Genomic DNA, 57,671 nt, shown 5'->3' on the forward strand with positions numbered 1-57,671 from the left:
TTGATCAGACTCAAAGCGTGGGTTTTCGGGTCGATGGCGTAACTGCTGACGCGACCGACCGGGTCGCTCTGGCCCGGGCCGTTTTCATTGACCACGAACAGACGTGTCTGGTCTTTGGACAGGGTCAGCCACGACGGGTTTTCGCTCTTGACCACTTGCAGCGGCTTGGGGTTGATCTGGCCGGTGGCGCTGTCGAACTGCATCCGATAGAGGCCCTCGCTGGTGCCGGCGGTGTACGACCCCACCAGCAATTGGAAGCTTTCGGCGGACGCCGTGGAAAAGCCCATCGCACCGACGCTGCCGGCCATCAACAAGGGCCAGAAATTACGCATCTTCATTATTGTCATCCTCGTCGTCGCTGCTGCTGACTACGTCGCCGAGACACACCAGACGATGCTCGCCCGTGGTCTTGGTGTCGCTGGCGTAACCGACGATCAGCCAGCTCTGCAGCGTCTCATCAAACGTCGCCGCCGCGACCTGCGCCGGGGTGAATTCCCAGTGCTTCGCTTCACGGCCATCGATGCATTCGATGTGCAGGTTATCGTCCTCGTCGAGGGCGAATTCGAAGGCGTGCAGGCCATCGATTTCGACCATGCCGCAGTGTTCGAGGGCGTTGAGAAGGGTTTGGGCAGTCATGGCAAACAGTCTTTCTTGGGGGGGAAAGTGCCAATGATAACTTATTGTCGAAACAGTCCCCTTGTAGGAGTGAGCCTGCTCGCGATAGCGGTGGGTCATCCAGCAGAGATGCTGAATGTAAGACCGCTATCGCGAGCAGGCTCACTCCTACAGGGGTTGTCGTTGGCTTTAGAGCGCCTCACGCGATGGCTTGCCATCGACCAGACGCTGAATGCGCAGCGGGTTGGCGTTTTTCAGCGGCTCCGGCAGCAGGCTGTCCGGGTAGTTCTGGAAGCACACCGGACGCAGGAAGCGGTCGATCGCCAGCGTGCCTACGGAAGTGCCGCGCGCGTCGGACGTCGCCGGGTAAGGCCCGCCGTGGACCATCGAATCGCAGACTTCGACACCGGTCGGATAACCGTTGAGCAGGATGCGCCCGACCTTTTGTTCCAGCAGCGGCGTCAGTTCGGCGAATTGCTCGAAGTCCGACGGCTCGCCGATGATCGTCGCGGTCAGTTGACCATGCAGACCGTGCAGCGCCGCGCTGAGCTGTGCCTGATCGGCGACTTCAACGATCACCGTGGTCGGCCCGAACACCTCTTCCTGTAGCACTTCTTCACCGTTGATCAACAGGCTGACGTCAGCCTTGAACAACTGCGGCTGCGCCTGATTGCCCTGCTGCGGATTACCGGCAAGGTGTTCGATGCCACTGTGCGCCAAGAGTTTTTCCAGGCCTTTGCCGTAGCTGCCGAGGGTGCCGGCGTTAAGCATGGTTTGCGCCGGTTGATCGCCGATCAGGCCGGCCAGTTGCTGGATGAACGCGCTGAATTGTGGCGAGCGAATACCGATGACCAGACCCGGATTGGTACAGAACTGACCACAGCCCTGCACCACCGAAGCGGTAAGGTCACGAGCCACTGTTTCCGAACGCTTTGCGAGCGCCTGCGGCAGGACGATGACCGGGTTGATGCTCGACATTTCGGCAAACACCGGGATCGGTTGCGGGCGCGCCGCAGCCATGTCGCACAAAGCGCGACCGCCCTTCAGCGAACCGGTGAAGCCGACCGCCTGGATCGCCGGATGCTTGACCAGCCATTCGCCGACGCCGCCACCGTAGATCATGTTGAACACACCGGCCGGCATGCCGGTTTTCTCTGCTGCGCGAATCACCGCGTCAGCAACCAGCTCAGCGGTGGCCATGTGACCGCTGTGCGCCTTGAACACCACCGGGCAACCGGCCGCGAGTGCCGCTGCGGTATCACCGCCGGCGGTGGAAAATGCCAGCGGAAAGTTGCTCGCGCCGAACACTGCGACCGGGCCGAGGCCGATGCGGTATTGACGCAGGTCCGGGCGGGGTAGCGGCTGGCGATCGGGCAGCGGCAGATCAATCCGCGCGCCGTAGAAGTCACCGCGACGCAGGACTTTGGCGAACAGGCGCATCTGCCCGCTGGTACGACCGCGCTCGCCCTGAATGCGACCGGCTGGCAGCGCAGTCTCGCGGCAGACCAGGGCGACAAAATCATCGCCAAGGGCATCCAGTTCATCCGCGACTGCGTCGAGGAACTGCGCGCGGCGTTCGGCGCTGAGGCTGCGATACGTCGGGTAAGCCGCTGCGGCAGCTTTGGCGGCGGCGTCGACTTCCTCCGCCGTGGCCTGAATGAAGTCGTGCGGCAAGGCTTCGCCGGTGCTGGCGTCAACCGATTGCAATTTGACGGTGCCGGCGGCGCTGCGCTGTCCGCCGATGTAGTTGTGACCGAGAATCTGAGTCATGGGATCTCCTTAAAGGGTGCCGATGCTGTCCGGTTCAAAAGCCGCTTTGACCGGTGCGATGCCGTTGACCAGCGGTGCGCCAAAGTCGGCCTGGCTGATCTCGAAGGTATCGCCCGGCTGGGTGCGGATGCCGTCGGCAAACGACAGGGTCGCGGTGCCGAAGAAATGAATGTGCACGTCGCCCGGACGCAGGAATTGACTGTATTTGAAGTGGTGGTATTCGAGGTTCGCCAGGCTGTGGCACATGTTGGCCTCGCCGCTGAGGAACTCGTTCTGCCACAGCACCTCGCCGTCACGTAGGATTCGACTGGTGCCGGCAAGGTGTTGAGGCAATTCACCGGTGCGAAGTTCCGGACCATAACTGCAACTGCGCAATTTCGAGTGCGCGAGGTAAAGGTAATTCTTGCGCTCCATGACGTGGTCGGAGAACTCGTTGCCCACCGCGAAACCGAGGCGATACGGTTTGCCGTCGTTACCGATGATGTACAAGCCGGCCATCTCTGGCTCTTCGCCGGCGTCTTCGGCAAACGGCGGCAGCGGGAACGGCTGGCCCGGACGCACGACGATGCTGCCGTCGCCCTTGTAGAACCATTCCGGTTGCACACCGGCCTGCCCCGCCGCCGGCTTGCCGCCCTCCACGCCCCACTTGAAAATGCGCATGGTGTCGGTCATCGCCGCTTCGTCGCCGGCCTGCTGGTGCATCTTGTCGCGGGCCGAGGCGCTGCCCAGGTGAGTCAGGCCGGTACCACTGACCAGCATGTGCGCCGGGTCCGGGTGGTCCAGCGGCGGCAGGATGCGCAGGTCGTGGAGCAACTGCGCGTAGTCGTGACTGGCGCCGAGGCCAAGGGTCTGCACCTGCTGCTCAAGGGTGCTGCCTGCTTCGATCGCGGCCAGCGCCAGATCGCGCACACTGCGGGCGTCTTGCACTTCGCGGACCTGACCGTTGTCGACCACGCCGACGCGGCGTTCGCCGTTGGTTAATTCGAATTGCACCAGATGCATGTTTTTCTCCTGTTTTTCAAAGCCACCGCCAATCCCTGTAGGAGTGAGCCTGCTCGCGATGGCGGTGTGTCAGTTTGCAAATTTTTCGCTGATACACCGCCATCGCGAGCAGGCACACTCCTACAGGGGGCCAGTGTTAGTCAGTCAGGTGCGGGTTGCGCCCCGCGCGCTGGCGGCGAATTGGTCGACGGGTAAAACGTGCTTGCGTTCCAGCACACGATAAACAATGCCGGTCAGAATCAGCCCGAACACCATCACGCCAGAAAGGAAGTACAACCCCGAAGCCAGGTTGCCGGTGTATTCCTTCAATGCACCAATCACGAAAGGTCCGATGTAACCGCCAAGGTTGCCCACCGAGTTGATCAACGCAATCCCCGCCGCCGCACTGGCGCCAGCAAAGAACCGCCCCGGCAAAGTCCAGAACACGGCGGTGCACGAAAACAAAGCAAACGCCACCAGACACAGCGCCGCCAGTTGCGCCACCGGCAACGAGAGCCAGGCGCTGAGGAACAGGCCGATCGCACCCAGTACATACAGAACGGCGAGATGCCCGTAGCGATCATTCAAGCGGTCGGAGCTGCGCGGAATGATCAGCAGGCCGATGATCCCGAAGATGTACGGCACCGATGAGACGAACCCGGTCACCAGGTCGCTGCCGCCGAATTGTTTGATCAGCGTCGGCAGCCACAGGCCCAGGCCATAGATGCTCAGTGTTACCGGCAGATAGAACAGCGCCAGCAGCAGCACGCGTTTGTCTTTGAGTGCATGCAGCGGATTGCCGTGGCGGGTCTGGCCGTACTCCTGCAAGTCCTTTTTCAGCTCGCCGGTCAGCCAGTCTTTTTCAGACTGATCCATCCACTTCACTTGCTGCGGGCCGTCCGGCAGCCAGCGCAGCACCGGCCAGGTCAGCAGGATCGCCGGGGTGCCGATAACGATGAACAGCCACTGCCAGCCGTGCAGGCCGAGGATGCCGTCCATGCCGAGCAAACCGCCGGACACAGGGCCGGTGATCATCATGGCGATCGGTTGCGACAGGATAAATAGCCCGAGGATCTTGCCGCGATGGCGTACCGGGAACCACTGGGTGATGTAGTACAGCACGCCAGGGAAGAAGCCCGCCTCCGCCGCGCCGAGCAGAAAGCGCATCACGTAGAAACTGTGCGGCCCTTGCACGAAGGCCATGCCGATGGTGATCGCGCCCCAGGTAATCATGATCCGTGCGAACCAGCGCCGCGCGCCGAAGCGTTCGAGCATCAGGTTGCTGGGGATTTCGAAGAGGAAATAACCAATAAAGAACAGCCCGGCGCCCAGGCCGTAGGCCGCATCGCCGATGCCGATGTCGGCGCCCATGTGCAGCTTGGCGAAGCCGACGGCGGAGCGATCCACATAGGCGATCAGGTACAGCAGGATCAGGAAGGGAATCAGTTTCAGCGTGATGCGCCGGATAAGCCGCAATTCCTGGCTCATGAGATCGGTCTCCGATTGTTGTTTTTATAGAACCTCGGGGGACGCCTCTCACGGAAAACCGTCAGGGCCATCCCTCCGTCGAAAACGACTATATAGTAATACTATTTACTCAACAACACTTCCAAACGGTGGATTTTGAGCTTATGTTAAGCCATCGCTGGAACACTATAGTCATACAATAAGAGAAACGATCATGTCTGATAAGAAACCCACCCTGCGCTCCGCCCAATGGTTTGGCACGGCCGACAAGAACGGCTTCATGTACCGCAGCTGGATGAAGAATCAGGGCATCGCCGACCATCAGTTCCACGGCAAGCCGATCATCGGCATCTGCAACACCTGGTCGGAATTGACCCCGTGCAACGCGCACTTCCGCCAGATCGCGGAGCACGTCAAACGCGGGGTGATCGAGGCCGGTGGTTTTCCGGTGGAATTCCCGGTGTTCTCCAATGGCGAATCGAACCTGCGCCCGACCGCCATGCTCACCCGCAACCTGGCGAGCATGGACGTTGAAGAAGCGATTCGCGGCAACCCGATTGACGGTGTGGTGCTGCTGACCGGCTGCGACAAAACCACCCCGGCCCTGCTGATGGGCGCGGCCAGTTGCGACGTGCCGGCGATCGTCGTCACCGGCGGGCCGATGCTCAACGGCAAGCACAAGGGCAAGGACATTGGTTCCGGCACCGTGGTCTGGCAGCTCAGCGAACAGGTCAAGGCCGGCACCATCACCATTGACGATTTCCTCGCGGCCGAGGGCGGCATGTCGCGTTCGGCGGGCACCTGCAACACCATGGGCACCGCGTCGACCATGGCCTGCATGGCTGAAGCGCTGGGCACTTCGCTGCCGCACAACGCGGCGATTCCGGCGGTGGATGCACGGCGTTATGTGCTGGCACACATGTCCGGCATGCGTGCGGTGGAGATGGTTCGAGAAGACCTGAAACTGTCGAAGATCCTGACTAAGGAAGCCTTTGAAAACGCCATTCGCGTCAACGCTGCCATCGGTGGTTCGACCAACGCCGTCATTCACTTGAAGGCCATCGCCGGGCGCATTGGCGTTGAGCTCGATCTGGACGACTGGACCCGCATCGGTCGTGGCATGCCGACCATTGTCGACCTGCAACCGTCCGGGCGTTTCCTGATGGAAGAGTTCTACTACGCCGGTGGCTTGCCAGCGGTACTGCGTCGCCTCGGTGAGGCCAATCTGATTCCCAACCCGAATGCGCTGACCGTCAACGGCAAATCCATCGGCGAGAACACCAAAGACGCGCCGATCTACGGCGAAGACGAAGTGATCCGCACCCTCGACAACCCGATTCGCGCTGACGGCGGGATTTGCGTATTGCGCGGCAACCTGGCGCCGCTGGGTGCGGTACTCAAACCGTCCGCCGCTACCGCTGAACTGATGCAGCATCGCGGTCGTGCGGTGGTGTTCGAAAACTTCGACATGTACAAGGCGCGGATCAATGATCCGGAGCTGGATGTCGACAAAGATTCGATCCTGGTCATGAAGAACTGCGGGCCGAAGGGTTATCCCGGCATGGCTGAAGTCGGTAACATGGGCTTGCCGGCCAAGCTGCTGGCGCAGGGCGTGACTGACATGGTGCGTATCTCCGACGCACGCATGAGCGGCACGGCGTACGGCACGGTGGTTTTGCACGTCGCACCTGAAGCCGCAGCGGGCGGGCCTTTGGCGGCGGTGCAGGAAGGCGACTGGATCGAACTCGATTGCGCCAGCGGTCGTCTGCATCTGGACATCCCGGACGCCGAACTGGCGGCGCGCATGGCCGATCTGCAGCCACCGCAGCAATTGCTGGTGGGTGGCTATCGTCAGTTGTACATCGACCATGTGCTGCAGGCGGATCAGGGTTGTGACTTCGACTTCCTGGTGGGTTGCCGAGGGGCCGAGGTCCCGCGTCACTCCCACTGATCACACAAATCCCTGTGGGAGCGGGCTTGCTCGCGAAGGCGGCGGCACATTCAACAGTTATGTTGTTTGACCCACCGCCTTCGCGAGCAAGCCCGCTCCCACAGTTGCTTTTGCGTATCGCCTCAAATCTGTGCCGTGCCTGCTATGATGCGCGGCATCTCCATCGCTCAGGATCGCGTCGCTCCCCATGGATTACCGCAAACCTTCCGACCGTAAAAGCATGCACTCGCGCATCGTCCAGGAACTGGGCATGCAGATCGTCTCCGGACGCTTTTTGCCCGACGACAAACTGCCCGCCGAAGCCCTGCTCTGCGAGGAATACGCGGTCAGTCGACCGGTGTTGCGTGAAGCCACGCGGGTGCTGGTGGCCAAGGGTCTGGTGTATTCAAAGCCCCGCGTGGGCACGGTGGTCAAGGCGCGCCGCGAATGGCACATGCTCGACCCGGACGTGCTGCACTGGCTGATGCAAAGTAGCCCGCAGAATGAATTCTTCAACGTGCTGACCAGCGTGCGCAGCATCATCGAACCTGCGGCAGCCGCCCTCGCCGCTCAGCATGCGACTGACGCCGACATCGCCGCCATCAGCGAAGCCTACCAACGCATGGAAACCGCGCCGACACCGGAGGCCTTGTTGCAGCCGGACCTGGACTTCCACAGCCGGATTGCCGACGCCACGCACAACGACTTGCTGGCGAATCTGTGCAATATGCTGTCGGTGGCGATTGCCGAGGCGTTGAAGCATTCCAACCAGCGGCCGAACCTGCATGAGCTGGCGTTGCCAAGGCACAAGGCGATTCTCACGGCAATCGAGAATCGTGATGCGCTGGGCGCCCGGCATGCGACGTTGGTGCAGCTGGACGATGCGCGCAGTGCCCTCAGCGTAGTGCTTGGCACCGAACTCTCCTGACACACCGAAAATCCCCTGTGGGAGCGGGCTTGCTCGCGAATGCGGTGTGTCAGTAAACACTGTTTCGACTGACACACCGCATTCGCGAGCAAGCCCGCTCCCACACTGGAACTGCGTGAAATTTAAAGCATGAAAAAGCCGCAACCTTGTCCAGGTTGCGGCTTTGTCGTTTCAGGCCTTCAGATCAATGGGCAAACAACGAGTTGCCCTTCTGTCCTGCCAGTTTCTCAGGCTTGATCAGGAACTTCGCCAGGGCCGGCAGCAGCCACAGCGCACCGAACATGTTCCACAGCAGCATGAACGTCAGCATCAGGCCCATGTCGGCCTGGAACTTGATGGCCGAGAAGATCCAGGTGCACACGCCAATCGCCAGGCACAGGCCGGTGAACAGCACCGCTTTACCGGTGGATTTCAGCGTCTGGTAATAGGCTTCCTGCAACGGCAACCCGGCACGCAGGAAACTTTCCAGGCGGCTGTAGATGTAGATGCCGTAGTCGACGCCAATCCCTACCCCCAGCGCCACCACTGGCAGCGTGGCGACTTTCACGCCGATACCCATGAACGCCATCAGCGCGTTGCCGAGTACCGAAGTCAGCACCAGCGGCAGGACGATGCACAGGGTCGCCGCCCATGAGCGGAAGGTGATCATGCACATCACCGCCACGCAGATGTACACCAGAATCAGGATGGTCAGCTCAGCCTGTTTGATGACTTCGTTGGTGGCCGCTTCGATCCCGGCGTTGCCGGCGGCGAGGATGAATTCCAGGCCGTCCTTGTTGTTCTCCTTGGCGAATTCCTGCACGGCGTGCACGGCACGGTCGAGGGTTTCGGCCTTGTGGTCGTTGAGGAACACGAGAACCGGCGCCAGCGAGCAACTGTTGTTGTACAGACCATCGGCGCGGGCAATCGAGTTGTTCAGCACGTCCGGGTTGCGCGACAGGGTTTCCCATTTCAGGTTGCCCTCGTTCATGCCCTTGATCATCTGCTTGGACACGGTCACCAGCGAGATCGCCGACTGCACACCCTCGGTGTTCTGCATCTTCCACATCAACTGGTCGATCGGCGCCATGGCTTCGTAGCGCGAGCAGCCTTCAGCCTTGGTCTTTACCATCACCACCAGCACGTCGGAGCTGGTCGAGTAGTTGCTGATGATGAAGTTGTTGTCCTTGTTGTAGCGCGAGTCCGGGCGCAGTTCCGGCGCGCCCTGGTCGAGGTCGCCGATCTTCAGGTTCTGGCTGTACCAGAGGCCGCCACCGAAGGCGATCAGTGCCAGCGCGACCGAAATCGGCGCGACTTTCGGGCTGGCGAAATTCGACAGCAGGCGCCAGAACGGATGCTCGCGGTTCGCGTCCTTCTTGCTCTTGGCAATTGCGCGCTTGCTGATGCCGACGTAGGAAATGGCAACCGGCAGCAGGATCAGGTTGGTGAACACGATCACCGCCACGCCGATGGAGGCGCCGATCGCCAGTTCACGGATCACACCGATGTCGATGATCAGCAGGGTGATGAAGCCCACCGCGTCCGCCAGAATCGCGATCATCCCCGGCAGGAACAACTGACGGAAGGTGCGGCGCGCGGCGGTCAGGGCGTTGTCCGCTTCGCTGGACTGCAAAGCGATACCGTTGATCTTCTGCACGCCGTGGGAAATACCGATGGCGAAAATCAGGAACGGCACCAGCATCGAGTACGGATCAAGCCCGAAGCCAAAAAAGTGCATCAAGCCGAGCTGCCAGACCACCGCCACCAGCGTCGTGCTCAGCACCGCGATAGTGCTGCGCAAGCAGTTGGTGAACCACAGCAGCAGGATCAGGGTGATGACGAAAGCGATGCCGAAGAACAGCACCACCATCACCAGACCGTCGATCAGGTCACCGACCTTCTTGGCGAAACCGACGATGTGAATCTTGATGTTGGGGTTCTGCGCTTCGAACTTGTTGCGGATCTTGTCTTCCAGTTCATGGGAGAACTTGCGGTAGTCCAGTGCCAGCAACTTGCCCTGATCCTGCGGGTCCGGGTACGCCTCAAGCAGCGGAATGTCGACAATGCTCGACTTGAAATCGTTGGCCACCAGACGTCCGACCTGACCGGACTTGAGCACGTTGTTGCGCAGCAGATCGAGGCTGTCCTGGGAGCCGTTGTAGCTCTGCGGAATCACTTCACCGCCGGCGAAACCCTCTTCGGTCACTTCGGTCCAGCGTACGCTCGGGCTCCACAGCGATTTCAGGCCGGAACGGTCGACGCCGGAAATGTAGAACACTTCGTCGTTGATCTGGCGCAGGGTCTCCATGTATTCCTTGGAGAAGATGTCGCCGTCAGTGGCTTCCACCGAAATACGCACGGTGTTGCCCAGGTTCGCCAGATCGTTGCGGTGTTCCATCATCTTTTCGATGAAGGGATGCTGCAGCGGGATCATTTTTTCGAAACTGGTGGACGGCCGGATCAGCGTGGCCTGCCAGAACAGAAAAATGCTCACCACCAGACAGATCAGAATCACGGCCGGGCGGTTGTTGAAGATCAGGCGCTCGAGCACCGTCGCCTTTTCCTGCTGAGGAGTGATCAAGGAAGTCATAGCCCCGCCTTCTTGTTATTAATCTCGGCACCGTTTGGCTGGGTGAGGTGTACACCGCCCTGCCCGCTCAGAATCAGATTGCCGTCGCCGGCAGCAGTGACCGAGGACAGCGAAATGCGGTCCGGGCGGTTGAACACGCTGAACGTCTCGCCGTTGTCGCTGCTGCTGATCACTGAGCCGCCGTTACCGACGATGATGATCGAGCCATCTTCGAGCAGCGTGCCGCCGGAGAGGCCGAATTCCAGCGCACCCCGTGCGGCTTTCAGTTCGACCTGTTCCCATGTGCTGCCAAAATCGGTGGAGCGGTAGAGGTTGCCGCGCAAGCCATAGGCCAACAGGGTCTGCGCCTGCGCCGTGCCGATCACGCCGAACAGCGAACCTTCGTACGGGCCTTCGAGCTTTTCCCAGGTCTGGCCGTCGTCGGCGGAGCGGAACATGCTGCCGGACTCGCCGACGATGAACAGCCCGGCGTCTTTCACGGCGGCGATGGCATTGAGGTGGAACTGGTCTTCGTTGTCGAGACGATCGCTGACGTCTTCCCAGTGCTTGCCGCCGTCAGTGGTTTCCAGCAGCGTGCCGTAGGCGCCCACGGCAAAGCCGCTGCTGGCGTCCTTGAACCAGACGTCGAGCAGCGGCGATTCGCGTGCAAGGTCTTCGAATTGTTTGGTCCAGGTCAGACCGCCGTCTGCGCTGGCGACAATCTGCGCGTCATGGCCGACCGCCCAGCCGTTTTTGTCGTCGACGAAATACACCGCGGTGAGCAGTTGCCGGGTCGGCACCTTGGCCTGGGTCCAGGTCTTGCCCTGGTCATCGGAATAGAGAATGTGTCCGCGATCCCCGACCGCGACCAGGCGCGCGCCGGCGTGGACGACATCGAGTATCAGGCTTTTCGCGGCCTTGGCCGATTCGGTGGAATAGACCACATCAGCCGGGGCCTCGGCGGCAAACACAGGTGCCGACAACGTGGCAAAGCCCAGCAGCGAGAGTGCTGTGGCCAGCAACGCGGTGTTGCGTAACGCCGGCGGGCGGCAACGACTCATAGACCTTCCCCTATTTATTATTGTTGGGCCATCGGGCCTTCAAGGGCGCCGCAAGTGTGCTGCTGTGATGGCTGGTCAGAAGCATAGTCCTGAAACCCGCAATCCAGAGCCACTTCGGAAGCTGGCTCATCCTATCGGGCTTTGTAAATGTCTGACAATCGGCGCCACGTTATCTTTTGTTAACCGCAAGCGGCCGCTGTCGCCAACGCATTCCCCTGTGGGAGCGAGCTTGCTCGCGAAGGCGTCGTTTCAGTCAACATCTTCATTGCCTGACCCACCGCTTTCGCGAGCAAGCTCGCTCCCACAAGGGTCGGAGGTGATCTCAGGATTTTGTGGTGGACGTGAATGCGCAGCCATTCGGAGGATGGATGACGCAATTTTTGCGGTGGGACTTGCAGGATCGGTATTATGGTATACCATCAGACGCACAGACACTCTCAATCCCCCAACGGAGCAGCTCATGAGTTTCGAAATTCGCAAGATCGTCAGCTATGTCGAAGAAACCTTCATCGAAGGCGGCAAAGCCGCTGACAAACCGGTGACCATGGTCGGCCTCGCCGTGGTCATGAAGAACCCGTGGGTGGGCAACGGTTTTGTCGAAGACCTCAAGCCGCAGATTCGCGCCAACTGCTCGGACCTCGGCGCAATGATGGTCGAGCGTCTCGTCGGCATCATCGGTGGCGCGGAAAAAATCGAGGCTTACGGCAAAGCGGCGGTGGTCGGCGCTGACGGCGAGATCGAGCACGCTTCGGCGGTGATCCACACCCTGCGCTTCGGCAATCACTACCGCGAAGCGGTGAAAGCCAAGAGCTACCTGAGCTTCACCAACAAGCGCGGCGGTCCGGGCACGTCGATTCAGATCCCGATGATGCACAAGGACGACGAAGGCCTGCGTTCGCACTACATCACCCTGGAAATGCAGATTGAAGACGCGCCGCGTGCCGACGAAATCGTCGTCGTGCTCGGTTGCGCCGACGGTGGTCGTCTGCACCCGCGCATCGGCAACCGCTACATCGATCTGGAAGAACTGGCCGCCGAAAAAGCCCAGTAATCACAACAAGAAAGGCATTGCAGGAGCGCTCCATGATTCGGCTCACCGCTGAACTCACCCCGGCTGGCACCAGTTACCTGGCGACCGGCCAAGGCCAGCCCGTGGTCTTGATCCACGGCGTGGGCCTGAACAAAGAAATGTGGGGCGGGCAGATTGTCGGCCTCGCCAGCCAATATCAGGTGATCGCCTACGACATGCTTGGCCACGGCGCCAGCCCGCGACCGGCCAGTGGCACCGACCTGCTCGGTTATGCCGATCAGTTGCTTGAGCTGCTTGATCACCTGAATCTGCCGCAGGCGGCGGTGATCGGTTTCTCCATGGGCGGCCTGGTCGCGCGGGCCTTCGCCCTGCACTACCCGCAGCGCCTGCAAAGCCTGGTAGTCCTGAACAGCGTGTTCAATCGCAGCGAAGAACAGCGCGCCGGCGTCATCGCCCGTACCGCGCAGGCCGCCGAGCATGGCCCCGACGCCAATGCCGAAGCGGCGCTGTCGCGCTGGTTCAGCCGCGAATATCAAGCAGCCAACCCGGCGCAGATCGCGGCGCTGCGCCAGACCCTGGCGAACAACGATCCGCAGGGCTACCTGACCACCTACGAACTGTTCGCGACTCAAGACATGTACCGCGCCGACGACCTGAGCAGCATTCAGGCGCCGACGCTGATCGCCACTGGCGAACTCGATCCGGGATCGACCCCGGAAATGGCCGAGCAACTGGCCCGGCGTATCCCCGGTGCGAAGGTTGCCGTGCTGCCCGAGCAACGGCATATGATGCCGGTAGAGTCGCCGCGTCTGGTCAACCAGATGCTGCTCGAATTTCTCCAATACGCAAACGCCCGACAAAACCATATAAAGGGGATCGTTGCATGACGCTCGCACGCTTCCAGATGTGCATCGGCGGAGAATGGGTCGACGCCCTCTCCGGCAAGACTTTCGAAAGCCTCAACCCGGCCTCCGCCCAAGCCTGGGCGCAACTGCCCGACGCCGATGAAGCGGACGTCGAGCGCGCCGTGCAGGCCGCGCAAACCGCGTTCGACAGCCCGGCGTGGCGCGGCCTGACCGCCACCGCTCGCGGCAAGCTGCTGCGCCGCCTCGGCGACCTGATCGCGGAAAACAAGGAACACCTGGCGCAGCTGGAGAGCCGCGACAACGGCAAGCTGATCCGCGAAACCCGTGGTCAGGTCAGCTATCTGCCAGAGTTCTTTCATTACACCGCTGGCCTCGCCGACAAGCTCGAAGGCGGTACGCTGCCGCTGGACAAGCCCGACCTGTTTGCCTACACCGTGCACGAAGCGATGGGTGTGGTCGCCGCGATCATTCCTTGGAACAGCCCGCTGTACCTGACCGCAATCAAACTGGCCCCGGCCCTCGCCGCCGGCAACACGATTGTGATCAAGCCGTCCGAGCATGCGTCGGCCACCATTCTGGAGCTGGCACGTCTGGCACTTGAGGCCGGGATACCGCCGGGTGTGGTCAACGTCGTCACCGGTTACGGCCCAAGCACAGGCGCTGCACTGACCCGTCATCCGCTGATCCGCAAGATTGCCTTCACGGGTGGCGCGGCAACGGCGCGGCATGTGGTGCGCAGCAGCGCCGAAAACTTCGCCAAGCTGTCGCTGGAACTGGGCGGCAAGTCGCCGAACATCATTTTCGCCGATGCCGATCTCGACAGTGCGATCAACGGCGCGATTGCCGGGATCTACGCCGCTTCAGGGCAGAGCTGCGTGTCCGGTTCGCGCTTGCTGGTGCAGGACGAAATCTACGACGAGTTCGTCAATCGTCTGGTCGAACGCGCCCAGCGTATCCGCATCGGCAACCCACAGGAAGACCACAGCGAAATGGGCCCGATGGCCACCGCGCAGCAACTGGCGGTGGTCGAAGGTCTGGTCGCCGATGCCATTGCCGAAGGCGCGCGTCTGCGCACCGGCGGCAAGCGTCCGGCCGGGCTTGGCGAAGGCTGGTTCTACGAGCCGACGCTGTTCGAGTGTGACCGCAACTCGATGAAGATCATGCAGGAAGAAGTCTTCGGCCCGGTAGCCTCAGTGATTCGTTTCAAAGACGAAGCTGAAGCGCTGGCCATCGCCAACGACTCGCAGTTCGGCCTCGCCGCCGGCATCTGGACCCGCGATCTGGGCCGCGCCCATCGTCTGGCGCGCGATGTGCGCTCGGGGATTATCTGGGTCAACACTTACCGCGCGGTCTCGGCGATGGCGCCGATCGGCGGCTTCAAGAACAGTGGCTATGGACGCGAAAGCGGCATCGATTCGGTGCTGGCCTACACCGAACTGAAAACGGTGTGGATCAACCTCTCTCAGGCGCCGATGCCTGATCCGTTTGTGATGCGCTAGGAGTCCTGCGAAATGATCGAACCCGGCATTTACAAAGACGTCATGAGCTCGTTCCCGTCCGGCGTCACGGTGGTCACCACCCTCGACCCGGACGGCGGCATCGCCGGCATCACCGCCAGCGCCTTCAGCGCGCTGTCGATTGATCCGGCGCTGGTGCTGTTCTGCCCAAACTACGCGTCCGACACCTACCCGGTGCTGCGTGACAGCAAGAAATTCGCCATTCATTTGCTCTCTGCCGAACAGACCGCCGAAGCCTACGCGTTCGCCGGTAAAGGCAAGGACAAGGCTAAAAACATCGAGTGGCATTTGAGCGAACTGGGCAACCCGATCCTGGCCAAGGCCACGGCGATCATCGAGTGCGAATTGTGGCGTGAGTATGACGGCGGCGATCACGCGATCATTGTCGGCGCAGTGAAGAACCTGATCCTGCCGGCGCAACCGGTGACACCGATGATTTATCACAAGGGCAAGCTCGGTGCGTTGCCTGCCCTGACCTGACGGATTCACACAGATCCCCTGTAGGAGTGAGCCTGCTCGCGATAGCGGACTGACATTCAACATTGATGTTGACTGATCCACCGCTATCGCGAGCAGGCTCACTCCTACAAGGGGATTGTGGTGACTGGAGGATTCATGAGTAACGAAAAGTACGAAAAAGGCCTGAAGATTCGCACGCAGGTACTCGGCGAAGCCTATGTGCAACGCTCTATAGAGAACGCCGACGACTTCACCCGCCCGCTGCAGGAAATGGTCACCGAATACTGCTGGGGCCATGTCTGGGGCCGCGAGGGTTTGTCGCTCAAGGAGCGCAGCATGATCAACCTGGCGATGATCTCGGCGCTCAACCGCCCGCACGAACTCAAGCTGCATGTGCGTGGCGCCTTGCGTAACGGCCTGAGTCGTGAGCAAATACGCGAAATTCTCCTTCAGGTCGGTATTTATTGCGGCGTTCCGGCAGCCGTCGACAGTTTCCGGCTGGCCCGGGAAGCCTTCGCCGAAGCCGACGCCGAGGCCTCAGTCAACCCCTCGGCTGTTTAGATGCCCGTCTGGCATGGACAGCCAACTTAAAGAGCGGACCCTATGAAACGCCAGCCACTCGATGACAGCTTCAAGGTCAATCGCAACCCCGTTACCCTGCGCGAAATCGTGTTGGACAAACTGCGTAGCGCGATCATGAATTTCCAGCTCATGCCAGGCGATCGTCTGGTCGAACGCGACCTCTGTGATCGCCTCGGTGTCAGCCGCACTTCGGTGCGCGAAGCCTTGCGTCACCTTGAGTCCGAAGGCCTGGTGGAGTTCGCCGACGCCAAAGGCCCGCGCGTTGCCATTATCACCCTGGCCGATGCCGTAGATATCTACGAATTGCGCTGCGTGCTCGAAGGCCTGATCGTCCAGCTGTTCACCCTGCGCGCCAAGGCCAAGGACATCAAGGCCCTGGAAAAAGCTCTCGACGATAACCGCAAGGCGCTCAAGGATGGCGAGCTGCAGCAAGTGATCGACTCGGTGCAAGGCTTCTACGACGTGCTGCTCGAAGGCTCGGGCAACCATGTCGCGGCCACGCAGTTGCGTCAGTTGCAGGCGCGCATCAGCTATCTTCGCGCGACCTCGGTGTCGCAGGAAAACCGCCGCGGCGCGAGTAATCACGAGATGGAAAAAATGGTCGAGGCGATCAAGAGCGGCGATCCGCTGGCGGCGCATCAGGCGTGTGTCGATCACGTCCGCGCCGCCGCTGCCGTGGCTCTGGATTACCTCAAGCGCAAGCAGGAAGAAACCGGCGTCGCCGTCCAAGGCACCCCGACGATCACCCTGCCGATTGCGCTGAAAGAACCGCGCATCGGGCACTGACATGTTCAGCCCGAGCTTTTGCCCGAAATGCGGTGGCCCTGACCTCGGTCAGCAGACGCCGCCGGGCGATACGCACGAGCGCCTGATGTGCCGCGGCTGCGGCTACATCCACTACGTCAATCCGAAGATCATTGCCGGCTGCATCATCGAGCAGGACGGCAAATATCTGTTGTGCCAGCGGGCGATCCCACCGCGCCCGGGCACCTGGACGCTGCCCGCCGGCTTCATGGAAAGCGGCGAGACCACCGAGCAGGCGGCATTGCGCGAAGTCTGGGAAGAAAGCGGCGTGCGCGCCGAAATCATCTCGCCGTATTCGATCTTCAGCGTGCCGAAGATCAGCGAGGTGTACATCATCTTCCGCGCGATCGCGCTGGAGATCACCGGGCAGTTCGGTCCGGAAACGCTGGACTACAAGTTCTTCGCACCTGAAGACATTCCGTGGGAACAGATTTACTACCCGGCGATCCGGCAGATTCTCGAGCGCTACATCGAAGAGCGCCAGGCGGGGGTTTACGGGATCTACGTGGGCAATGACGACAGCGGAAAAATCCATTTCATGCGCTGATTCTCGGGAAAAATTCCCTGTGGGAGCGGGCTTGCTCGCGAATGCGGTATGTCAGAAACATATTCGTTGCTGACATACCGCATTCGCGAGCAAGCCCGCTCCCACAAGGGGATAGCAGTGTTTTCCTAGATCGGGGCGATGCCCTCGACGATGATGATCTCCGCCCTCGCCCATTCCTCGCGGTAACTTTTCGCCTCCTGATACGCCGCCGAGCGATAGCACGCCACGGCTGTTTCGTAGCTCTCAAACTCGATGATCACGGTGCGCTGCGGCGTTGGCCGCCCTTCCATCGCCTCGCTGCGCCCGCCTCTGGCCAAAAACTTTCCGCCAAACGCAGCAATCGCCTGCGGCGTGCGTTGGGTGTATTGGCTGTAGCGATCGGCATCGGCTATATCCACATGAGCAATCCAGTACGCCTTCATAGTGACCTCTTTGTTGATTTTGTATTATGGTATACCAATATATTTCCAACGAACCCTGAGAGTCCAGCATGGCCTTCAACAGCATCGAAGAAATCATCGAAGATTATCGCCTCGGCAAAATGGTTCTGCTGGTCGATGACGAAGACCGCGAGAACGAAGGCGACCTGCTGCTGGCCGCCGACCGCTGCACACCGGAGGCTATCAGTTTCATGGCTCGCGAAGCGCGCGGCTTGATCTGCCTGACGCTGACCGACGAACACTGCCAGCGTCTGGGCCTGGAACAGATGGTGCCGAGCAACGGCAGCGTGTTCAGCACCGCGTTCACCGTGTCGATCGAGGCGGCGGTTGGCGTGACCACCGGCATTTCCGCAGCGGACCGCGCTTGCACCGTTGCCGCTGCTGTCGCGCCGAATGCCCGCGCCGACGACCTGGTGCAGCCCGGTCATATCTTCCCGCTGCGTGCCAAGGAAGGTGGCGTGCTGACCCGCGCCGGCCACACCGAGGCCGGTTGCGATCTGGCGCGCCTCGCCGGATTCACGCCGGCTTCGGTGATTGTCGAAGTGATGAACGACGACGGCACCATGGCCCGCCGCCCGGATCTGGAACAGTTCGCGCGCAAGCACGGGATCAAGATCGGTACCATCGCCGACCTGATCCACTATCGCCTGAGCACCGAGCACACGATTGAGCGGATTGGCGAACGTGAGCTGCCGACGGTGCACGGCACCTTCCGTTTGATCACCTTTGAAGACCGCATCGAGGGCGGCGTGCACATGGCGATGGTCATGGGCGACCTGCGCCGTGAAGAACCCACGCTGGTGCGCGTGCATGTGATCGATCCGCTGCGCGATCTGGTCGGCGCCGAGTACAGCGGGCCGACGAACTGGACGTTATGGGCGGCGCTGCAACGGGTCGCAGCGGAAGGTCACGGGGTTGTGGTTGTGTTGGCCAATCATGAATCGTCGCAGGCATTGCTTGAACGTGTGCCGCAGTTGACTCAGCCGCCACGGCAGTTCAGTCGCTCGCAGTCGCGGATTTATTCGGAAGTGGGGACTGGGGCGCAGATTCTGCAGAACCTGGGGGTGGGCAAGCTGCGCCACCTCGGGCCGCCGCTGAAGTATGCGGGTTTGACCGGGTATGACCTGGAGGTCGTCGAGAGCATCCCTTTCACCGAGTAACTCACGTCAAACACAAATCCAAACTGTAGGAGTGAGCCTGCTCGCGATTGCGGTGTGACATTCAGCAATGTTGTTGACTGATACACCGCAATCGCGAGCAGGCTCACTCCTACAGGGTTTTGCATTTCAAATTGATTCATCTGAGTTCCCAAAAACCAGCTTCGCCAGATAACCGGTAAGGCAAAGTGCTTGCACAAAGCTTGGAATACCATAATATGATATTCCATAGACCGGAGGCTCCAACAAAGCATCCAGCTACTGCTCCCGACAGGCGGGCAACAACGCAAGGCCCGCTCAAAAACACAACAATGAGGGCGTAAAAATGGTGTTGAACAAAGCTGCAACCGCGATCTTGTTCGCGGGACTGCTCAGCGTTACCGGCCAGGCTGCAATGGCGGCCGAGAGCGTCAATTTTGTCAGCTGGGGCGGTAGCACCCAGGATGCGCAGAAACAGGCCTGGGCCGATCCGTTCAGCAAGGCCAGCGGCATCACCGTCGTGCAGGACGGCCCGACCGACTACGGCAAACTCAAGGCCATGGTCGAGAGTGGCAACGTGCAGTGGGACGTGGTCGATGTCGAAGCCGATTTCGCCCTGCGCGCCGCAGCCGAAGGCCTGCTCGAACCCCTCGATTTCAAAGTGATCCAGCGCGACAGGATCGACCCGCGCTTCGTCAGCGATCACGGCGTCGGTTCGTTCTTCTTCTCCTTTGTCCTGGGCTACAACGAAGGCAAGCTCGGCGCCAACAAACCGCAGGACTGGAGCGCACTGTTCGACACCAAAACCTTCCCCGGCAAACGCGCCCTGTACAAATGGCCAAGCCCTGGCGTGCTCGAACTGGCGCTGCTGGCCGATGGCGTTGCGGCCGACAAGCTCTATCCGCTGGATCTGGATCGCGCCTTCAAGAAACTCGACACCATCAAGAAAGACATCGTCTGGTGGGGCGGCGGCGCGCAGTCGCAGCAACTGCTGGCGTCCGGCGAAGCGAGCATGGGCCAATTCTGGAACGGGCGCGTGCACGCCCTGCAAGAAGACGGCGCGCCGGTTGGCGTGAGCTGGAAACAGAACCTGGTCATGGCCGACATTCTGGTCATCCCCAAGGGCGCGAAAAACAAGGACGCGGCGATGAAGTTCCTGGCCAACGCCAGCAGTGCCAAAGGCCAGGCCGACTTCTCCAACCTGACCGCTTACGCCCCGGTCAACCTCGACAGTGTGGAGCGTCTGGATTCGACGCTGGCCCCCAACCTGCCGACGGCCTACGCCAAGGATCAGATCACCCTTGATTTCGCGTACTGGGCCAAGAACGGTCCGGCCATCGCGACACGGTGGAACGAATGGCTGGTCAAATGAAAATCGCGGCCACTGCGCCCCGCCCCTCCACGGCCACCGGGAGCGCTGGCAGCGCTGCCGGTTCGGCCTTCAAGCAACGCTGGCGCGGCGCCGGCAACCTCGTTCCGGCGCTGCTGTTCCTCGGCCTGTTCTTTCTCGCGCCGTTGATTGGCTTGTTGTTGCGTGGCGTGCTCGAACCTGTGCCGGGCCTGGGCAACTACGAACAACTGTTCGCCAACTCGGCGTATGCACGGGTGCTGCTCAACACCTTTTCGGTGGCCGGGCTGGTGACGCTGTTCAGCCTGTTGTTGGGCTTTCCGCTGGCCTGGGCGATCACGCTGGTGCCGCGCGGCTGGGGGCGCTGGATCCTCAATATCGTGCTGCTGTCGATGTGGACCAGCCTGCTCGCCCGCACTTACTCCTGGCTGGTGCTGTTGCAAGCGTCCGGCGTGATCAACAAGGCGCTGATGGCGCTGGGCATCATCGATCAGCCGCTGGAGATGGTGCATAACCTCACCGGTGTGGTGATCGGCATGAGCTACATCATGATCCCGTTCATCGTGCTGCCGTTGCAGGCGACCATGCAGGCCATCGACCCGATGATCCTGCAGGCCGGCTCCATCTGCGGCGCCAGCCCATGGACCAACTTCTTCCGGGTGTTCCTGCCGCTGTGCCGGCCGGGTCTGGCGTCCGGGGGGTTGATGGTGTTCGTGATGTCGCTCGGTTACTACGTCACCCCGGCGTTGCTCGGCGGCGCGCAGAACATGATGCTGCCGGAGTTCATCATTCAGCAGGTGCAGTCGTTCCTCAACTGGGGCCTGGCGAGTGCCGGTGCGGCGTTGTTGATCGCGATCACTTTGGTGCTGTTCTACTTCTACCTGAAGCTACAGCCGGAATCCCCGGTTGGTGCCAGTAATGCGAGGTAAGCCGACATGCTCCTGACTCCCAATGCCATGAGCCGGCGGATGCGCTTCGGCTTGTATGCAACCACCGGGCTGATCGGTCTGTTCCTGCTGTTGCCGATCGTGTTCATCGTGCTGCTGTCGTTCGGCTCATCGCAGTGGCTGGTGTTTCCGCCGCCGGGCTGGACGCTGAAATGGTACGGCCAGTTCTTTTCCAACCCCGACTGGATGAACGCCGCCGCAGCCAGCCTCAAGGTTGCCGTGCTGACCACGATCTGCGCGGTGGCGCTCGGTTTGCCAACCGCGTTTGCCTTGGTGCGCGGCCGTTTTCCCGGACGGGAAATGCTCTACGGCCTGTTCACCCTGCCGATGATCGTGCCGCTGGTGATCATCGCCGTGGCGGTGTACGCGCTGTTCCTCAAGCTCGGTTACACCGGGACGATGTTCGCTTTCGTGGTCAGCCACGTGATCGTCGCCTTGCCGTTTACCATCATCTCAATCATCAACTCGCTGAAGCTGTTCGATCAGTCAATTGAAGACGCCGCGGTGATCTGTGGCGCCTCGCGCCTGCAAGCGGTGTTCAAGGTGACGTTCCCGGCAATCCGTCCGGGCATGGTCGCCGGCGCCCTCTTCGCCTTCCTGGTTTCGTGGGACGAAGTGGTGCTCAGCGTGATGATGGCAAGTCCCACACTGCAAACCCTGCCCGTGAAAATGTGGACCACCCTGCGCCAGGACCTGACCCCGGTGATCGCCGTCGCTTCGACGCTGCTGATCGGCCTGTCGGTGTTAGTCATGGTGATCGCCGCCGCCCTGCGCCGGCGCAACGAAATCAGCGCCTGAGCGCCCTGGAGTACGACATGAGTGCCGTGATCAAAGACGCATCCGCGCAAAACGACAAACCGCTGGTCAGCCTGCGCAACCTGAACAAGCACTACGGCGACTTTGCCGCCGTCGACAACATCTCGCTGGACATCAAGGACGGTGAATTCCTGACCTTTCTCGGCTCCAGTGGCTCGGGCAAAAGTACGACGCTGTCGATGCTCGCCGGGTTTGAGACGCCAAGCAGCGGCGAGATCCTCGTCAACGGCCAGTCGCTGGTCAACGTGCCGCCGCACAAGCGTGACATCGGCATGGTCTTTCAACGTTACTCGCTGTTCCCGCATCTGTCGGTGCGCGACAACATCGCGTTCCCGCTGGCGATCCGCAAACTGGCCACGGCCGAGCGCGAAAAACGTGTCGACGCGATGCTGAAACTGGTGCAGCTCGAACAGTTTGCCCATCGTCGCCCTTCGCAACTGTCTGGTGGCCAGCAACAACGTGTCGCCATTGCGCGGGCGCTGGTTTACGAGCCGCGCATTTTGCTGATGGACGAGCCTCTCGGTGCGCTGGATAAAAAGCTGCGCGAGGATTTGCAGGACGAGCTGCGCCAGTTGCACCGTCGCCTGGGCATCACCATCGTTTACGTGACCCACGATCAGGAAGAAGCCATGCGTTTGTCACAGCGCATCGCAATCTTCAGCCACGGCAAAATTGTCGGACTGGGCAGCGGCTATGATCTCTATCAGAATCCTCCGAACGCGTTTGTCGCCTCGTTTCTGGGCAACTCCAACTTTCTCAAGCTCAAGGCGCAGGGCAACGCGGCAGCCAGTTTCGAGGGGCAGGCGCTGTCGATTCGGCTGACGTCCGGGTTGCACACTGATCAGGATGTGCTGCTGATGGTGCGCCCGGAAAAAGCGCTGGCGTTGAGCGTGCAGCAAGCGATTGATGAGCCGTTGGCGGCGGGTTGGAACGAGGTTTCGGCCAAGGTCGTGGAGGTGCTGTTTCTCGGCGAGAGCCAGACGTGCAGCGTGGTGACGTCGGGAGGGACTTCGATGACGGTGAAAGCGTTGTCAGCCGCGGGCATGCCGCTCAAGGCCGGGGACCCCGTACGGGTGCGCTGGGCGACGGCGGATGCGTGCGTTTATACCGAATGGACCGAGGGCGACCTCAACAAGGCCGCCGGTGCTCACTGAATTCTTCAATACACCGCAACTCAATTGTGGGAGCGGGCTTGCTCGCGAAGAGGCCGTGTCAGTCACCATTAATGTTGAATGACACACCGCATTCGCGAGCAAGCCCGCTCCCACAAGGTTTTGTGGTGTTCAGAGGATCGGGTTAAAACCTTCAATCTCATCCGGCCACGCCGTCAGCACTTCAAACCCGGTCTCGGTCACCGCGACCATATGCTCCCACTGCGCCGACAGCGAGCCATCCTTGGTCAGCACGGTCCAGCCATCGGGCATGTTCTTCACATGACGCTTGCCGGCATTGAGCATCGGTTCGACGGTAAAAATCATTCCGGCCTTCAGCTTCAAGCCCTGATTGGGAAAGCCGTAATGCAGAATCTGCGGCTCATCGTGATAGACCTTGCCAATGCCATGGCCGCAATACTCGCGCACCACGCTGAAGCCCTCCTTCTCCGCCAGGCTCTGGATCGCATGGCCGATATCGCCCAGCGTCGCCCCCGGACGCACGGCGCGAATGCCCGAGCACATGGCCTCGTAGGTGGTCTTGATCAGGTGCTGCGCCTCGGGCGTCGCCTCGCCGACGACGTACATGCGACTGGTGTCGCCGAACCAGCCGTCCTTGATTACCGCGATGTCGAGGTTGACGATGTCACCGTCCTTCAGCGGCGTACCCGACGGTATCCCGTGACACACCACATCGTTGACCGACGCACAGACAGTTTTTGGAAACCCGTGATAACCGACGTTGGCCGGCACGGCTTTCTGCACATTGACGATGTAATCGTTGCACAGCCGGTCCAGCTCATCGGTGGTCACACCGGCCTTGACGTGCGGCACCAGCATCGCCAGCACTTGCGCGGCGAGTTTGCCGGCCGCGCGGGATTTTGCGATCTCGGCCGGGGTGTTGAGCTTGATCTGGTTTCTCATGCGCTGACGGCTTCCTGGGTCAGTTGATGCAGATCCAGTCCGCCGTTCTGTTCGGCGCGGATCAGCAGGCGGCAAATGGCGCTGTGGTCGAGGTTGGGGTGCAGCTCGGCGAGCATGCCGATGCGCATCCAGTGCTCGGCCTGAGCGTTGATCGAGCGGCTGAGTGCATTGCTGGAGACGCGCAGATTCTCGTGCATGTCCTCTGAAATCTTTACGATGCCCATATGTATATCCGATACGATTTGTATATGGATCGTATATTAATCAGCGCACACGACAGATTGCAATGCCAACAGCTAACTCGATGCCGTGGCAGATTCGCCTCCCCCTCCACCGCGCAAATCGTCTACCATGCCGCCGCTGGTTCCCAAACGGGATTAATAGGGAATCCGAGGTGCTTCGCGCATCAATCGGAACTGCCCCCGCAACTGTAGGTGCCGAGCCTGCTCCACGACTGCCACTGGGTTGCCCCCGGGAAGGCCGGAGCATGGCGATGACGCATCAGTCAGGAGACCTGCCGGCACAGTGACTGACCAACCGGCGGGGTGTCCGGGAAGGACATCGTGCCGCGCGCATTTTTGCTTGAGCCCGGCCTTACGCTGTCGCCATGACCGCGTTCGCTGATGTGTTTCCAAACCGTACCCGCCCGCTTCCGTACGGTTTAATTGGAGACTGCTTCATGCTGCTGCCCCGCGTTATCACCCTGATTACCGGCCTGGGCCTGGGCGCCCTGGCTCAAGCGGCGCCAACCGACTATCCACTGACGATAGAAAACTGCGGCAGCCCCCTCACTTTCCAGCAGGCGCCCACCCGCACGGTGACCATCGGTCAGGCCGGCACGGAAATGCTCTATGCCTTGGGTCTGGGCGACAAAGTCGTCGGCACGTCGCTGTGGTTCAACGATGTGCTGGCCGAATACAAACCGCAGAACGACAAGATCGAGCGCCTGGCCGATAACGAACCGAGTTTCGAAGCGGTGATCGGCAAGCGCCCGCAACTGGTCGCCGTGGAGCTGGAATGGATGGTCGGTCCGCAAGGCGCGGTGGGCACCCGCGAGCAGTTTCACGAATTGAAGATTCCGACCTATTTGTTGCCCTCCGACTGCGAGGCCAAGGACAACCTCGTCGGTTCCGACGGCACGCGGCTGGCGCCGTTTCGCATCGACAGCATTTATAAAGGCGTGAGCCAACTGGCGGCGATCTTCGACGTGCAGGCACGCGGCGCACAGCTCAATGACCAACTCAAGGCCAGCCTCGCCCAGTCGATTGCCACCGCCAAACGCACGCAGCGCAAAGACCTCAGCGCACTGGTGTGGTTCTCCAGCGCCGAGATGGACATTGAGCCGTTCGTGGCCGGGCACAAAGGCGTTCCCGATTTCATGCTCAGCACTTTAGGCGTGCGCAATGTCGTCGAGTCGGATGAAGAATGGCCGACCGTCGGCTGGGAAACCATCGCCAAGGCCAACCCGACGTTCCTGGTCATCGCGCGCATGGATCGTCGGCGCTTCCCGGCTGACGACTATCAGAAAAAACTCGCCTTCCTGCGCAGCGATCCCGTGACGCGCAACATGGACGCGGTCAAACACAACCGCATCATCATTCTCGACGCCATGGCCATGCAGGCCAGCCTGCGCACCTTCGCGGGTCTCGAACAACTGGCCACGGCCATCAACGGCTTCGATCTTTCGCAATGAGCAGACGCCTGATCCGTTTATTGCTGGTCCTGCTGGTGCTGTCGCTGGCCTTGGTCGGCGGCGTGGCGATTGGCGAAACCGCAATCGAGCCGAGCGTGGTGCTACAGGTGCTGGCAAACAAGCTGTGGGCCGCCGGGTATGTGCTTGATCCGATCGACGAAGGCATCGTCTGGAATTACCGCCTTACCCGCGTATTGGTGGCGGCTGCCTGTGGTGCCGGCCTGGCGACATGCGGGGTGATCCTGCAATCGCTGTTGCGCAATCCGCTGGCCGACCCGTATTTGCTGGGCATCTCGGCCGGGGCTTCGACTGGCGCAGTGATGGTCGCCCTGCTCGGCGTCGGCGCCGGTGTGATTTCGCTGTCGGCCGGGGCATTTGCCGGGGCGGTCACTGCGTTCGTGCTGGTGATTGTACTGGCCCGGATCAGCGGTTCGGCCAGCGGCACCGGGCCCATCATCCTCGCGGGCATCGCCGGCTCGCAATTGTTCAACGCCCTCACGGCCTTTCTGATCACCCGCTCGGCCAGTTCCGAACAGGCGCGCGGGATCATGTTCTGGCTGCTCGGCAATCTCGGCGGCGTGCGCTGGCCTTCGGTGTGGCTGGCGGTGCCGGTGGCCCTGCTCGGGCTGATGGTCTGCCTGTGGCACCGGCGCGCGCTCGACGCGTTTACTTTCGGCGCGGACTCGGCGGCGTCCCTCGGCATCCCGGTGCGCCGCGTGCAGATTTTGCTGATCGGCTGCGCCGCGCTGGTGACGGCGGTGATGGTGTCGATTGTCGGCTCGATCGGCTTTGTCGGCCTGGTGATTCCCCACGCCGCACGGCTGCTGCTCGGCACCGGGCATGCTCGGCTGCTGCCGGCCAGCGCTTTGGGTGGCGCGGTGTTTCTGATCGCCGCTGATGTGCTGTCGCGCACCCTGATCAAGGGTCAGGTGATTCCGGTGGGCGTCATCACTGCACTGGTCGGCGCACCGGTATTCGCCCTGATTCTGGTGGGCCGGAGAGCCGCACGATGAACAACGTTCTGAGCTGTGCCGGGCTGGCATTCAACGTGCGCGGTGCGCAATTGCTTGACGGTATCAGTCTGGACGTCCAGCGCGGCGAGACGCTGGGCATTGTCGGGCCGAACGGATCGGGGAAATCCACGCTGCTGAAACTGCTCGCCGGCCTGCGCGAACCGAGCGCGGGCCAAGTGCAGCTTGCCGGTCAGGTACTCGGCAGAATGTCACGGCGCAGCATTGCGCAAACACTCGCCGTGGTTGAACAACAGGCCGACACCGACGATGGCATTCGCGTGTTCGACGCCGTCGCGCTGGGGCGCACACCCTGGTTGTCGGCGCTGCAACCGTGGTCGGACGCCGACGAGAGCATCGTCCATCAAGCCTTGGTCGACGTCGACGCCGTGCACCTGCGCAACCGCCTCTGGCGCAGCCTCTCCGGCGGTGAACGGCAACGCGTGCACATCGCCCGGGCGCTGGCGCAGCGACCACAGATTCTGCTCCTCGACGAGCCGGCCAACCACCTCGATATTCAGCACCAACTGAGCATTCTGCAAGTGGTGCGGGCACTGCCGGTGACTACGTTGATCGCTCTGCACGACCTCAATCAGGCGCTCAAATGCGATCGCCTGGCGGTGCTGGAGCGCGGACGTTTGGTGGCGCTGGGCGAGCCGCTGCAAGTGCTGACGCCGCAGCGACTACAGACGACGTTCGGGGTCACGGCGCGCTATTTGACGGACCCGTTCGACGGCGCGCAGATTCTACGCTTTCACTCGTGACCGATTGCCGGGTCTCAAAGACCTGCTCCCACCATGAGGTTTTGCGGCTGTCCTGAATCCCGAGTACGCCCCGAGCCCCTGTGGGAGTGGGCTTGCTCACGAAGGCGTCGGGTCTGGCGAATCATCTGTATCTGGAAGACCGCTTTCGCGAGCAAGCCCGCTCCCACAATGGGGTTTTGTGGATTGCGTTGAATCCTGGTTACAACGCGGATCAGTGTGGGAGTGGGCTTGCTCACGAAGGCGGCGGGTCTGGCGAATCATCTGTATCTGGAAGAGCGCTTTCGCGAGCAGGCTCACTCCTACAATGGGTTTTGTGGGTTGCGTTGAATTCTGGTCACAACGCGGAACAGTGTGGGAGTGAGCTTGCTCACGAAGGCGTTGGGTCAGGCGATTTATCTGGATCTGGCAAACCGCTTTCGCGAGCAGGCTCGCTCCCACAATGGGTTTTGTGGGTTGCGTTGAATCCTGATTACAACGCGGAACAGTGTGGGAGTGGGCTTGCTCACGAAGGCGTCGGGTCAGGCAAATCATCTGTATCTGGAAGACCGCTTTCGCGAGCAAGCCCGCTCCTACACTGGGTTTTGCGGGTTTTCTGAGATTTGGCTGCGCACCGGAAATCGTTAGATGTTTTGACGTAAGTTTTGTCCGATCGCGGCTCGGGTCTTGGCAGCGTCTATGGATTTTTTGAGTTGCGAGCGATGGCTTCCCGGCCTATGTTGCTTGCGAGATGTTTGCCTGCGCATGAAGCGCTATGACTCACCGAAGGAAACCGAAATGTCAAAAGATTCCCGCCCTGCCGTGCTTGGGCTGATCGGCAATACACCGCTGGTGCGCGTGACCCGTTTCGATACCGGACCGTGCACACTGTTTCTCAAACTCGAATCGCAAAACCCGGGCGGCTCGATCAAGGACCGCATCGGCCTGGCGATGATCGACGCCGCCGAGCGCGACGGTCGCCTGCAACCCGGTGGCACCATTGTCGAAGCCACGGCCGGTAACACCGGCCTGGGTCTGGCGTTGGTCGGACGCGCCAAAGGCTACCGCGTGGTGCTGGTGGTGCCTGACAAGATGTCGACCGAGAAGGTCCTGCACTTGAAAGCCATGGGCGCCGAGGTGCACATCACCCGCTCCGACGTCGGCAAGGGCCATCCCGAGTATTACCAGGACGTCGCCGCCCGGCTGGCGAAAGACATTCCCGGCGCGTTTTTTGCCGACCAGTTCAACAACCCGGCCAACCCGCTGGCGCATGAATGCAGCACCGCGCCGGAAATCTGGGCGCAGACCGAACACGACCTGGACGCCATCGTCGTCGGTGTCGGTTCGGCCGGTACGCTGACCGGGCTGAGCCGTTTCTTCAAGCGCGTGCAACCGAATCTGGAAATGGTGCTGGCCGATCCGGTCGGTTCGGTAATGGCGCAATACAGCCGCGACGGCACGCTGCCCACCCCCGGTTCTTGGGCCGTCGAAGGCATTGGCGAAGACTTCATTCCGTCGATCACCGACCTTTCCAGCGTGCGCCACGCCTACTCGATCAGCGATGCAGAAAGCTTCGACCACGCCCGCCAGTTGCTCAAGGCCGAGGGCATTCTCGGCGGTTCATCGACCGGCACCCTGTTCGCCGCCGCGCTGCGTTATTGCCGTGAGCAGACCGAGCCGAAACGCGTGGTCAGTTTTGTCTGTGACACCGGCACGCGTTATCTGTCCAAGGTCTACAACGACCAGTGGATGACCGATCAGGGTCTGTTGCAGCGCAAGGGTTACGGCGACCTGCGCGACCTGATCGCCCGGCGTTTCGAGGACGGCCGCGTGATCAGCGTCGGTCCCGACGACACCCTGCTGACGGCGTTCCAGCGCATGCGTCTGGCGGACGTCTCGCAGTTACCGGTGTTGGTGGAAGGCAAGCAACTGGTCGGCGTGATCGATGAATCGGACATTCTGCTGGGCGTGCACGAAGACGCCGCCCGCTTCAGTCAGTCGGTGTCCAGCGTGATGACCGACAAACTGCAAACCCTCGCCCCCGGCGCCACGCTGGCCGAGCTGGAAGCGGTGCTCAGCCGTGGCCTCGTCGCCATTATTTCCGACGCCTCAGGCTTCCATGGACTGATCACCCGCACCGACATGCTCAATCAATTACGGAGATCCCTTGCATGAGTCAGCACGACGATAAATCCCAAGGCTTCGCGACCCGGGTGATCCACGCCGGGCAAGTGCCAGACCCGACCACCGGCGCGCTGATGCCGCCCATCTACGCCAACTCCACCTACCTGCAAGACAGCCCCGGCGTGCACAAGGGCTTCGATTACGGCCGCTCGCACAACCCGACGCGCTTCGCCCTGGAGCGCTGCGTTGCGGATCTCGAAGGTGGCACCCGTGCGTTCGCGTTTGCCTCAGGGCTGGCGGCGATTTCCACGGTGCTGGAATTGCTTGATGCCGGCTCGCACATTGTTTCTGGCAATGACTTGTACGGCGGCACGTTCCGCCTGTTCGACAAGGTTCGCCAGCGCAGCGCCGGGCATCGTTTCAGCTTCGTCGACCTGACGGATCTGTCGGCGTTCGAAGCCTCGCTGCAGGACGACACGCGCATGGTCATGGTCGAGACGCCAACCAACCCGCTGTTGAGCCTGTCGGATCTGGCCGCGATTGCGCGCATCTGCCGCGCTCGCGGGATCATCTGCGTGGCCGACAACACCTTCGCCAGCCCGTATATTCAGCGTCCGCTGGAACTGGGGTTCGACATCGTCCTGCACTCGACTACCAAATACCTGAACGGCCACTCCGACGTAATCGGCGGTATTGCTGTGGTTGGGCAGAACGCCGAGCTGGCGGAAAAACTGGGCTTTCTGCAAAACGCCGTCGGCGCAATTTCCGGTCCGTTCGATGCGTTTCTGACCCTGCGCGGGGTGAAAACTTTGGCGCTGCGCATGGAGCGCCATTGCAGCAATGCGCTGGACCTGGCGCAGTGGCTGGAGCAGCAACCCCAGGTCAACCGCGTCTACTATCCGGGCCTTGAGTCGCATCCACAGCACGACCTGGCCAAGCGGCAGATGTGCGGTTTCGGCGGGATGATTTCTGTTGATCTGAACGGTGATCTGGCCGGCGCGCGGCGCTTTCTGGAGAGCGTACAGATCTTCGCGCTGGCAGAAAGTCTGGGCGGTGTGGAAAGCCTGATCGAACACCCGGCAATCATGACTCACGCGACGATTCCCGCCGAAACCCGCGCGAAGCTGGGGATTGGCGATGGGCTGGTGCGGTTGTCGGTCGGGGTTGAGCATGTTGAGGATCTGCGGGAAGATTTGGCGCAGGCTTTGGCTAAGATGTGATTCTTTGAAGGGGGCTGCATCGCAGCCCAACGGGGATAAATCCCCTCGCCACAGCCCCCCCCGTGGCCTTTCGATCTCTGGTTTTTATTGGCATACAAGGCTTTTTTAAAATGGCATCAAGTCTGCCGATTGAGGAGTTCCGTGCTGTTGCGCAAACTCGACAACACAAGTTTCGAAATATTCGCCCGCCTCGCTTCGCCCCTTGGTGTCAAACACTATATGAAATATCACGCGCGCTTGCTAATTACACATGGAATGAAAATGGATCATTATAAAAACCTAATCAAATCGATTATAGGTTTGCTTTTTTTTCTTAATTCGGTCACTGCATGGGCAGTGCTTTCACCGGAGCAGCAGGCAGCCAAGGAACGCGGCATTTCACTCTATAAACAAGAAAAAAATGCAGAGCGTGAATTGCGCATTGCCGCTGAGGCCGGCGATGCAGAAGCACAATTTTATTTGGCGCAACAACTTCGCCAACTGGAACTTAATAAATCGCTAGACTCGAAAGAATCTGTAAAGTGGTTCGTGGCCTCTGCTAATCAAGGCAATTTACTCTCCCTCTATCAGTTGTCTCACAACGTCAAGCTGTGTGTTGTTGCTTCAGTTTGTCCGAAAGGGGAAAAAAGCTGGGATGAATGGCATCAAGAGTTTAAAAAGACGCTAATGGAGAAATTCGCCTCAAATGATCTGCAACAACTGGGTGAACTAAATGATTGGGTGGCCGAGTCGGATGTTGTAGGAGAGTGGTTTCATCTACAGGATGAGCTTCGTTATGCAAAAAACCACAGGATAGAAGATACGCGTGAATGGCTGGTTAATTCTGCTAATCAGGGAAGTTTTAACTCCCTGCTTCGTCTGGCTCTAGATGACGGAGATAAATTATGCGCCATCGTTGAGGATTGCCCAAAGGGAGATAAAACTCAGCGCGAATGGAAATTAGAATTTGAGAAGATTGCACGAGAAAAAATTGCTTCCGGTGACATGGAAGCTGCATATTTATTATACGTAGGCAATTCTGACTTTAATATGTTGATTACATCAGCAGAGGGAGGCTACCCATTCGCACAATATCAGCTTGCCGAGAGTTATTCAGCTGGTGATGGCTTTTTTTGGTGGTTTGGGCAGCGCCGCAAGGAAATCAACAAGTGGTATAAGCGAGCGGCTGAAAATGGCTACCCAAGAGCAATGATTGCCTATGCAGCCTCTATTTATGAAGATAACGGAGATCTATCAATTTCCCGGTATTGGCTAGAGAAATCTGCGAAGGTGGGTGACAGCAATGGCATCGGTTTGCTTGCTCGAGAGTATGCAAGTAATCCAAATTACTATGGCTTTCCATTTGATATGGTGAAGGCTTATGGCCTTACGTTGTTTTTAGCAGGCCTGAATAATGATGAATCTGATAAAGAGTATGATCGGGAAAGATTAGAAAACTACTCTAAAAAAATGTCACCCGAACAAATCGAGCAAGGCAAAGCCTTTGCCGAAAAATGGAAGATCACTTACCCGATTGAAGGCGTTTAATCTCAGCGGCCAGCGGGACCGGAAACAGATGTCAAGCTTCGTGCTTCAAGTCGCTGAGGCCATCGTTGCAATGGTCGCATGCTGCTGGGTCGTGGAGAAAACCATGAAATACAAGTTGTTGTCAGGCGTGCTTCTTGCGGTAGCGGCCAGTGTTGTGGTGCCGAATGTCTTGGCCGCGCAACCGCAGGCGTTGGCGTCGGATGGGGCTGATCATGTTGGTGCCTGGGGCGTTGGCTGCCGATGGCGCTGATCGTGTCGGCGCCGGAGCATTGGCAGCGGATGAGGCCGACCGCACCGGCGTCAACCGAGTGGCCTACTCCGGGTCGGAGTCGGTTCTGATCGCGTGGCATCGGCGCTGATGACCGGCAGCTATCCCGACCAGTTCAACAGCCCACAATAATCGCCGCGAAATAACGGGCGAGCTCCTGAGCCGCCCGTTTACATCAGCCTCTACAGCGTCTCTTCGACCGCCCTGCCTTGTCGATCACGCAGGGCGCGCAACGTGGCGCGTAACTCGGCCGGCCGCACAGGTTTCGACAGAATCACAATCTGCCGATCGTGCAGCGCAGCCTGGATCTTCTCGATTTCGTGACCGGTGATGATCATCGCCGGTACCGTCCAACCTCGCTGCCTGCGCACCTCATCGATGCACTCGATACCGGTCGCGTGGGTGCCGAGGTCATAGTCGGCGACGATGATGTCGCAATCCGTCACCAGGTCCTGCGCCGACCATTCAGCCTGAACCACGCAGCCCCAGCGCTCCAGCAAGGCCGAAGTCGCCAGCAGTACGTTGTGATCGTCCTCCACCAGACACACCTTCAGCCCCGTCAGCAAACCGACCTGACGCGCTTCCTCACGGTTGACCGTGGACGCCGCCGCCAGCGCGATCGGCAAGCCATACAGAGTGACCGCCGTACCTCTGCCAAGCCGCGAGCGCAAGGCAACTTGCACCCCGATCAACGCTCCGAGGCGCTTGACGATCGACAGACCCAGCCCCACACCTTCGACGTCTTTGTCGCGCACTTGGCGCACCCGATAAAACTCCTCGAACACTTGCCCCAAATGCTCTTCGGCGATGCCGTTGCCACGGTCATAAACCACGATGGCCAGGCCTGCGCCACGCCGGCGCACAGCGATCAGCACCGGACGCTGCGCGCCATATTTGAAGCAGTTGGACAATACGTTCTGCACCATGGTTGCCAGCAGCGCCGGATCGGTTCGCACCCAATACTGGCAAGGGCGCAAGCGCAGTTCCACGCCGGCCCAACGCGCCGCTTCGGCGTTTTGCCGGATCAGTTCCGCCAGCCATTCGCCGAGGTTGACGCTCTGCAATTTCGGCAGGATCCGTCCGTTGTCGAGGGTGTACAGATCGAGGATCGAACGAAACAGCTGCGAGACATTTAGCAGTGAACGGTCGATATTATCGACCAGCCGCCGTTCCTCATCGCCCAGCCGTGATTCGCGCAGACACGCGGTAAACAAGCCGATGGAGTGGATCGGCTGGCGCAGATCATGGCTGGCCTGGGCGAGGAAGCGCGACTTCTCCAGATTGGCCGCCACCGCTTCTTCCGACGCCTTGCGCGTGCGTTCGAGCAACAAGTGCGCATAAAACGGAATAACCGTGCTGGTGATCAACAGCATCAACACCATGAACGGTTGCGCCTGCCAGTATGGCGTCAGGCGATAAACCACCAGCAGCGCCAGCAAAGCCAGTCCCGTGGCAATCGCAAGATAACGCGAGCCGTAGCGCATGCCATTGCCGAGGTTGACCCAGACCATCACCGCGTACAGCGGCAGCGCCGCCTCGCCGCCGATCACCAGACCAAAACAGGTGCCAGTGTAATCATGGACCATGGCGAAAATCCGCCGCGCCGGGTAGTGCCCCGGCCAGCGCGCAATGGCCTGGCGGAACACGATCGAGGCCAGCAGGAACAGGCCGATGTAGGTAATGACCGGCAGGTAGGTATCGAGGCGATGGCCCGGCAGAAACACCAATATGACCATGTAGACCACCGCGATGGCGGCGATGATGATGCGCAGATTGGCCTGGTCGAGTTCGGTGTTTTTCTCGAACTTCATGGTAAACGTCCTTTTTTACATCGATCGTCAATTTCAGAAGCAGCCTACAGGCAACCCTGGCGCCTGGTGCTATGGTGCAGCCTTGAATAACGCCTGACCCAGGGAGGGTCACGCCATGACATGCCGCATCATCATAGCCGACGATCACCCACTGTTTCGCGAAGCGCTGCAGCGCACCGTCCAGCGTCTACTGCCCGACGCCGATATCGAAGAGGCTGGCGATCTCGCGTCCGTGCTGGCTTTGCTGCCGGTGGGCGCTGAACCGGACACGCTGATTCTCGATCTGCGATTTCCCGGGCTGACCTGCGTCGGTCAATTGGCCGAACTGCGTCAGCATTGGCCGCGCACCACGCTGATTGTGGTGTCGATGGTCGATGACCAGTCGCTGATCAATGAAGTCATGGCTGCCGGCATCGATGGCTTCATCGGCAAGAACATCGCCCCCGACGACATCGGCCAAGCAATTCTGGCGATCCGCGAGGGTGAAGTGTTGGTGAAGTTCGCGCCCTCGGGCTTGCTGCCGCTCGAGGCTGCCAGCGCCCTCACCCCTCGGCAACAGGAAGTGTTGCGGCTGATTGCGCAGGGCAAGACCAACAAGGAAATCGCCCGGGCACTGGACATTTCTCCCTTCACGGTGCGCATTCATGTGTCTTCTTTATTACGCACGCTGGATGTGCCCTCACGGGCTGCCGCCGCGGTGAAGTACGTTGGCCTGGTGTAGGCGCTGTCGCAGGCTGGGCCTGCATCTCTGGCGCAAAGATCGCCTTCGCGAGCAGGCTCACTCCTACAGGATTTCCGGTGGTACTCAGATCCACGACAACCCACAAAACCCACTGTGGGAGCGGGCTTGCTCGCGAAAGCGTTCTGTCAGATACAAATGCACTACCTGACCCGCCGCCTTCGTGAGCAAGCCCACTCCCACACGATTCCAGGTGGCACTCAGATTCGTGACAACCCACAAAACCCAATGTGGGAGCGGGCTTGCTCGCGAAAGCGGTCTGTCAGATACAAATGAACTACCTGACCCGCCGCCTTCGTGAGCAAGCTCACTCCCACAGTGTTTCCCCGCTGTAACCAAGATTCAAGGCAACCCACAAAACCCAATGTAGGAGTGAGCTTGCTCGCGAAAGCGGTCTGTCAGATACGAATGAATTACCTGACCCACCGCCTTCGTGAGCAAGCTCACTCCCACAGTGTTTCCCCGCTGTAACCAAGATTCAAGGCAACCCACAAAACCCAATGTAGGAGTGAGCCTGCTCGCGAAAGCGGAGTGTCAGATACAAATGAACTACCTGACCCGCCGCCTTCGCGAGCAGGCTCACTCCTCCAGGATTTCCGGCGGCACTCAGATTCGCGGCAACCCACAAAACCCAATGTGGGAGCGGGCTTGCTCGCGAAAGCGGAGTGTCAGCCGCAGATGAATTACCTGACCCGCCGCCTTCGCGAGCAGGCTCACTCCTACAGGGTTTCGCGGCATGACCAGGATTCAAGGCAACCCACAAAACCCAGTGTGGGAGCGGGCTTGCTCGCGAAAGCGGAGTGTCAGCCGCAGAGGGTTTACCTGACCCGCCGCCTTCGTGAGCAAGCCCACTGCCACAGGATTCCGGGTGGTACTCAGATTCGCGGCAACCCACAAAATCCAATGTAGGAGCGAGCCTGCTCGCGAAAGCGGTCTGTCAGTCACTACAGAGGATGATTGTGTTGCTGCAGGATGGCCCTGGCTTGTCGGGTGAACCGGTAGGTCTTGTCGTTTTCCAGCACGATCAAGCCTTCGAGGCACAGGCGTTTAAGCACTTCGCGCACGCTGATGAACGACAACTGCGGTGACGACGACGCCACCCACGTATGCACCCCGTTGACTCCCGTCGAATGGCCGTCGCGGCTTGCAAGCACCAGCGCATTCAGCACTTTGAAACGGATCAGGCTGCTGCGCAGTCCGAAGTGGCGCAGCAATTCACGAATGTGCTGATTGGCGCTGCGATCGAACTCGCTGGGCAGTCGAGGGGCCGCGGGCCGAACGATAAGCGCCGCAGCGCCCGGATTGTTCAACATAACGAAGACTCCTTTTCAGAAATGTTCACGCCGCTATATATAGAGAAGAGTACGCAGTCGCCGAATGATCCGGCGACTGCGCCATTGCCGACTGGCGTCAGAAATCGACGGTGGCCGACAACTGCAAGGTCCGCGGAGAACCCGGCGAGAACGCGCCGTAAGACGCCACACCCGACCAGTACTCGCGATCGAACACGTTCTGCACCGTGGCCCGGAACGTCGTCGGCCGGCCTTCGATCCTGGTCGCATACCGGGCGCCGGCGTCGAAGCGGGTCCAGGCATCAAGCTCCTGGGTATTGGCCTGGTTGACGTACTGGCGATCGGTGTAAATCGCGCCGCTGGTGAGGGTGAAGCCCTCGATCCATGGCGTATCCCACTCGGCCCACAGGTTGGCTTGTACGTCTGGCACACCGACTGGTTTGTTGCCGCGATTGGCGGCGGTCGCCGAGTCGGTCAGCTCGCCGTCGAGCACCGTCACGCCCCCCATCAAGCGAGTGCCCTTGGCGACTTCACCGTACATGCTCAGCTCGACACCACGGTTGCGTTGTTCGGCCTGCACCGAGAACACATTGCCGACACCGACCTCGCCACTCGGCTTCTCGATCTGGAACAACGCCAGGGACGTCATGAACGTGCCGTGTTCGTATTTGACCCCGACTTCATGCTGCTTGGACTCGTACGGCGCGAAGGTTTCCCCGGCGTTGGTTGCCGTGCCTGGGGCGATGTCGCCTTTGCTCAAGCCTTCAACATAGTTGTAGTAAAGCGAGACGTCTTCCCAAGGCTTGACCACCACACCGACCAGCGGCGTGGTGGCGTTGTCGCTGTACCTGGAGCTGACTGCACCGGCGGCGTTGTAGTTACGCGACTCGATCTCCTGGCGGCGCACGCCCAGGGTCAACTGGAAGCGGTCGTCGAGCATCGACAAGGTATCGGTCAACGCCACCCCCGACAGCTCCGACTCGGACACCCGCAGCACTTTCGGCGCGTTGAGGTACTGCCGCGGCGCATCAACCGGGTGGTAGATGTTCGAAACAATCGCGGTGCCATTGTTGATGCCACGCGACAGCTCATCCTGATAACGCGTGGCCATGACGGTGGTGGTGTGGGTGATCGGGCCGGTGGCGAACACACCACGGATACCGACATCGGCGGTCGAGCGATCGACGTTGAATTTGTAGTAGCCAGGCACGTTGCTGGTGTCGCCCGCGTCGTTGAGGATGCGCGGAACCTGGTCGGACAGGCGCTTGACGTCCGAGCGGCCACCGCCGGCATGCGCGAATACAGTCACCGCGTCATTGAGGTCATATTCGCCGCCGAGCAACGCCGATTGTTCCTTGGTGTCCGACCAGCCCCAATCCTGTGGCAGGTTGGTGCGACCGTTGGGCGCCGAGGGCACGTCTACGCCTGGTGCGACGGTGAACGGTCGCGACGCCGCTTCCCAGCTTTCCTTCTGGCTGATGTAGTCCAGGTTCAGGCGCAGGCGTTCGCCACGATAATCCAGGGCAATCGCGCCGACGCCGAGGTCACGGTGCTGATCGTCGATCGCTGTGTCGCCACCCTGCAGGTTGCCATTGAAGCGCACGCCGAACTGATTTTCCGAGCCGAATCGGCGACTGACGTCGAGGTGCCCGCCGACCTGGGAATCGGACGCGTATGAGCCGGTAAACCGGGTCAGGTCTTGGTCCAGCGGACGCTTGGGCACGATGTTGATCACGCCGCCAACGCCACTGTTGGGCGACAGGCCGTACATCAGCGCACCCGGCCCCTTGAGCACTTCGACCCGCTCGGCGTAGTCAGTGAACACGCGGTAGTTCGGTGCCACGCCATACACACCGTCGAAGGCCAGTTCACCAATGTTGCCTTCACCAATCGGGAAGCCGCGGATGAAAAACGAGTCGACGATCCCGCCGGTCTGCCCGGTGGAGCGCACCGAAGGGTCACGCTCCAAGGCATCGGCGACGGTCACGGTCTGCAGGTCGGCGAGGGTCTTGGCGGTGTAGCTGGTGACGCTGAACGGCGTGTCCATCACGTCTTTGTTGCCCAGCATCCCCAACCGCGCCCCGCGCGCCACCTGGCCGCCGGCGAGTGTCTCCGGCAACGCGGTTGCGCTGTTGTAACGGGCGTTGATGTTGGTGGTGTCGAGGGTCAGCGCGTCCTTGCTGGCGTCGACCGGCGCCACTGGCGCAGCGTTCGCGGCCTGATCGGCGGCGGCAGCGGATTGCCCGGCGCCGGCGGCCCAGGCATTGGCGCTTCCTGCGACCAGAACGAAATTCAGCATGGCGGTGCGCACGGCGAGTGTTAACACCCGCTCACCGCAAGGACGACTGACAACAGGCATGACGGTGGGATCCTTTTCATCGAGGGAAAATGGTAATCACTCCTATTGCCAGTCGATTTGCGAAAAAGTATCACCCGCAGTAAAGATTTTTTACCGTACCGCGATCAGGCGCCGAGATAGAGCCGTTGCAACGGTATCGCGACCACCGGCAGTGCCGGGTCGAACGCGTGACGCGTGGTCTTGTACGGAAAAATCTCGCCACGGGCGATGGTGCTGAAAATCTGCGCCACTTCGAACGCCTGCCCCGTCCGCCAGTGCCGCACGCACACCCGCGGATCGCCGTAGTCGAGCTGGATGCAGGGCACCCGCTTGAGGCCGAGCTGCAACGCCGCAGTGAAACGGTGATTGCCGTCCATGACGATGCCACGCGAACGCTCGACGATGATCGGTTCCAGCCAATGCCCGGCGCGAACAATCGACTCCCGCAGTCTCGTCACGTTGGCCGGGTCGACCTGCTCGGACTGCAACACTTCGCACAGCGGCCGCAACGCAATCTGATAACCGTGATCCATGGTGACCTCCTGATTCCGCGACTCAGCAGGCGTCGGCACGGGCAACCGGCGCATGCTGGCTGGCGACGTCGAGCAGGCGCTGGGCGTGCTCGATCAACGGCAAATCGACCATCTCGCCGTCCACTTGCACCGCATGGCTACCGGTTGCCACCGCGCGCATCACCCGGTCGGCCCACGCCAGTTGGCGCGAGTCCGGCAGGAAGGCGCGCTGCACCGTGGTCAGTTGGCCAGGGTGAATACACAACTTGGCGCCGAACCCCAGCGAGCGGGCGTAAAGCGCATCCTTGGCGACCACCGCCAGGTCGCTGATCGCCGGGGTCACGCCATCGATCGGCGCGGGCAAATCCGCCGTGCGCGAGGCCAGCACGATGCGGTTGCGGGCGAACAGAAACGCCTCGGGAACCTGGCTGCAGTTGATATCGAGGGCGAAATCCAGCGAGCCGAACGCCAGCCGCGCCACGCCGGGAATCGCCGCAATTGCCTCGACCTGTTGCAGGCCCTTGGCGGTCTCGATGATCGCGACGATCTGCAATTGCGGCCGCCACGCCAGCAGTTGCTCCACCACCGATGCCAAGGCCTCGGGACATTCGGCCTTGGGCAGGAAAATGCCGTCGCAACGCTCGGGATAACACGCGTCGCGCAGCCACGTCAGGTCCTGGCGAAACAGCGCACTGCTGACGCTGTTCAGGCGGATGTAACGCTCGCAGGCAACGCTCGGCGTCGTCTCCTGCCAGGCCCGAATCGCGGCGCGCGCGGCGGCTTTGCTGTCCGGATGAACGGCGTCCTCGAGATCAAGGATGATCGCGTCCGGCCCCGCTTCGCAGGCTTTGGAAAAACGCTCGGGGCGGTTGCCCGGGACGAACAGGTAGCTGATGGCGAGGCGGGTTTTGCCGCTGAGTCGATCAGATTGCATGGCGTTGCTCCTTGGGTGTGAACCAGTCGTGGTTTCGAACAATTTCCGAGCCCCTGAACGGGCACAAATCCCCAGTGTTTCGGGGGTTTGCTGCAACAACCGTTAACACCTTATTGTTCAAGCAATTAACGGTGTTTTTTATCTCGGGGCGAGCGAGTCCTTGAGCGTGTAAATACACGTTCATGGATTCCCCTTGCGCAGGTGTTTATTCAAAAATATTTGAAAACCTTACTTGATAATCGTTCCTGTTCGCAATATTGTTCACGCCGCCAAGAGGAACTATCCTCGGTTCAACGTCAGTAACAGCGTCTCGGAAATTGTCTGCCAGTGATGTCACTTAAACATCAGCCACTGGTATTTATAGCGGTTTGACCCGCAACTAACGGTCAAGTGAGACGCCCGTGCAAACCTTATGGATTGGGGTGCCCATGCAATTGTTCTGTGAAGTATTTATTACGGTTGTCAGTTCGGATCCAATAGCCAGTTTTATTGGGCGTCCGCCACCCACGAATTTACCGTCTCGCACCTGACGAGGCGAAACAGAACATAAATCGATAACAGATAAGTTATTGATCTTTCTATGGCGAGGTTATTTTTCAGCGCCGGGGTTAACTATGCCTGAAGCAAATGCAGCACGTATTGAAACGCATAATAAAGTCCACCATCCGCACTCGTTAACGCCGCTGATCGACCCGGTTATTTCCGCGTTTATCAATAACTTCCCCGACACTCTTACAGCGCTGGTCGAACAACACGGCTCTCCGCTGAATGTCGTCTGGCCCCATGCCTTTGAACTCAATACGCAAGCGGTGCTGGCGGTGTTGAAACAGCACTCAGTTGCCCACGCCATTTTCTACGGTGCCAAGGCAAACAAGTCGCAATGCCTGCTGAGTGCGGCGGCGACTTCGGCAATTGGCGTCGATGTTTCGAGCCTCTACGAACTGCAGGCAGCCCTGCGGGCAGGTACACCTGGGGGGAAAATCTGCGCCACGGGACCGGCAAAAACAGCGGCATTCCACCAGGCGCTGATCAGCGCTGGGGCTCTGATTTGCGTGGACTCGCTGGAGGAATTCGACCATTTGAAAGAGCTGCTCGAAGCTCAGCCCCTGCCGATAAAAGCCCGGATTCTGCTGCGTTATCGGGCGAAAAGCTGCGCAAAGAGCCGATTCGGCATGGACGCGCAAGACCTGCTCGACAGCCTGCAACGCCTCGCGACAGACACCGCGAGCCTGGTCTTCGAGGGGTTTCATTTTCATCTCGGCGGCTATGGCTTCGAATCCCGCGTACAGGCGTTTCGCGAGGTCAGCGGATTTGTCGAGGCGGCGAGGGAAATGGGGTTGAATCCGCAGATGATCGATATCGGCGGTGGTCTGCCGATTCGGTATGTCGACCCACAGGACTACGCCCGCTTTCTGCAAAACGACAATATCCCGAGCCACTATTACCACCAGAAAGTCCCGGCTGATTATTACCCTTACGGCGGCGACTTGACGGCGGCGCAATGGTTAACGTTATTTCTCGAAGCCGAACATTCCGCGGGACTGTCCATTGCTGGTTTTTTAAATCAGCAAAACATTACCCTGGCCTTGGAACCGGGTCGGAGTCTGGTCGATCAGGCGGCCATTTCAATCTTTCGCATCACCCGCACCAAGAAACTCGCCGACAACAAGACTGTCATTTTTGTCGAAGGCAGTAGTTTCAGTGCTTGCGAAACCTGGTTTGCTTCTGAATATCTGGTTGACCCGATACTGATCAGTACACAACAACAGACGTCCACACCCTGCCAGGCGTATATCGCCGGGCACAGCTGTCTTGACGACGATGTCATTACTTATCGCCTGATTAACTTCGCCTGTGAGCCACGGCGCGGCGACTTGTTGATTTACATCAACACCGCCGGCTATCAGATGGACTTGCTGGAAAACGAGTTTCACCGCCATCCCCTGCCCCACCGGTTGATGGCGACCTGTTGTACGGAAGGTAACTATGCGTTTACACCTGACTACTAAAGGGAACAATAGCGATGATATTAAATAAAGTTTCAGACTTGATCGGTAACACACCGATGCTGGCTATCGATGTTCCGGACAGCAATGCCCGATTGCTGTTAAAGATTGAAAAGAATAATCCCGGCGGCAGCATCAAAGATCGCATGGCACGCAATATGGTGCTGGCGGCGCTCAAGTCCGGGCGCCTGAAACCCGGCGGCGTGGTGGTCGAGTCGTCTTCGGGCAACACCGGAATTGGCCTGGCCATGGCCGCTGTCGAATTTGGCCTGCATTTCATCGCCGTGGTCGATCACCACGCCGCGCAAGACAAGATCGCCGTGATGAAGGCCCTCGGCGCTGACATCCGTTTCGTCAAAGGCAGCTATCGCGAAGACGAAGTGGCCGTGGTCGAGCGCCAGCGCCTCGCCGCCGAACTGGCGTCGGAGATCCCCGGCGCGGTGTTCATGAATCAATCCGACAACGCGGCCAATGCCGGCGGCTACAGTGATTTCGTTCGCGAAACCATCGCTCAGGCCGACGGGGTGATCGGTGCTTACGTCGGCTGCGTCGGCACCGGCGGTTCGATGACCGGTATCGCTCGCGGCCTGAAAGTGCACAACCCTGACACCGTGACCGTCGGCGTCGAACCCGCCGGCTCGATTGTCTTCGGTCATCCGGGCTACCCGTACTACCAATCGGGGACCGGCACGCCGGCGGGCGACACCGTCGGTCTGGTGCTCGATTACAGCTGCATTGATCTGGGCGTGCAGGTCACCGATGCCCAGGCGTTCGAAACCGCGCGCTACATCGCTCGCAACCTCGCCCTGCTGGTCGGTGGCTCGACGGGCGGCGCGATTTACAAGGCACTGGAGCTGATCCACAAAGGCGTGCTGACCGGCAACGTCGTGGTGCCGGTGGCCGACGGCGGCGAGAAATACCTGCACACCGTGTTCAACGAACAGTGGCTGCAGGAGCGCGACCTGATCGATCCGGGCATCGCCCCGCAACTGGACGCCTGGCTGGGCAAGACCCAATGGCTGGAATCCGTTTCCGCGCCGCTGCAACTGAGCGTCGCATGACCCACCCTTCACACAGGAACGCCTCTCGATGAATGTGTTGAAAGTCGCCATCTGTGGTGGCGGCAGGACTGGCCATCTCAACGCCATCCTGTTCAAGCAACTGCCCGACGTTCAGGTTTCGCTGCTCACCCATAATCAGGACGTCATTGAACATCACGCGCGGCAGACGCCCATGCAGGCATTATTGCCTGACGGCTCGACCCTCAGCGCCCGACTGGACCGCGTCACCCGTGACGCCAAAGCGGCGGTGGAGGATGCCGATATCGTCATCGTCACCGTGCCTGCTCATGTCCGTCAGCAAACCCTGCAAGCCATCGCCCCGCACTTGAGTGCGAGCAAACCGGTGTTCATCGGTGCGATTCCAGGGTTCTGCGGTTTCGACTGGCTGGCCGAAGCCACCCTGCCCGACCGGCCGAATGTGGTCATCTGGGGCATGAAGGACGTGCCGCACACGGCTTTCGAGCTGACACCGGGACGCTCGGTAAAAATGGGCGGCGGCAAAAGCCAACTGTATGTGGCGACCCATGCCAGGGAGCCGCAAACAGCGCGCCGCCAACTCGAGAAAATACTGACCAGACTGTACGGCCCCTGCGTGACGATGCTCGATCACTATCTGGAAATCACCCTGACACCGGGCAACCCGATCATGCACAGCTCGGTGATCTACGGCTTGATCGGCCCTTACGGCCAATGGCACCGCAAGATTTTCCCGCAGCGCATGTGCTGGTGGACCGAATGCCCGGAACTGGGCGCGTATTTTCTCGAGCGCATGGATGAGGAAAGCCAGGCCTTATGTGCGGTAATCAGCCAGCGGCTGGGCATCGACCTGTCTTCGGTGAAATCCTTGAAACAGGAGATCGTCGAGGCCTACGGCGAGCAGATCCGCGATACCAGCAGCATGCTGTCGATCCTGCGTACCAATCAGGCCTACAACGACATCCTCGCGCCAATGGTGCCGGCTGCCGACAACCGCGCCGGCTACGTGATCGAGCGCGAGAGCCGCGCCTTCAACGAAGACGTCGCCTATGGCTTGGTGCTGTTGGTGGAAATGGCCCGACGCTTCGACCTCAAGGTGCCCTACATCGAGGAAGTCCTGCAGTGGAGCGTGGCGTATATGCACGGCCTGCGCGATTCGGCACTCGACTACTTCCCCCGCCAATGGCCCCACACGACAAGCGCCGCCGCTTGATCGCCTATTCAATTTCTCGACGAGCAGACCGCTGATATGGATGACTTCAAGACACTGATCGCCTTCTCCCGCAAAAACGCCATGCGCCGTCTGGTGCGCTGCCTGTTTGCAGAAAACATTCTCGAGCGTTCGGCGCTGCGCTTCAGCGCCGAGGGCAACCAGGCCACTTACCCGCTCAAGGGCGGCCGCGCTCACCTGGCCTTTTCCGACATTGCCAAAGGCCCGGCCGACACCGTGGTCAACGACGGCGACGTGGTGCTGGTCACCGATGAAGGTGTGCGCCAGACCATCACCAGCCACCAGGACATGCTTGATGTGTTGCGCGACAGCTTTGATTTCGCACCGACCGACGAGGGCGTCGCCGGACTCAAGGCGGACATGGAAAACAGCCTGACCAACGACGCACATGCCCGTCAGCATCGCCAGCAATGGAACGCGCGGCTGCAACAGGCCATCGCGGATCAGGGCCTCAACAGCTTCACTGACTACCTGCGCCAGCACGCCAAAACCAAGGACGCGGCGATCCTGCTCGACCAGTGGGGCTCGCTGGAAGGCCATCCTTATTACCCGACGTGGAAGGCGCGCCCGGGCCTGAGCGATGACGAGGTGGCGCAACTGTCGCCGGAGTTCAATGCCCAGGTGCCACTGCGCATCGCCGCGTTGCGCGCCGACAACGCAAAAAGCGAAAGCATGCCGCACGTCACCAGCTACCACGCCTGGTTCGCCAGCCACTTCCCCGCGCAATGGGAGCAATGGAAAGCCTCGCTCAACAGCAAGGGCCTGGACGAAACCGAGTGGCTGCCGCTGCCGATTCACGCCTGGCATTTGCAGGCCTACGTGCTGAAGACGTTTGCGGCGGAAATCGAAGAAGGCATTCTGATCACCGACGGCCCGGACCTGCCAACGCTGCCGACCATGTCGTATCGCACCATGATGCCGCTGCTGGAAGATTGCGCGCCGCTGATCAAGCTGCCGATTGCCGTCTGGATGACCAGCGAACTGCGCAGTCTGCAAGCCAAGTCGATTCACATGGGGCCGCGGATCAGCACGGTGATCAGCGCTATCCTGAAAGCCGAAAACGGCTTCGATCAACGTCTGGAAATTTTTCCGGAAGAAATCGGCGTGCGCTACAAAAACGCGGTCACTCAGGACGATCATCCGGGCCGGCATCTGTCGGTGGTCTATCGCGCCAGTGCGCCGGCTTTCGAACGCCACGACGAATGCCTGCCGATCACCGTGGCATCGCTGTTCACCCGTTTGCCTGGCAGCGGTCGGCCGTTGTTCACCGACCTGATCGAACGTGACGGCGTGCGGGCCAATGCGACGCAGGTGGAAAACTGGTTTCGCGAGTACGCCAAAGTGGTCACTCACCCGGTGGTGGCGATCTATTTGCTGTACGGAATCGGCCTTGAAGCGCACCAGCAAAACACCATGGTGCTGTTCTCCCCCGACGGTAAAGCACGTAGTCTGCTGATCCGCGATTTTGGCGATGGCCGCACCTACGCGCCATGGCTGGAAGGACGCGGTTACAGCCTGCAACCGCACGTGCAGCCGGGTATCCTGCCGACGGTGTTTGCCGGCGACATCGAGCCGGTGCGCATGTTCGTGCTCGACGCGGCGTTCCTGACGCACCTGCATGAGATCGCCCTGTGGTTGACCAAGGAGTACGGTTTGCACGACACGCGTCTGTGGCAAATCCTGCGCGAGGAAACCGATCTGGCGTTTGCAGCGGTGCGCGAGCGTGTCCCGGCCGAGGTCTGGGAAGTCGAGCACAAAGCATTCGTCGAAGACCCATGGCCGACGCGTTCGTTGTTGCGCATGCACTTGATGCAGTACAGCAACTATCGTTTGCAACACACCCTGACCAACCCGCTCGCTAGCGTTTAACCGAGGCTGACTCATGTCCCATGCAGGTGCCATCCAGGGTTCGAGAGTACGAATCCTGATTTATCTTCTGTTCGCGATCCAGTTGGTGTCGATGGGCGCGATGGAAATGAGCGGGCCGTTCTGGCCTGTCCATCTGCGTGGGCTGACCAGCTCCGAGTCGGTTTTCAGCTTCGCCAGCATCGCCGTGTACGTCGGGCCGATGCTGGGCATTATTCTGACCAGCGCATTCTGGGGCCGTATCGGCGACCGCTACGGCCACAAGTTGATGATGATCCGTGCCCTCGCCGGGTTGTCGTTGACCCAGCTTGGGCTGGCCCTGTTCACGGACATCTGGGTCATTTTGATCCTGCGTTTTCTGCAAGGGGCGTTTGCCGGTTATATCGCCCCTGCCCAGGCCTATGGCGTGAGTATCGAAGCGCCGTCGCGCCGCGCCAGGCTGTTCGCCATTCTGCAGATTTCGACCAACGTCGGCTCGCTGCTCGGTGCGGTGGTTGGCGGTCTGATCCTCGATTACGCGACGTTCTTCTGGATCAACATCATCGCGTCGGCATTGTGCGCGGTGTGCACGGTGATTGCCGCTGTGACCTTGCCAGACGTGCCGCCGGTGAAAAAAACGACGGCCGCGGACCAGACTGCACCCGTGCGCCGCGCCGGCAGCCTCTGGCAAGGTTCGCCGCTGCTGTCGCTGCTCGGTGTGATGGGCATTCTGTTGCTCGCACGGATGCTGCCGCAGACCTCGTTCTCGCTGTATGTCAGCTCGGTCTTCGAGGTCAGCAATTCGGTGGTCGGTCTGTGCTATGGGCTGCTGGCGCTGGGCTTCATTCTGTCGGCCACGGCGTGGTCGCGTTACTTCGAACATCGTGGTCAGCAAGACACCTTGCAGCGCATGACCTACGTGGTGATCGGCTGCATCGTCCTCACCGCTGTGGCGGGCGTCACGCGCAATCCGCTGGTGTTCGTCATTGCCTATTTCATCTGGGGCGTATTGTTGGGGGCCACCACACCGGTGCTGATGGCGCTGATATCGAAAACCGCTGACAGCTCGCAGCAGGGCCATGTGCTGGGGATTGCCCAGGGCACCGCGCAATTCGCATCGATTGCCGGCATTTCGGCTGGCGGCTTGCTCAGTCAGGTTTACGGTCTGCAATACACCTATCTGTTCGTGTGTCTGGCCTACGTGCTGGCATTGGTCCCGATTGTTGCGCTGCGCTACTGGCCGACGGCGCTGCAAACCAGTCCTGCCCCACCCGCGGATTGATCAAGGAGTGACGCATATGGACATAGACCAACTACGCGCCGACACGCCCGCCGTCGCGCAACTGATCCACTTCAACAATGCCGGCGCGGCGCTGATGCCGACGCCGGTGATCGACGCCGTGACGCGCCATATCCAGCTCGAAGCACGCCTGGGCGGCTACGAAGCCGCCGGGCAGCAATCGCAGGAAGTCGAAAACGTCTACACCGCCATCGCCCGGTTGATCAACGCCCGGACTGATGAAATCGCGGTGATCGAGAACGCCACCCGCGCCTGGGACATGGCCTTCTATTCATTGCCATTGCGCCCGGGCGACGTGGTGCTGACGTCGAGCACCGAGTACGCCGGAAATTACATCCCTTATCTGCAACTGAAGCAGCAACGCGGCATCGAAATCCGGGTGATTCCCAACGATGAGCATGGCCAGGTCTCGCTGACCGCGCTTGAAGCGCTGCTTGATGACCAGCGCGTGGCGTTGATCTCTTTGCCGGTCATCGCCACCAATGGCGGACCGGTGCAGCCAGTCGAGCAGGTTGGCGCCCTCGCCCGCGCCGCCGGCGTGCTGTTTCTGCTCGACGCCTGCCAGGCTGCCGGGCAAATGCCGATCGATGTGCAGAAAATCGGTTGCCACATGCTCACCGCCACCAGTCGCAAATACTTGCGCGGGCCTCGGGGAATGGGCTTTTTGTATGTCGAACGCGCGCTGTGCGAGAGCATTGAGCCGGCCTTTCTCGACTTGCACGCAGCGTCGTTGCAAAGCGCTGAGCAGTTCACGATTCGCGCCGATGCGCGCCGCTTTGAAAATTGGGAATGTAACGTCGCGGCCAAACTGGGCCTGGGTGCGGCGGTGCACTACGCGCTGGCGCAAGGCATCGAGCCGATGTGGCAGCGAATTCAACACCTGGGCGAATACCTGCGCCTGCGGCTGGCCGAGATCCGCGGCGTCACGCCACGGGACCTTGGGGCGCAGAAGTCCGGCATCGTCACCTTCACCCATGATCAGCACAGCGCGGCCCAGGTTCAGCAATGGCTAGCGGGCCAGGAAACTCGTATCAACGTGAGTACTTCGACGTTCCGCTCGACCCTGCTCGACATGCAGCAGCGCGACTTGCTGGAAGTCAGCCGCGCGTCGCTGCACGCCTACAACACCGAGGCGGAAATCGATACGCTGATCGCCGCGCTGCGCCGTTTGCCGACCGTATGAAAGCAGGCGCCAATCGGCGCTTGCGTCATAGAGGGTTTGTAAACTAGCATTGGGAATACTTCTCAATTGCATGAAAATCTGCAGCCATGAGCGAAACCCTTCCCGCGAATAACGACAAACACCTGCGCGCGATCGAAGCCCTGTACAGCGGCCATCACGGCTGGCTGTACGCGACGCTGAGAAAAAAACTGGGTAACGCCATGGATGCGGCGGATCTGGCGCAGGATACGTTCACCCGCATCCTTGCGTCTCAGGTCACGGTGATCGAGCAGCCACGGGCCTACCTGAGCTGCGTGGCCAAGGGCATTCTGGTCAACTGGTATCAGCGCAAGGCGCTGGAACGCGCTTATCTGGACGCTCTGGCCCATCTGCCCGCGCCCGAAGTGCCGTCGCCGGAATTGCGCTTCATGGTGCTGGAGACGCTGCACGAAATCGACGCAATGCTCGACGCCCTGCCGCCGCTGGTCAAACGCGCGTTCCTGCTGTCGCAGATCAGTGGTCTGAAATACGACGACATCGCCGAGCAGTTGGGGGTGTCGCTGATTACCGTCAAGCGCTACATGAAGCAAGCCTTCGTGCAATGCCTGCTGCTGGTGGAGTGAATGCTCGCCCGGCGCCATGACGCGCGGCCCGATCAACAGGCCCTGGAAGAAGCCGCCGACTGGCTGATCCGCATGAGTGAAGGCGAACTCAGCGACCGCGAGCGCGGCGAGTGGGAATGCTGGAAGGTCAGCACGCCCGAGCGCGCTCGCGCGTGGGCACGTGCGCAACTCTTGCAAACCAAACTGGGCGGCCTGCCGCCGTCACTGGCAATGTCCGCCCTTGATCGCCCAAGCAGTCCGCAACGGCGCGCGGCCATGGGCAAACTGGCGGTGATCCTGGCCCTTGTGCCGGCCGGTTGGGGCAGCTGGAAGCTGGCCGAATCGCAGCAATGGTCAGCCGACTACCGCACGGCCGTCGGCCAGCAACGCGAGCTGAGCCTGGCCGATGGCTCGAAAATCACCTTGAACACCGACACCGCCATCGATGTGCTGTTCGACGCCAGCCAACGCCTCATTTACTTGCGCGAAGGCGAGATCCTGGTGCAGACCGCCGCGGATATTTCCCCGCTCGCCCGGCCTTTCGTGGTCAGCACCTGCCAGGGCCGCATGCAGGCGCTGGGTACGCGTTTCACCGTCCGCGAACGACAACCGCAGACCCATCTGGCGGTGCTCGAAGGCGCGGTGAAAGTCGAACTTGCGGACAATCGCCAAGGCACGCCACTGATCGTCAACGCCGGTCAGCGCACCGATTTTTCCTCATCCACCTTTGGCGCGGTCAGTGCCACCGACCGCAATGTCGGGGCCTGGAGCCAAGGCATGTTGATGGCCGACAAGATGCGCCTGGCCGATTTTGTCGACGAACTCACCCGTTATCGTCGCGGTTTCGTGCGCCTCGATCCGGCCCTCGCCGATCTACGCATTTCAGGCGCTTACCCGATCAGCGACAGCCAACGCACCTTGAACATGCTGGCGCAGACCTACCCGATTGTTGTCAGCGGCCACCTCAATGGCTACTGGGTCATGCTTTCCCCCGCCTGAGGAAAAAAAATCGCCGTCCGGGTGATACTTTTTTCAATCTCGACTGGCAATTGGGGAGAAGCACTTTTCCGTCCTGTTCATAGGCTCATCCATCCATGCTCGCCGCACGCCTCCTGCGCCCGGATCGTCAGTTCATACCAGTTGTTCGCAGTGCGTTGCTCAGCGTTGCCCTGATCGGTGGCGTCTGCCCGTTTGCCCTGGCCGCCGCGCCGGTGCAACTGGACGCGGGCACGGTGCGGGCGTTCAACATTGCTGCCGGACCGCTGGGGGCGACGCTGTCGAGTTTTGCCGTGGACGCGGGCATCGCCCTGTCGTTCCAGCCTGCGCTGACCGAAGGCCTGCGCAATCCTGCGCTAGTTGGCAGCTACTCGACACAAGAGGCGGTCAATCGGTTGCTCGACGGCAGTGGCCTGGACATGGTGCTGCGCAGCGACGGCAGCTATACGCTGGTGCCGCGCCGGGTGACGCTGGATGAAACGCCGATCATTGGCACCGACCTGCGCGCCAACTCCCTGCCGCCCGAGTATGCCGGCGGCCAGGTCGCCAGCGGTGGGCGTCTGGGCATTCTCGGCAACACCGAGGTGATGGATGCGCCGTTCAGCGTGAGCACCTACACCTCGGCGCTGATCAAGGATCAACAAGCCGTCACCGTGGGCGATGTGCTGGAGCGCGATTCTTCGGTGCGCTCCACCGGCCAGACCGGAGGGATTGTCGACTCGTTCTTCATTCGCGGTTTTCCCGTGGGCGAAGGCAATCTCGGTGAGCTGGCCTTCGACGGCGTGTACGGTGTGGCGCCCAATTACCGCGTGTTCACCGAATACGCCGAGCGCATTGAACTGGTCAAAGGGCCCGGCGCCCTGCTCTACGGCATGTCCCCCAATAACGCGGTCGGCGGCGTGATCAACGTAGTGCCGAAGCGCTCACTCGACGAAGACCTGACCCGTTTCACCGCCAGTTACGCGATGAATTCCCAGCTCGGCGGGCACCTCGACGTCAGCCGGCGTTTCGGTGAAGAGCGCCGCTTCGGCGTGCGCATCAACGGCAGTACGCAGCTCGGCGATACCGCGATTGACGCTCAGTCACGCCACGTCGATATCGGTGCGATCTCCCTCGATTATCAAGGTGAACGCCTGCGCACCAGCTTCGACTGGCTGCAGCAAAAAGAACGCTTCGATGCCGCCTCGCGACCATTCCTGATCGCGCCGGGCGTTGACATCCCTTCCGCGGCCAATGGCCGTACCAGCGTCAGTCAGGACTGGGGCTGGTCGAAAACCCGTGACCAGTCCGCGTTGTTCAGCGGCGAGTACGACCTCAGCGACGCCTTGACGGTGTTCACCCATGCCGGTGGCGGCAAGTCGGATGTCGCGCGCATGTCCGACCAGACGCCGACCATCATTAATGCCGCCGGCGACACGTCTTCAACGCCTGGTTATTACAAGTTCGAAGTCGAGCGCTACACCGTTGACGTCGGCGCGCGGCTGCGCTTCGACACCGGGCCAATCAGTCACCGCACCACCGTGCAGGTCAGTCGCTATCGCGACGTGCTGTCACGCGGGATCATTTCCGCCGCGCCAATTTTGTCGAATATCTATCACCCGGTGGACCGTCCGGAACCCTACATTCCGAAACCGGATACGCCGAAAGTATCCGAAAGCGAGCTGACCGGCGTGGCGCTGGCCGACACCCTGTCGATTCTCGATGACCGCGTGCAGATGACCCTCGGCCTGCGCAAGCAGAACATCCAGTCCGATAACTACAACGCGGCAGGCAGAGTCACCGCCTCCTACGACGACGGTCGGACCACGCCGCTGTTCGGCGTGGTGCTCAAACCCTGGGAACACGTCTCGCTTTACTACAACTACATCGAAGGCCTGAGCAAGGGCGACATTGCGCCATCCAGCGCAGTCAACGCCGGCGAAATTTTCGCCCCGTATGTTTCCCGTCAGCATGAGGTCGGGGTCAAGGCCGACTACGGCACCTTCACCTCCACCCTCAGCCTGTTCCAGATCACCAAGCCCAGCGGCGAGCTGGCCGCCGGCGTGTTCTCGGTGCAGGGCGAACAACGCAATCGCGGGCTGGAGCTGAATGTGTTTGGCGAAGTCGTCCCCGGCATACGCTTGCTCGGCGGCGTGACCCTGCTCGATGCTGAACTGAGCAAAACCGCAGTGGCGGCCAACCGCGGCAATAAACCGGTCGGCGTGCCATCGGTGCAGGCCAACCTCTGGGCCGAGTGGGACAGTTCGTGGCTTGACGGCTTGACCCTGACCGGCGGCGCCATTCACACCGGCAGCCAGTATGTGAACCAGGCCAACACGCAAAAACTCGATGACTGGACCCGTTTCGATGTCGGCGCCCGCTACAGCACCCGCATCGATGATCGGCCGACCACGTTTCGCGCCACCGTGCAGAACGTGTTCGATCACGAGTACTGGTCGGGCGTCGCCTCCTACGGCGCGTTCTCCCAGGGCTCACCGCGCACCTTATTACTGTCGGCGACTGTCGATTTCTGAAACGTTCAGGCGCAGGGCGGCGTGAGCTGTCGGGCGCACTGACTTTTGTAAAGGCTTTGACCATGGTGATTTTCGATCGACGCAGCCTCGCTGTCGCTGCGCTGTTACTGGCAGGACTGCTGAGCCTGTTTTCCCTGGTGCCGCGCAGCGCTCACGCTGACGATGCGCAGGCTGCGCGCACCGAGGTCACCGATCTGCTGGGGCGCAAGGTCAAGGTGCATTTGCCGGTCAGGCGAGTGATTCTCGGCGAAGGCCGGCAGTTGTACCTGGTCGCCGCCCTCGACACACACAACCCGATCGAACGGATCGTCGGCTGGCGCAAGGACCTGATCCAGTCGGACCCGGACACCTATAACGCTTACCTGCGCAAATTCCCCGACATCGCGAAAATCCCCACCTTCGGCGGCTTCGAAGACGGCACCTTCGATATCGAGCAGGCGATCTCGCAACGCCCGGACGTGATCATCCTCAACATCGAGGCTCAGCACGCCACCGAAGATGCGCGCTACATCGAAAAACTCGACGCCCTCGGCATCCCGGTGGTGTATGTCGATTTCCGCAATAACCCGATGCAGAACACCGAGCCGACCATGCGCCTGTTCGGCCAATTGTTCGGCAAGGAACAACGTGCCCAAGCGTTCATCGATTTCCGTAACCAGCAGATCCACCGCGTCACCGATGTCATCGAAAAACACCACCCGCCGCGTCCGAACGTGTTCATCGAGCGTATTGGCGGTTACACCGACGACTGCTGCCTGAGTTTCGGCAACGAGAACTTCGGCCGGTTTGTCGACATGGCCGGCGGCAACAACATCGCCCGCGGCATCATCCCGACCACTTTCGGCCAGTTGAATCCCGAGCAAGTCATCGTCGCCAATCCGGCCCATGTGGTGGTCACCACCGCCAACTGGGAAGCCTTTGCCCCCGGCGGTCATTGGGTCGGCGTCGGCCCCGGTGCGGACATGGCACAAGCGCGCAAAAAGCTTGCCTGGTACACCCAGCGTCCGGCCTACGCCGGCATCAAGGCCCAGGAAGATCAGGCCTTCCACGCGATCTGGCATCAGTTCTATAACAGTCCGTACCAGTTCGTCGCTATCCAGCAATTGGCGAAATGGTTTCACCCGGACTTGTTTGCCGATCTCGATCCAGACGCCTCGTTCCGCGAGCTGCACGAACGCTTCCTGCCCGTGCCGTATGAGTCAGGCTACTTTGTCAGCCTGCGCAACCCTGAGGCCAAACCATGAACGCGATGACCGAAACGGTGGTACTCCAAGGCGAAACCTATCGCCGCCTGGTGCTGCGTAAACGCCTGATCCTCGCCGGGCTGATGATTTTGCTGCTGTGCAGCGTGCTGCTCGATCTGGCACTGGGCCCGGCGAGCTACAGCCTCGGCGAAGTGCTCGGCGCGCTGTTTTCACCCGACAGTGCTTCACCCCAAGTGCGCGTGGTGATGTGGGACATTCGCCTGCCCGTGGCGTTGATGGCGGTGGCCGTCGGCGCAGCGCTGTCGCTGGCCGGCGCACAAATGCAGACAATCCTCAACAACCCGCTGGCCAGCCCGTTTACCCTGGGCATCTCCGCTGCCGCCAGTTTCGGCGCGGCCCTGGGTCTGGCGTTCGGCGTCGCGCTGTTTCCGCTGGCCGCGCAATTCATGGTGCCGCTCAACGCGTTCATCATGGCCATGCTCTCGGCGCTGCTGATTCATTTCCTGAGCATGCGCCGTGGCGTCACCGCAGAAACCATCGTGCTGCTCGGCATTGCGCTGGTGTTCACCTTCAACGCGCTGTTGGCGCTGGTGCAGTTCTTCGCCACCGAACAAGCCGTCGCCGCCGTGGTGTTCTGGACCATGGGCAGCCTGACCAAAGCGACGTGGCCGAAGCTGGGCATCATCTGCCTGGTGATTCTGATTACCCTGCCGATCTTCGCCAAACGCGCCTGGGCCCTGACCGCCCTGCGTCTGGGCGACGACAAGGCCGCCAGTTTCGGCATCAACGTGCGCAGCCTGCGTTTTCAGACGCTGATCATGGTCAGCCTGCTCGCCTCGTTCCCGGTGGCGTTTGTCGGCACCATCGGCTTCATCGGCCTGGTCGGACCGCACATCGCACGCATGCTGATTGGCGAAGACCAGCGTTTCTTCCTGCCGGCCTCGCTGCTCACCGGTTCGTTGATCCTGTCCGCCAGTTCGGTAGTCAGCAAGACCCTGATCCCCGGCGCGATTTTCCCGATCGGCGTCGTCACGTCGCTGATCGGCGTGCCGTTCTTCATTTCACTGATTCTGGGCGGGAAGAAAAACTCATGGTGAAGCTGCAACTGGACAATCTCGGCGCGCGCTACGGCCAGCGCGAGATTATTCGCGGGGTGTCGACGGCGATGTTTTGCGGCGGGCAAGTGGTCGCGGTGGTCGGGCCGAACGCGGCTGGCAAGTCGACCCTGTTCAAGCGCATGGCCGGTTTGCTCGACGGCCCCGGCCAAGTGATTTTGCAGGATTCGAAAAAAGGCCCGACCGGCATCAGCTACATGCCCCAAGGCCTGAACGCCAGTGCGCGGTTGACGGTGTACGAGTCCGTGTTGCTGGCGCGCAAGCAATTGACGCCCGGCTGGGCGGTGCACGATGACGAACTGAAACTGGTCGACGAGATTCTCGCCGCGCTGGGCATCACCGCCCTGTCGTTCCGCAACCTCGGCGAACTCAGCGGCGGCCAGCAACAGCTGGTGTCCATCGCCCAGACGCTGGTGCGCGAGCCGGAAATCCTGCTGATGGACGAGCCGACCAGCGCCCTCGACATGCATCGGCAAGTGCAGGTGCTGAACTTCATGCGCAGCCTGGCGCGCCAGCGCGAAGTGATTGTGTTCATCGCCATCCATGACCTGAACCAGGCATTGCGTTTTGCCGATCAGGTATTGGTTATCGCCGACGGCACCAGCCAGGGCAGCGGCCCGAGCCATGAGGTGATCACCGAGCAGATGCTGCGCAAGGTCTATAAGGTCGAAGCGCGGATCGAGCAGTGCAGCCGCGGACTGCACCATATCCTGATCGACGATATCGTTTGATGCCCGCAGGTCACGGATCGACCTGCGCCATCAACTCCGGCAGCGACTCCGGCCGTTTCGCGTACCGCTGCGCCAGCACCGCACACACCATCAGTTGAATCTGGTGGAACAGCATCAGCGGCAGAATCAGCACGCCAATGGTGCTGCCGGCAAACAAGACCTGCGCCATCGGCACGCCGGTGGCCAGGCTCTTTTTCGAACCGCAGAACAGAATGGTGATGCGGTCCTCCTGATTGAAACCGAAGGCCTTGCCCAGTAGCGAAGAGGCCAGCAGCACCAGCGCCAGCAGGATGCAGCAGACCAGCACCAGACCGAGCAACTCCCACAGCGGAATCTGCTGCCAGATGCCCTCGTTGACCGCTTCGCTGAAGGCGCCATAAACCACCAGCAGAATCGAACCCTGATCGACGAACTTCAGCCAGTTCTTGTTGCGCCCGATCCACGCACCGATCCAGCGGCGGGCGATCTGTCCGGCAATAAACGGCAGCAGCAGTTGCACGCTGATTTTGACGATCGCATCGAGGGTCGAGCCGCCGTCGCCGTGGACGTTGAGCAGCAGCGTCACCAGCAGCGGCGTGAGGAAAATCCCGAACAGGCTCGACGCCGCCGCACTGCAAATCGCCGCAGGAATATTGCCCCGTGCCAGCGAAGTGAAGGCAATCGCCGATTGCACCGTGGCTGGCAGTGCACAGAGGTAAAGCATGCCCATGTACAACTGATCGCCGATCAACGGCGACAGCAGCGGTTTGAGTGCCAGACCGAGGATGGGAAACAGCACGAAGGTCAGGCCGAACACCAGCAAATGCAGGCGCCAGTGGCCGGCGCCGGCAATGATCGATTCGCGGGACAGCTTGGCGCCATGCAGGAAAAACAGCAGCGCGATGGCCAGGTTGGTCAGCCAGCCGAAACCGACCGCGACCTGCCCGCTGGCCGGCAGGAAGCTGGCGAGCAGGACAACGCCAATCAGCGTCAGGGTGAAGTTGTCAGGCAAAAAACGTGGGCGGGTCATGGTCGGTTCATCCGGGGGTTGCCAGTGCGTGCCAAGGACTCTACCGTGACTGCCGATGACCGACTAACGCCGAAGGGCCACAGAATGCCGCCTAAAGGACATGAGAAAAGCATCCGCCGCAGCATTCCCGGGCTGCACAGCCTGCCGCGTCCGCTCTATGGGCGCACCGAATCGCTGCCCAATCGCGCCCTGACCCGCCGTCACAGTCATCCGTGGGTGCAGTTGTCCTACGCCATTCAGGGCGTGCTGGAAATCCAGACCGGCATCGGTCGTTTCGTCGCCCCGCCAGAGCGCGCCGTGTGGATTCCGGCGGGTGTGCCGCACCGCGTGTTCAGCGCGCCGCATACCGAGATGCGCAGCCTGTATATCGATTGCAGCGTGACCGGCTGGGCGCTTGAACGCTGCCATGTGCTCGGGGTCAGCGATCTGCTCAAAGAACTGATCCGCGCGTTCAGTCAGGTCCCGGTGGAATACGACGAAAACGGCGCCCATGGCCGCCTCGCGCAAGTGATCCTCGATCAATTGGCCGAGGCCCCGCACATCGACCTGATGCTGCCGCTGCCGCAGGACCCGCGCCTGCGGCAGATCTATCAGAGCCTCGAACAGCATCCGGAACAACAAACCACGCTGAGCCACTGGAGCGACAGATTCGGCGTCACCGAGAAGACCCTCACCCGCCTGTTTCTGCGCGAAACCGGCCTGACCTTCCGCGCCTGGCGTCAGCGTTTGCGCCTGCTCGGCGCGCTGACGCCGTTGGAGAATGGCGAGCGCGTGACCGACGTCGCGCTCGCCTGCGGTTACGACTCGACTTCGGCGTTTATCGCCGCGTTTCGCCAGCAATTTG

Annotated in this window: 51 protein-coding genes, 1 pseudogene and 1 riboswitch (2 of these 53 cut by a window edge); of the genes and pseudogenes, 36 read left to right on the plus strand and 16 right to left on the minus strand. The window is 60.8% G+C overall.

Annotated elements, in window-relative coordinates:
- The 5 genes from HU755_RS02795 to HU755_RS02815 all read right to left on the minus strand — a co-directional run.
- Positions 1 to 338: the beginning of a lactonase family protein gene (locus HU755_RS02795; RefSeq protein ID WP_186630529.1), read on the minus strand. Its footprint begins 832 nt before the window's first position; only the first 338 of its 1,170 coding nucleotides appear in the window; it begins with the start codon at positions 336 to 338; its stop codon lies beyond the left edge, outside the window.
- Positions 325 to 636, minus strand: coding sequence for a DUF5629 family protein (locus HU755_RS02800; protein ID WP_076562525.1), 312 nt, complete (start codon positions 634 to 636; stop codon positions 325 to 327). The genes HU755_RS02795 and HU755_RS02800 overlap by 14 nt, the downstream gene beginning before the upstream one ends.
- A gap of 168 nt (positions 637 to 804) precedes the next feature.
- Complete coding sequence (locus HU755_RS02805) at positions 805 to 2,385, minus strand: aldehyde dehydrogenase (NADP(+)) (RefSeq protein ID WP_186630530.1); 1,581 nt, start codon at positions 2,383 to 2,385, stop codon at positions 805 to 807.
- Positions 2,386 to 2,394: 9 nt separating this feature from the next.
- Positions 2,395 to 3,387, minus strand: a complete 993-nt coding sequence (gene araD1 / locus HU755_RS02810) for an AraD1 family protein (RefSeq protein WP_186630531.1) — start codon at positions 3,385 to 3,387, stop codon at positions 2,395 to 2,397.
- A gap of 144 nt (positions 3,388 to 3,531) precedes the next feature.
- Positions 3,532 to 4,854 (minus strand): MFS transporter, encoded by a 1,323-nt coding sequence (locus HU755_RS02815; protein ID WP_186630532.1) that lies wholly within the window; start codon positions 4,852 to 4,854, stop codon positions 3,532 to 3,534.
- 193 nt (positions 4,855 to 5,047) lie between these two features.
- Here HU755_RS02815 and HU755_RS02820 point away from each other — a divergent pair, with 193 nt between their 5' ends.
- Positions 5,048 to 6,784, plus strand: a complete 1,737-nt coding sequence (locus tag HU755_RS02820) for an IlvD/Edd family dehydratase (RefSeq protein WP_186551665.1) — start codon at positions 5,048 to 5,050, stop codon at positions 6,782 to 6,784.
- 187 nt (positions 6,785 to 6,971) lie between these two features.
- Positions 6,972 to 7,691 carry a FadR/GntR family transcriptional regulator gene (locus tag HU755_RS02825; RefSeq protein WP_186630533.1) on the plus strand — a complete coding sequence of 240 codons (720 nt, stop codon included), beginning with the start codon at positions 6,972 to 6,974 and terminating at the stop codon, positions 7,689 to 7,691.
- A gap of 184 nt (positions 7,692 to 7,875) precedes the next feature.
- Here the strand turns inward: HU755_RS02825 and HU755_RS02830 are convergent, their stop codons facing one another.
- Positions 7,876 to 10,260, minus strand: a complete 2,385-nt coding sequence (locus HU755_RS02830; RefSeq protein ID WP_186551663.1) for an RND family transporter — start codon at positions 10,258 to 10,260, stop codon at positions 7,876 to 7,878.
- The gene (locus HU755_RS02835; RefSeq protein ID WP_186630534.1) at positions 10,257 to 11,300 is read right to left on the minus strand and encodes a YCF48-related protein; all 1,044 of its coding nucleotides are present in this window, start codon (positions 11,298 to 11,300) and stop codon (positions 10,257 to 10,259) included. Before HU755_RS02835 ends, HU755_RS02830 begins: the two co-directional genes overlap by 4 nt.
- A 196-nt stretch (positions 11,301 to 11,496) precedes the next feature.
- Here HU755_RS02835 and HU755_RS27760 point away from each other — a divergent pair.
- The 8 genes and pseudogenes from HU755_RS27760 to HU755_RS02870 form a co-directional block, all read left to right on the plus strand.
- Positions 11,497 to 11,607 (plus strand): annotated as a pseudogene (locus HU755_RS27760) (metal ABC transporter ATP-binding protein); the annotation flags it as partial.
- A 153-nt stretch (positions 11,608 to 11,760) separates the two neighbouring features.
- A complete protein-coding gene (locus HU755_RS02840) occupies positions 11,761 to 12,351 on the plus strand; it encodes an amino acid synthesis family protein (RefSeq protein ID WP_186630535.1) in 591 nt (196 codons plus the stop codon).
- A 32-nt stretch (positions 12,352 to 12,383) separates the two neighbouring features.
- Positions 12,384 to 13,217: an alpha/beta fold hydrolase gene (locus HU755_RS02845; RefSeq protein ID WP_186620468.1), complete on the plus strand. Its 834-nt coding sequence runs from the start codon at positions 12,384 to 12,386 to the stop codon at positions 13,215 to 13,217.
- Positions 13,214 to 14,695 (plus strand): aldehyde dehydrogenase, encoded by a 1,482-nt coding sequence (locus HU755_RS02850; protein ID WP_186630536.1) that lies wholly within the window; start codon positions 13,214 to 13,216, stop codon positions 14,693 to 14,695. The genes HU755_RS02845 and HU755_RS02850 overlap by 4 nt, the downstream gene beginning before the upstream one ends.
- Positions 14,696 to 14,707: 12 nt before the next feature.
- Positions 14,708 to 15,193, plus strand: a complete 486-nt coding sequence (locus HU755_RS02855; RefSeq protein WP_186630537.1) for a flavin reductase family protein — start codon at positions 14,708 to 14,710, stop codon at positions 15,191 to 15,193.
- Positions 15,194 to 15,328: 135 nt separating this feature from the next.
- Positions 15,329 to 15,733 (plus strand): carboxymuconolactone decarboxylase family protein, encoded by a 405-nt coding sequence (locus tag HU755_RS02860; protein WP_034155594.1) that lies wholly within the window; start codon positions 15,329 to 15,331, stop codon positions 15,731 to 15,733.
- Between the two features lie 42 nt (positions 15,734 to 15,775).
- Complete coding sequence (locus tag HU755_RS02865; protein ID WP_186630538.1) at positions 15,776 to 16,540, plus strand: GntR family transcriptional regulator; 765 nt, start codon at positions 15,776 to 15,778, stop codon at positions 16,538 to 16,540.
- 1 nt (position 16,541) lies between these two features.
- Positions 16,542 to 17,105, plus strand: a complete 564-nt coding sequence (locus HU755_RS02870; RefSeq protein WP_186630539.1) for an NUDIX hydrolase — start codon at positions 16,542 to 16,544, stop codon at positions 17,103 to 17,105.
- Positions 17,106 to 17,230: 125 nt separating this feature from the next.
- Here HU755_RS02870 and HU755_RS02875 read toward each other — a convergent pair whose 3' ends face one another.
- On the minus strand, positions 17,231 to 17,527 hold the full coding sequence (locus HU755_RS02875; RefSeq protein ID WP_186621297.1) for a DUF1330 domain-containing protein: 297 nt from the start codon (positions 17,525 to 17,527) through the stop codon (positions 17,231 to 17,233).
- 68 nt (positions 17,528 to 17,595) lie between these two features.
- Between HU755_RS02875 and ribBA the strand changes: the two genes are divergently transcribed.
- From ribBA to HU755_RS02900, 5 genes are all read left to right on the plus strand, one after another.
- A complete protein-coding gene (ribBA, locus tag HU755_RS02880; protein ID WP_186630540.1) occupies positions 17,596 to 18,705 on the plus strand; it encodes a bifunctional 3,4-dihydroxy-2-butanone-4-phosphate synthase/GTP cyclohydrolase II in 1,110 nt (369 codons plus the stop codon).
- A 322-nt stretch (positions 18,706 to 19,027) separates the two neighbouring features.
- A complete protein-coding gene (locus tag HU755_RS02885; RefSeq protein ID WP_186552517.1) occupies positions 19,028 to 20,053 on the plus strand; it encodes an ABC transporter substrate-binding protein in 1,026 nt (341 codons plus the stop codon).
- Complete coding sequence (locus tag HU755_RS02890) at positions 20,050 to 20,958, plus strand: ABC transporter permease (RefSeq protein ID WP_186621415.1); 909 nt, start codon at positions 20,050 to 20,052, stop codon at positions 20,956 to 20,958. Before HU755_RS02885 ends, HU755_RS02890 begins: the two co-directional genes overlap by 4 nt.
- Positions 20,959 to 20,964: 6 nt before the next feature.
- The gene (locus tag HU755_RS02895; protein ID WP_007918021.1) at positions 20,965 to 21,774 is read left to right on the plus strand and encodes an ABC transporter permease; all 810 of its coding nucleotides are present in this window, start codon (positions 20,965 to 20,967) and stop codon (positions 21,772 to 21,774) included.
- Positions 21,775 to 21,791: 17 nt separating this feature from the next.
- On the plus strand, positions 21,792 to 22,946 hold the full coding sequence (locus tag HU755_RS02900) for an ABC transporter ATP-binding protein (protein WP_186630541.1): 1,155 nt from the start codon (positions 21,792 to 21,794) through the stop codon (positions 22,944 to 22,946).
- A 129-nt stretch (positions 22,947 to 23,075) separates the two neighbouring features.
- Here HU755_RS02900 and map read toward each other — a convergent pair whose 3' ends face one another.
- On the minus strand, positions 23,076 to 23,867 hold the full coding sequence (gene map / locus HU755_RS02905; protein ID WP_186630542.1) for a type I methionyl aminopeptidase: 792 nt from the start codon (positions 23,865 to 23,867) through the stop codon (positions 23,076 to 23,078).
- Positions 23,864 to 24,091, minus strand: coding sequence for a ParD-like family protein (locus HU755_RS02910; RefSeq protein ID WP_186552514.1), 228 nt, complete (start codon positions 24,089 to 24,091; stop codon positions 23,864 to 23,866). Before HU755_RS02910 ends, map begins: the two co-directional genes overlap by 4 nt.
- A 120-nt stretch (positions 24,092 to 24,211) precedes the next feature.
- A riboswitch (cobalamin riboswitch) is annotated at positions 24,212 to 24,404 on the plus strand.
- Between the two features lie 142 nt (positions 24,405 to 24,546).
- Here HU755_RS02910 and HU755_RS02915 point away from each other — a divergent pair.
- From HU755_RS02915 to HU755_RS02945, 7 genes are all read left to right on the plus strand, one after another.
- Entirely contained in the window at positions 24,547 to 25,560 is a 1,014-nt protein-coding gene (locus HU755_RS02915; protein WP_186630543.1) for an ABC transporter substrate-binding protein, read from the plus strand.
- The gene (locus HU755_RS02920) at positions 25,557 to 26,573 is read left to right on the plus strand and encodes an iron ABC transporter permease (RefSeq protein WP_238349942.1); all 1,017 of its coding nucleotides are present in this window, start codon (positions 25,557 to 25,559) and stop codon (positions 26,571 to 26,573) included. The genes HU755_RS02915 and HU755_RS02920 overlap by 4 nt, the downstream gene beginning before the upstream one ends.
- Positions 26,570 to 27,334: an ABC transporter ATP-binding protein gene (locus HU755_RS02925; RefSeq protein WP_186630544.1), complete on the plus strand. Its 765-nt coding sequence runs from the start codon at positions 26,570 to 26,572 to the stop codon at positions 27,332 to 27,334. The genes HU755_RS02920 and HU755_RS02925 overlap by 4 nt, the downstream gene beginning before the upstream one ends.
- Positions 27,335 to 28,108: 774 nt before the next feature.
- Entirely contained in the window at positions 28,109 to 29,485 is a 1,377-nt protein-coding gene (locus HU755_RS02930) for a pyridoxal-phosphate dependent enzyme (protein ID WP_186630545.1), read from the plus strand.
- Positions 29,482 to 30,654 (plus strand): cystathionine gamma-synthase, encoded by a 1,173-nt coding sequence (locus HU755_RS02935; protein WP_186630546.1) that lies wholly within the window; start codon positions 29,482 to 29,484, stop codon positions 30,652 to 30,654. Before HU755_RS02930 ends, HU755_RS02935 begins: the two co-directional genes overlap by 4 nt.
- A 141-nt stretch (positions 30,655 to 30,795) precedes the next feature.
- A complete protein-coding gene (locus HU755_RS02940) occupies positions 30,796 to 32,181 on the plus strand; it encodes a sel1 repeat family protein (protein ID WP_186630547.1) in 1,386 nt (461 codons plus the stop codon).
- 212 nt (positions 32,182 to 32,393) lie between these two features.
- Positions 32,394 to 32,540: a hypothetical protein gene (locus tag HU755_RS02945; protein WP_186630646.1), complete on the plus strand. Its 147-nt coding sequence runs from the start codon at positions 32,394 to 32,396 to the stop codon at positions 32,538 to 32,540.
- A 91-nt stretch (positions 32,541 to 32,631) separates the two neighbouring features.
- Here HU755_RS02945 and HU755_RS02950 read toward each other — a convergent pair whose 3' ends face one another.
- Positions 32,632 to 34,260 carry a hybrid sensor histidine kinase/response regulator gene (locus tag HU755_RS02950; RefSeq protein ID WP_186630548.1) on the minus strand — a complete coding sequence of 543 codons (1,629 nt, stop codon included), beginning with the start codon at positions 34,258 to 34,260 and terminating at the stop codon, positions 32,632 to 32,634.
- 115 nt (positions 34,261 to 34,375) lie between these two features.
- Here HU755_RS02950 and HU755_RS02955 point away from each other — a divergent pair, with 115 nt between their 5' ends.
- Entirely contained in the window at positions 34,376 to 34,981 is a 606-nt protein-coding gene (locus HU755_RS02955) for a response regulator transcription factor (RefSeq protein ID WP_186630549.1), read from the plus strand.
- A gap of 962 nt (positions 34,982 to 35,943) precedes the next feature.
- Here HU755_RS02955 and HU755_RS02960 read toward each other — a convergent pair.
- The 4 genes from HU755_RS02960 to HU755_RS02975 form a co-directional block, all read right to left on the minus strand.
- Entirely contained in the window at positions 35,944 to 36,312 is a 369-nt protein-coding gene (locus HU755_RS02960; RefSeq protein ID WP_186552253.1) for a fe2+ zn2+ uptake regulation protein, read from the minus strand.
- A 97-nt stretch (positions 36,313 to 36,409) separates the two neighbouring features.
- Complete coding sequence (locus HU755_RS02965; RefSeq protein ID WP_186630550.1) at positions 36,410 to 38,650, minus strand: TonB-dependent siderophore receptor; 2,241 nt, start codon at positions 38,648 to 38,650, stop codon at positions 36,410 to 36,412.
- 104 nt (positions 38,651 to 38,754) lie between these two features.
- Positions 38,755 to 39,162, minus strand: a complete 408-nt coding sequence (locus tag HU755_RS02970; RefSeq protein WP_186552251.1) for a ParB N-terminal domain-containing protein — start codon at positions 39,160 to 39,162, stop codon at positions 38,755 to 38,757.
- A 22-nt stretch (positions 39,163 to 39,184) separates the two neighbouring features.
- Positions 39,185 to 40,075: a CoA ester lyase gene (locus tag HU755_RS02975; RefSeq protein ID WP_186630551.1), complete on the minus strand. Its 891-nt coding sequence runs from the start codon at positions 40,073 to 40,075 to the stop codon at positions 39,185 to 39,187.
- A gap of 614 nt (positions 40,076 to 40,689) precedes the next feature.
- On the opposite strand from HU755_RS02975, the gene HU755_RS02980 reads away from it, so the two are divergent.
- The 12 genes from HU755_RS02980 (at position 40,690) to HU755_RS03035 (ending at position 55,818) form a co-directional block, all read left to right on the plus strand.
- Complete coding sequence (locus HU755_RS02980) at positions 40,690 to 42,084, plus strand: Y4yA family PLP-dependent enzyme (RefSeq protein WP_186630552.1); 1,395 nt, start codon at positions 40,690 to 40,692, stop codon at positions 42,082 to 42,084.
- A 14-nt stretch (positions 42,085 to 42,098) separates the two neighbouring features.
- The gene (locus HU755_RS02985) at positions 42,099 to 43,142 is read left to right on the plus strand and encodes a PLP-dependent cysteine synthase family protein (protein WP_186630553.1); all 1,044 of its coding nucleotides are present in this window, start codon (positions 42,099 to 42,101) and stop codon (positions 43,140 to 43,142) included.
- Positions 43,143 to 43,170: 28 nt separating this feature from the next.
- Positions 43,171 to 44,331 (plus strand): NAD/NADP-dependent octopine/nopaline dehydrogenase family protein, encoded by a 1,161-nt coding sequence (locus HU755_RS02990; protein WP_186552247.1) that lies wholly within the window; start codon positions 43,171 to 43,173, stop codon positions 44,329 to 44,331.
- Between the two features lie 36 nt (positions 44,332 to 44,367).
- Positions 44,368 to 46,218, plus strand: coding sequence for an IucA/IucC family siderophore biosynthesis protein (locus HU755_RS02995; protein WP_186630554.1), 1,851 nt, complete (start codon positions 44,368 to 44,370; stop codon positions 46,216 to 46,218).
- A gap of 13 nt (positions 46,219 to 46,231) precedes the next feature.
- Entirely contained in the window at positions 46,232 to 47,476 is a 1,245-nt protein-coding gene (locus HU755_RS03000) for an MFS transporter (RefSeq protein WP_186630555.1), read from the plus strand.
- A gap of 16 nt (positions 47,477 to 47,492) precedes the next feature.
- Positions 47,493 to 48,677, plus strand: a complete 1,185-nt coding sequence (locus HU755_RS03005) for an aminotransferase class V-fold PLP-dependent enzyme (RefSeq protein ID WP_186630556.1) — start codon at positions 47,493 to 47,495, stop codon at positions 48,675 to 48,677.
- An 86-nt stretch (positions 48,678 to 48,763) separates the two neighbouring features.
- Positions 48,764 to 49,279 (plus strand): sigma-70 family RNA polymerase sigma factor, encoded by a 516-nt coding sequence (locus tag HU755_RS03010; protein WP_186552243.1) that lies wholly within the window; start codon positions 48,764 to 48,766, stop codon positions 49,277 to 49,279.
- Entirely contained in the window at positions 49,280 to 50,257 is a 978-nt protein-coding gene (locus tag HU755_RS03015) for a FecR domain-containing protein (RefSeq protein WP_186630557.1), read from the plus strand.
- A gap of 95 nt (positions 50,258 to 50,352) precedes the next feature.
- Positions 50,353 to 52,767, plus strand: coding sequence for a TonB-dependent receptor (locus HU755_RS03020; RefSeq protein ID WP_186630558.1), 2,415 nt, complete (start codon positions 50,353 to 50,355; stop codon positions 52,765 to 52,767).
- 62 nt (positions 52,768 to 52,829) lie between these two features.
- Positions 52,830 to 54,011: an ABC transporter substrate-binding protein gene (locus HU755_RS03025; protein WP_186621326.1), complete on the plus strand. Its 1,182-nt coding sequence runs from the start codon at positions 52,830 to 52,832 to the stop codon at positions 54,009 to 54,011.
- Complete coding sequence (locus tag HU755_RS03030; protein WP_186630559.1) at positions 54,008 to 55,069, plus strand: iron ABC transporter permease; 1,062 nt, start codon at positions 54,008 to 54,010, stop codon at positions 55,067 to 55,069. Before HU755_RS03025 ends, HU755_RS03030 begins: the two co-directional genes overlap by 4 nt.
- A complete protein-coding gene (locus tag HU755_RS03035; RefSeq protein ID WP_186552238.1) occupies positions 55,063 to 55,818 on the plus strand; it encodes an ABC transporter ATP-binding protein in 756 nt (251 codons plus the stop codon). Before HU755_RS03030 ends, HU755_RS03035 begins: the two co-directional genes overlap by 7 nt.
- Before the next feature lie 10 nt (positions 55,819 to 55,828).
- On the opposite strand, the gene HU755_RS03040 is transcribed toward HU755_RS03035, so the two are convergent.
- Positions 55,829 to 56,827, minus strand: coding sequence for a bile acid:sodium symporter family protein (locus HU755_RS03040; protein WP_186630560.1), 999 nt, complete (start codon positions 56,825 to 56,827; stop codon positions 55,829 to 55,831).
- An 84-nt stretch (positions 56,828 to 56,911) separates the two neighbouring features.
- Here HU755_RS03040 and HU755_RS03045 point away from each other — a divergent pair, with 84 nt between their 5' ends.
- Positions 56,912 to 57,671: the 5' portion of a helix-turn-helix domain-containing protein gene (locus HU755_RS03045; RefSeq protein WP_186630561.1), read on the plus strand. Its footprint extends 29 nt past the window's final position; 760 of the gene's 789 nt are visible here — the first part of the coding sequence; it begins with the start codon at positions 56,912 to 56,914; its stop codon lies beyond the right edge, outside the window.

This window comes from Pseudomonas sp. SWRI111 (genome assembly GCF_014268555.1).
GTDB classification, from domain to species: Bacteria; Pseudomonadota; Gammaproteobacteria; order Pseudomonadales; family Pseudomonadaceae; genus Aquipseudomonas; species Aquipseudomonas hamedanensis.

Bases quoted from the DNA above. Each gene is read 5' to 3' on its own strand.
- HU755_RS02800 (WP_076562525.1), bottom strand. From the start codon at position 636: ATGACTGCCCAAACCCTTCTCAACGCCCTCGAACACTGCGGCATGGTC.
- HU755_RS02805 (WP_186630530.1), bottom strand. From the start codon at position 2,385: ATGACTCAGATTCTCGGTCACAACTACATCGGCGGACAGCGCAGCGCC.
- araD1 (WP_186630531.1), bottom strand. From the start codon at position 3,387: ATGCATCTGGTGCAATTCGAATTAACCAACGGCGAACGCCGCGTCGGC.
- HU755_RS02815 (WP_186630532.1), bottom strand. From the start codon at position 4,854: ATGAGCCAGGAATTGCGGCTTATCCGGCGCATCACGCTGAAACTGATT.
- HU755_RS02820 (WP_186551665.1), top strand. From the start codon at position 5,048: ATGTCTGATAAGAAACCCACCCTGCGCTCCGCCCAATGGTTTGGCACG.
- HU755_RS02825 (WP_186630533.1), top strand. From the start codon at position 6,972: ATGGATTACCGCAAACCTTCCGACCGTAAAAGCATGCACTCGCGCATC.
- HU755_RS02830 (WP_186551663.1), bottom strand. From the start codon at position 10,260: ATGACTTCCTTGATCACTCCTCAGCAGGAAAAGGCGACGGTGCTCGAG.
- HU755_RS02835 (WP_186630534.1), bottom strand. From the start codon at position 11,300: ATGAGTCGTTGCCGCCCGCCGGCGTTACGCAACACCGCGTTGCTGGCC.
- HU755_RS02840 (WP_186630535.1), top strand. From the start codon at position 11,761: ATGAGTTTCGAAATTCGCAAGATCGTCAGCTATGTCGAAGAAACCTTC.
- HU755_RS02845 (WP_186620468.1), top strand. From the start codon at position 12,384: ATGATTCGGCTCACCGCTGAACTCACCCCGGCTGGCACCAGTTACCTG.
- HU755_RS02850 (WP_186630536.1), top strand. From the start codon at position 13,214: ATGACGCTCGCACGCTTCCAGATGTGCATCGGCGGAGAATGGGTCGAC.
- HU755_RS02855 (WP_186630537.1), top strand. From the start codon at position 14,708: ATGATCGAACCCGGCATTTACAAAGACGTCATGAGCTCGTTCCCGTCC.
- HU755_RS02860 (WP_034155594.1), top strand. From the start codon at position 15,329: ATGAGTAACGAAAAGTACGAAAAAGGCCTGAAGATTCGCACGCAGGTA.
- HU755_RS02865 (WP_186630538.1), top strand. From the start codon at position 15,776: ATGAAACGCCAGCCACTCGATGACAGCTTCAAGGTCAATCGCAACCCC.
- HU755_RS02870 (WP_186630539.1), top strand. From the start codon at position 16,542: ATGTTCAGCCCGAGCTTTTGCCCGAAATGCGGTGGCCCTGACCTCGGT.
- HU755_RS02875 (WP_186621297.1), bottom strand. From the start codon at position 17,527: ATGAAGGCGTACTGGATTGCTCATGTGGATATAGCCGATGCCGATCGC.
- ribBA (WP_186630540.1), top strand. From the start codon at position 17,596: ATGGCCTTCAACAGCATCGAAGAAATCATCGAAGATTATCGCCTCGGC.
- HU755_RS02885 (WP_186552517.1), top strand. From the start codon at position 19,028: ATGGTGTTGAACAAAGCTGCAACCGCGATCTTGTTCGCGGGACTGCTC.
- HU755_RS02890 (WP_186621415.1), top strand. From the start codon at position 20,050: ATGAAAATCGCGGCCACTGCGCCCCGCCCCTCCACGGCCACCGGGAGC.
- HU755_RS02895 (WP_007918021.1), top strand. From the start codon at position 20,965: ATGCTCCTGACTCCCAATGCCATGAGCCGGCGGATGCGCTTCGGCTTG.
- HU755_RS02900 (WP_186630541.1), top strand. From the start codon at position 21,792: ATGAGTGCCGTGATCAAAGACGCATCCGCGCAAAACGACAAACCGCTG.
- map (WP_186630542.1), bottom strand. From the start codon at position 23,867: ATGAGAAACCAGATCAAGCTCAACACCCCGGCCGAGATCGCAAAATCC.
- HU755_RS02910 (WP_186552514.1), bottom strand. From the start codon at position 24,091: ATGGGCATCGTAAAGATTTCAGAGGACATGCACGAGAATCTGCGCGTC.
- HU755_RS02915 (WP_186630543.1), top strand. From the start codon at position 24,547: ATGCTGCTGCCCCGCGTTATCACCCTGATTACCGGCCTGGGCCTGGGC.
- HU755_RS02920 (WP_238349942.1), top strand. From the start codon at position 25,557: ATGAGCAGACGCCTGATCCGTTTATTGCTGGTCCTGCTGGTGCTGTCG.
- HU755_RS02925 (WP_186630544.1), top strand. From the start codon at position 26,570: ATGAACAACGTTCTGAGCTGTGCCGGGCTGGCATTCAACGTGCGCGGT.
- HU755_RS02930 (WP_186630545.1), top strand. From the start codon at position 28,109: ATGTCAAAAGATTCCCGCCCTGCCGTGCTTGGGCTGATCGGCAATACA.
- HU755_RS02935 (WP_186630546.1), top strand. From the start codon at position 29,482: ATGAGTCAGCACGACGATAAATCCCAAGGCTTCGCGACCCGGGTGATC.
- HU755_RS02945 (WP_186630646.1), top strand. From the start codon at position 32,394: ATGTTGGTGCCTGGGGCGTTGGCTGCCGATGGCGCTGATCGTGTCGGC.
- HU755_RS02950 (WP_186630548.1), bottom strand. From the start codon at position 34,260: ATGAAGTTCGAGAAAAACACCGAACTCGACCAGGCCAATCTGCGCATC.
- HU755_RS02955 (WP_186630549.1), top strand. From the start codon at position 34,376: ATGACATGCCGCATCATCATAGCCGACGATCACCCACTGTTTCGCGAA.
- HU755_RS02960 (WP_186552253.1), bottom strand. From the start codon at position 36,312: ATGTTGAACAATCCGGGCGCTGCGGCGCTTATCGTTCGGCCCGCGGCC.
- HU755_RS02965 (WP_186630550.1), bottom strand. From the start codon at position 38,650: ATGCCTGTTGTCAGTCGTCCTTGCGGTGAGCGGGTGTTAACACTCGCC.
- HU755_RS02970 (WP_186552251.1), bottom strand. From the start codon at position 39,162: ATGGATCACGGTTATCAGATTGCGTTGCGGCCGCTGTGCGAAGTGTTG.
- HU755_RS02975 (WP_186630551.1), bottom strand. From the start codon at position 40,075: ATGCAATCTGATCGACTCAGCGGCAAAACCCGCCTCGCCATCAGCTAC.
- HU755_RS02980 (WP_186630552.1), top strand. From the start codon at position 40,690: ATGCCTGAAGCAAATGCAGCACGTATTGAAACGCATAATAAAGTCCAC.
- HU755_RS02985 (WP_186630553.1), top strand. From the start codon at position 42,099: ATGATATTAAATAAAGTTTCAGACTTGATCGGTAACACACCGATGCTG.
- HU755_RS02990 (WP_186552247.1), top strand. From the start codon at position 43,171: ATGAATGTGTTGAAAGTCGCCATCTGTGGTGGCGGCAGGACTGGCCAT.
- HU755_RS02995 (WP_186630554.1), top strand. From the start codon at position 44,368: ATGGATGACTTCAAGACACTGATCGCCTTCTCCCGCAAAAACGCCATG.
- HU755_RS03000 (WP_186630555.1), top strand. From the start codon at position 46,232: ATGTCCCATGCAGGTGCCATCCAGGGTTCGAGAGTACGAATCCTGATT.
- HU755_RS03005 (WP_186630556.1), top strand. From the start codon at position 47,493: ATGGACATAGACCAACTACGCGCCGACACGCCCGCCGTCGCGCAACTG.
- HU755_RS03010 (WP_186552243.1), top strand. From the start codon at position 48,764: ATGAGCGAAACCCTTCCCGCGAATAACGACAAACACCTGCGCGCGATC.
- HU755_RS03015 (WP_186630557.1), top strand. From the start codon at position 49,280: ATGCTCGCCCGGCGCCATGACGCGCGGCCCGATCAACAGGCCCTGGAA.
- HU755_RS03020 (WP_186630558.1), top strand. From the start codon at position 50,353: ATGCTCGCCGCACGCCTCCTGCGCCCGGATCGTCAGTTCATACCAGTT.
- HU755_RS03025 (WP_186621326.1), top strand. From the start codon at position 52,830: ATGGTGATTTTCGATCGACGCAGCCTCGCTGTCGCTGCGCTGTTACTG.
- HU755_RS03030 (WP_186630559.1), top strand. From the start codon at position 54,008: ATGAACGCGATGACCGAAACGGTGGTACTCCAAGGCGAAACCTATCGC.
- HU755_RS03035 (WP_186552238.1), top strand. From the start codon at position 55,063: ATGGTGAAGCTGCAACTGGACAATCTCGGCGCGCGCTACGGCCAGCGC.
- HU755_RS03040 (WP_186630560.1), bottom strand. From the start codon at position 56,827: ATGACCCGCCCACGTTTTTTGCCTGACAACTTCACCCTGACGCTGATT.